Source organism: Pseudarthrobacter sp. HLT1-3 (genome assembly GCF_059383535.1).
In genome coordinates this window covers 1-57,278 of the sequence record NZ_JBWZCJ010000009.1, presented here as the reverse complement: position 1 = coordinate 57,278, position 57,278 = coordinate 1, and the positions used below count along the sequence as shown (strand labels likewise).

Annotated in this window: 53 protein-coding genes and 1 tRNA gene; 17 read left to right on the top strand and 37 right to left on the bottom strand. The window is 65.7% G+C overall.

Annotated elements, in window-relative coordinates:
* Window positions 1-336: 336 nt before the first annotated feature.
* From rpsQ to rpsJ, 11 genes are read right to left on the bottom strand one after another with little or no spacing between them, the layout of a single operon-like run.
* Window positions 337-645: a 30S ribosomal protein S17 gene (rpsQ, locus tag AC50X9_RS09790; RefSeq protein WP_494892951.1), complete on the bottom strand. Its 309-nt coding sequence runs from the start codon at window positions 643-645 to the stop codon at window positions 337-339.
* The gene (gene rpmC, locus AC50X9_RS09785; RefSeq protein WP_069949295.1) at window positions 642-971 is read right to left on the bottom strand and encodes a 50S ribosomal protein L29; all 330 of its coding nucleotides are present in this window, start codon (window positions 969-971) and stop codon (window positions 642-644) included. Before rpmC ends, rpsQ begins: the two co-directional genes overlap by 4 nt.
* A gap of 2 nt (window positions 972-973) precedes the next feature.
* Complete coding sequence (rplP, locus tag AC50X9_RS09780) at window positions 974-1,390, bottom strand: 50S ribosomal protein L16 (RefSeq protein WP_069949296.1); 417 nt, start codon at window positions 1,388-1,390, stop codon at window positions 974-976.
* Entirely contained in the window at window positions 1,391-2,236 is an 846-nt protein-coding gene (rpsC, locus tag AC50X9_RS09775; RefSeq protein ID WP_494892948.1) for a 30S ribosomal protein S3, read from the bottom strand.
* Window positions 2,237-2,602: a 50S ribosomal protein L22 gene (rplV, locus tag AC50X9_RS09770; protein WP_069949298.1), complete on the bottom strand. Its 366-nt coding sequence runs from the start codon at window positions 2,600-2,602 to the stop codon at window positions 2,237-2,239.
* Between the two features lie 38 nt (window positions 2,603-2,640).
* On the bottom strand, window positions 2,641-2,922 hold the full coding sequence (gene rpsS / locus AC50X9_RS09765) for a 30S ribosomal protein S19 (protein ID WP_018773666.1): 282 nt from the start codon (window positions 2,920-2,922) through the stop codon (window positions 2,641-2,643).
* A 12-nt stretch (window positions 2,923-2,934) separates the two neighbouring features.
* Window positions 2,935-3,774, bottom strand: coding sequence for a 50S ribosomal protein L2 (gene rplB, locus AC50X9_RS09760; protein WP_069949299.1), 840 nt, complete (start codon window positions 3,772-3,774; stop codon window positions 2,935-2,937).
* Between the two features lie 30 nt (window positions 3,775-3,804).
* Window positions 3,805-4,110 (bottom strand): 50S ribosomal protein L23, encoded by a 306-nt coding sequence (gene rplW, locus AC50X9_RS09755; RefSeq protein WP_056425233.1) that lies wholly within the window; start codon window positions 4,108-4,110, stop codon window positions 3,805-3,807.
* Window positions 4,107-4,730 (bottom strand): 50S ribosomal protein L4, encoded by a 624-nt coding sequence (gene rplD / locus AC50X9_RS09750; protein WP_494892944.1) that lies wholly within the window; start codon window positions 4,728-4,730, stop codon window positions 4,107-4,109. Before rplD ends, rplW begins: the two co-directional genes overlap by 4 nt.
* A gap of 4 nt (window positions 4,731-4,734) precedes the next feature.
* A complete protein-coding gene (gene rplC / locus AC50X9_RS09745) occupies window positions 4,735-5,385 on the bottom strand; it encodes a 50S ribosomal protein L3 (protein ID WP_024366134.1) in 651 nt (216 codons plus the stop codon).
* Between the two features lie 17 nt (window positions 5,386-5,402).
* Window positions 5,403-5,711: a 30S ribosomal protein S10 gene (gene rpsJ, locus AC50X9_RS09740; RefSeq protein ID WP_024366135.1), complete on the bottom strand. Its 309-nt coding sequence runs from the start codon at window positions 5,709-5,711 to the stop codon at window positions 5,403-5,405.
* Between the two features lie 481 nt (window positions 5,712-6,192).
* On the opposite strand from rpsJ, the gene AC50X9_RS09735 reads away from it, so the two are divergent.
* The gene (locus tag AC50X9_RS09735; protein ID WP_494892941.1) at window positions 6,193-7,635 is read left to right on the top strand and encodes a GH1 family beta-glucosidase; all 1,443 of its coding nucleotides are present in this window, start codon (window positions 6,193-6,195) and stop codon (window positions 7,633-7,635) included.
* Window positions 7,636-7,650: 15 nt separating this feature from the next.
* On the opposite strand, the gene AC50X9_RS09730 is transcribed toward AC50X9_RS09735, so the two are convergent.
* The 8 genes from AC50X9_RS09730 to rpoB form a co-directional block, all read right to left on the bottom strand.
* On the bottom strand, window positions 7,651-7,776 hold the full coding sequence (locus AC50X9_RS09730; RefSeq protein WP_494892939.1) for a hypothetical protein: 126 nt from the start codon (window positions 7,774-7,776) through the stop codon (window positions 7,651-7,653).
* A gap of 47 nt (window positions 7,777-7,823) precedes the next feature.
* Window positions 7,824-12,017, bottom strand: a complete 4,194-nt coding sequence (locus AC50X9_RS09725) for a hypothetical protein (protein WP_494892937.1) — start codon at window positions 12,015-12,017, stop codon at window positions 7,824-7,826.
* 452 nt (window positions 12,018-12,469) lie between these two features.
* On the bottom strand, window positions 12,470-13,660 hold the full coding sequence (tuf, locus tag AC50X9_RS09720) for an elongation factor Tu (RefSeq protein ID WP_069949303.1): 1,191 nt from the start codon (window positions 13,658-13,660) through the stop codon (window positions 12,470-12,472).
* Between the two features lie 241 nt (window positions 13,661-13,901).
* Window positions 13,902-16,016, bottom strand: coding sequence for an elongation factor G (gene fusA, locus AC50X9_RS09715; protein ID WP_494892934.1), 2,115 nt, complete (start codon window positions 16,014-16,016; stop codon window positions 13,902-13,904).
* 69 nt (window positions 16,017-16,085) lie between these two features.
* Window positions 16,086-16,556 (bottom strand): 30S ribosomal protein S7, encoded by a 471-nt coding sequence (rpsG, locus tag AC50X9_RS09710; RefSeq protein WP_011692813.1) that lies wholly within the window; start codon window positions 16,554-16,556, stop codon window positions 16,086-16,088.
* A 1-nt stretch (window position 16,557) separates the two neighbouring features.
* Window positions 16,558-16,932: a 30S ribosomal protein S12 gene (gene rpsL / locus AC50X9_RS09705; RefSeq protein WP_011692814.1), complete on the bottom strand. Its 375-nt coding sequence runs from the start codon at window positions 16,930-16,932 to the stop codon at window positions 16,558-16,560.
* Window positions 16,933-17,386: 454 nt separating this feature from the next.
* Window positions 17,387-21,286 carry a DNA-directed RNA polymerase subunit beta' gene (locus tag AC50X9_RS09700; RefSeq protein ID WP_494892931.1) on the bottom strand — a complete coding sequence of 1,300 codons (3,900 nt, stop codon included), beginning with the start codon at window positions 21,284-21,286 and terminating at the stop codon, window positions 17,387-17,389.
* Window positions 21,287-21,391: 105 nt separating this feature from the next.
* On the bottom strand, window positions 21,392-24,910 hold the full coding sequence (rpoB, locus tag AC50X9_RS09695) for a DNA-directed RNA polymerase subunit beta (protein ID WP_494892928.1): 3,519 nt from the start codon (window positions 24,908-24,910) through the stop codon (window positions 21,392-21,394).
* A gap of 413 nt (window positions 24,911-25,323) precedes the next feature.
* Between rpoB and AC50X9_RS09690 the strand changes: the two genes are divergently transcribed.
* On the top strand, window positions 25,324-26,523 hold the full coding sequence (locus tag AC50X9_RS09690) for an acetyl-CoA C-acetyltransferase (protein WP_494892926.1): 1,200 nt from the start codon (window positions 25,324-25,326) through the stop codon (window positions 26,521-26,523).
* Between the two features lie 3 nt (window positions 26,524-26,526).
* Entirely contained in the window at window positions 26,527-27,048 is a 522-nt protein-coding gene (locus tag AC50X9_RS09685) for an aminoacyl-tRNA deacylase (protein WP_494892920.1), read from the top strand.
* 240 nt (window positions 27,049-27,288) lie between these two features.
* On the opposite strand, the gene rplL is transcribed toward AC50X9_RS09685, so the two are convergent.
* From rplL to AC50X9_RS09640, 9 genes are all read right to left on the bottom strand, one after another.
* Entirely contained in the window at window positions 27,289-27,663 is a 375-nt protein-coding gene (gene rplL, locus AC50X9_RS09680) for a 50S ribosomal protein L7/L12 (protein ID WP_494892918.1), read from the bottom strand.
* 74 nt (window positions 27,664-27,737) lie between these two features.
* Window positions 27,738-28,346 carry a 50S ribosomal protein L10 gene (rplJ, locus tag AC50X9_RS09675; RefSeq protein WP_479810493.1) on the bottom strand — a complete coding sequence of 203 codons (609 nt, stop codon included), beginning with the start codon at window positions 28,344-28,346 and terminating at the stop codon, window positions 27,738-27,740.
* Window positions 28,347-28,680: 334 nt separating this feature from the next.
* Window positions 28,681-29,790, bottom strand: coding sequence for a GNAT family N-acetyltransferase (locus tag AC50X9_RS09670; RefSeq protein ID WP_494892915.1), 1,110 nt, complete (start codon window positions 29,788-29,790; stop codon window positions 28,681-28,683).
* Between the two features lie 92 nt (window positions 29,791-29,882).
* Window positions 29,883-30,998 carry a GNAT family N-acetyltransferase gene (locus AC50X9_RS09665; protein ID WP_494892913.1) on the bottom strand — a complete coding sequence of 372 codons (1,116 nt, stop codon included), beginning with the start codon at window positions 30,996-30,998 and terminating at the stop codon, window positions 29,883-29,885.
* Between the two features lie 86 nt (window positions 30,999-31,084).
* A complete protein-coding gene (gene rplA, locus AC50X9_RS09660; protein WP_494892911.1) occupies window positions 31,085-31,792 on the bottom strand; it encodes a 50S ribosomal protein L1 in 708 nt (235 codons plus the stop codon).
* 140 nt (window positions 31,793-31,932) lie between these two features.
* Window positions 31,933-32,364: a 50S ribosomal protein L11 gene (gene rplK / locus AC50X9_RS09655; protein WP_024365990.1), complete on the bottom strand. Its 432-nt coding sequence runs from the start codon at window positions 32,362-32,364 to the stop codon at window positions 31,933-31,935.
* A 130-nt stretch (window positions 32,365-32,494) separates the two neighbouring features.
* Entirely contained in the window at window positions 32,495-33,379 is an 885-nt protein-coding gene (gene nusG, locus AC50X9_RS09650; protein ID WP_494892909.1) for a transcription termination/antitermination protein NusG, read from the bottom strand.
* 116 nt (window positions 33,380-33,495) lie between these two features.
* Window positions 33,496-33,780 carry a preprotein translocase subunit SecE gene (gene secE, locus AC50X9_RS09645; protein ID WP_494892907.1) on the bottom strand — a complete coding sequence of 95 codons (285 nt, stop codon included), beginning with the start codon at window positions 33,778-33,780 and terminating at the stop codon, window positions 33,496-33,498.
* Between the two features lie 78 nt (window positions 33,781-33,858).
* Window positions 33,859-33,931, bottom strand: a tRNA-Trp gene (locus tag AC50X9_RS09640).
* Between the two features lie 311 nt (window positions 33,932-34,242).
* On the opposite strand from AC50X9_RS09640, the gene AC50X9_RS09635 reads away from it, so the two are divergent.
* Window positions 34,243-35,460: a pyridoxal phosphate-dependent aminotransferase gene (locus tag AC50X9_RS09635; RefSeq protein WP_494892905.1), complete on the top strand. Its 1,218-nt coding sequence runs from the start codon at window positions 34,243-34,245 to the stop codon at window positions 35,458-35,460.
* 286 nt (window positions 35,461-35,746) lie between these two features.
* Here AC50X9_RS09635 and AC50X9_RS09630 read toward each other — a convergent pair whose 3' ends face one another.
* A complete protein-coding gene (locus AC50X9_RS09630; protein ID WP_494892903.1) occupies window positions 35,747-36,412 on the bottom strand; it encodes a LuxR C-terminal-related transcriptional regulator in 666 nt (221 codons plus the stop codon).
* A complete protein-coding gene (locus AC50X9_RS09625; protein ID WP_494892901.1) occupies window positions 36,409-37,953 on the bottom strand; it encodes an ATP-binding protein in 1,545 nt (514 codons plus the stop codon). The genes AC50X9_RS09630 and AC50X9_RS09625 overlap by 4 nt, the downstream gene beginning before the upstream one ends.
* A gap of 124 nt (window positions 37,954-38,077) precedes the next feature.
* Here AC50X9_RS09625 and AC50X9_RS09620 point away from each other — a divergent pair, with 124 nt between their 5' ends.
* From AC50X9_RS09620 to AC50X9_RS09600, 5 genes are all read left to right on the top strand, one after another.
* A complete protein-coding gene (locus AC50X9_RS09620) occupies window positions 38,078-39,823 on the top strand; it encodes a PspC domain-containing protein (RefSeq protein ID WP_494892899.1) in 1,746 nt (581 codons plus the stop codon).
* A gap of 1 nt (window position 39,824) precedes the next feature.
* Window positions 39,825-40,133 (top strand): hypothetical protein, encoded by a 309-nt coding sequence (locus AC50X9_RS09615; RefSeq protein WP_494892897.1) that lies wholly within the window; start codon window positions 39,825-39,827, stop codon window positions 40,131-40,133.
* Between the two features lie 3 nt (window positions 40,134-40,136).
* The gene (locus AC50X9_RS09610; RefSeq protein WP_494892895.1) at window positions 40,137-40,391 is read left to right on the top strand and encodes a PspC domain-containing protein; all 255 of its coding nucleotides are present in this window, start codon (window positions 40,137-40,139) and stop codon (window positions 40,389-40,391) included.
* Between the two features lie 148 nt (window positions 40,392-40,539).
* On the top strand, window positions 40,540-41,565 hold the full coding sequence (locus tag AC50X9_RS09605; protein ID WP_494892893.1) for a 6-phosphofructokinase: 1,026 nt from the start codon (window positions 40,540-40,542) through the stop codon (window positions 41,563-41,565).
* A 70-nt stretch (window positions 41,566-41,635) separates the two neighbouring features.
* Window positions 41,636-42,346, top strand: coding sequence for a GNAT family N-acetyltransferase (locus AC50X9_RS09600; protein ID WP_494892891.1), 711 nt, complete (start codon window positions 41,636-41,638; stop codon window positions 42,344-42,346).
* 23 nt (window positions 42,347-42,369) lie between these two features.
* On the opposite strand, the gene AC50X9_RS09595 is transcribed toward AC50X9_RS09600, so the two are convergent.
* The 7 genes from AC50X9_RS09595 to AC50X9_RS09565 all read right to left on the bottom strand — a co-directional run bounded on the left by AC50X9_RS09595 (window position 42,370) and on the right by AC50X9_RS09565 (window position 48,521).
* Window positions 42,370-43,896, bottom strand: a complete 1,527-nt coding sequence (locus AC50X9_RS09595; protein WP_494892889.1) for a DHA2 family efflux MFS transporter permease subunit — start codon at window positions 43,894-43,896, stop codon at window positions 42,370-42,372.
* A gap of 74 nt (window positions 43,897-43,970) precedes the next feature.
* Window positions 43,971-44,534: a PadR family transcriptional regulator gene (locus tag AC50X9_RS09590; RefSeq protein WP_494892887.1), complete on the bottom strand. Its 564-nt coding sequence runs from the start codon at window positions 44,532-44,534 to the stop codon at window positions 43,971-43,973.
* A gap of 141 nt (window positions 44,535-44,675) precedes the next feature.
* Window positions 44,676-45,074, bottom strand: a complete 399-nt coding sequence (locus AC50X9_RS09585; RefSeq protein ID WP_494892885.1) for an ankyrin repeat domain-containing protein — start codon at window positions 45,072-45,074, stop codon at window positions 44,676-44,678.
* Complete coding sequence (gene ygfZ, locus AC50X9_RS09580; protein WP_494892883.1) at window positions 45,071-46,153, bottom strand: CAF17-like 4Fe-4S cluster assembly/insertion protein YgfZ; 1,083 nt, start codon at window positions 46,151-46,153, stop codon at window positions 45,071-45,073. The genes AC50X9_RS09585 and ygfZ overlap by 4 nt, the downstream gene beginning before the upstream one ends.
* A 22-nt stretch (window positions 46,154-46,175) precedes the next feature.
* Window positions 46,176-46,910 carry a flavodoxin family protein gene (locus tag AC50X9_RS09575; protein ID WP_494892881.1) on the bottom strand — a complete coding sequence of 245 codons (735 nt, stop codon included), beginning with the start codon at window positions 46,908-46,910 and terminating at the stop codon, window positions 46,176-46,178.
* 91 nt (window positions 46,911-47,001) lie between these two features.
* Window positions 47,002-47,616, bottom strand: coding sequence for a nitrobindin family protein (locus AC50X9_RS09570; RefSeq protein ID WP_494892879.1), 615 nt, complete (start codon window positions 47,614-47,616; stop codon window positions 47,002-47,004).
* Between the two features lie 170 nt (window positions 47,617-47,786).
* Window positions 47,787-48,521, bottom strand: a complete 735-nt coding sequence (locus tag AC50X9_RS09565) for a permease (RefSeq protein ID WP_494892877.1) — start codon at window positions 48,519-48,521, stop codon at window positions 47,787-47,789.
* A 256-nt stretch (window positions 48,522-48,777) separates the two neighbouring features.
* Here AC50X9_RS09565 and AC50X9_RS09560 point away from each other — a divergent pair, with 256 nt between their 5' ends.
* The 8 genes from AC50X9_RS09560 to asd all read left to right on the top strand — a co-directional run bounded on the left by AC50X9_RS09560 (window position 48,778) and on the right by asd (window position 57,180).
* Window positions 48,778-49,476 (top strand): winged helix-turn-helix transcriptional regulator, encoded by a 699-nt coding sequence (locus tag AC50X9_RS09560; protein ID WP_494892875.1) that lies wholly within the window; start codon window positions 48,778-48,780, stop codon window positions 49,474-49,476.
* Window positions 49,477-49,717: 241 nt separating this feature from the next.
* Window positions 49,718-50,737, top strand: a complete 1,020-nt coding sequence (gene mshD, locus AC50X9_RS09555; RefSeq protein WP_494892873.1) for a mycothiol synthase — start codon at window positions 49,718-49,720, stop codon at window positions 50,735-50,737.
* A 171-nt stretch (window positions 50,738-50,908) separates the two neighbouring features.
* Entirely contained in the window at window positions 50,909-53,173 is a 2,265-nt protein-coding gene (locus tag AC50X9_RS09550; protein ID WP_494892871.1) for an RNA degradosome polyphosphate kinase, read from the top strand.
* Between the two features lie 10 nt (window positions 53,174-53,183).
* Window positions 53,184-54,161, top strand: a complete 978-nt coding sequence (locus tag AC50X9_RS09545; protein ID WP_494892869.1) for an NUDIX hydrolase — start codon at window positions 53,184-53,186, stop codon at window positions 54,159-54,161.
* Between the two features lie 84 nt (window positions 54,162-54,245).
* Window positions 54,246-55,049 carry a thymidylate synthase gene (locus tag AC50X9_RS09540; RefSeq protein ID WP_494892867.1) on the top strand — a complete coding sequence of 268 codons (804 nt, stop codon included), beginning with the start codon at window positions 54,246-54,248 and terminating at the stop codon, window positions 55,047-55,049.
* Window positions 55,046-55,633, top strand: coding sequence for a dihydrofolate reductase (locus tag AC50X9_RS09535; RefSeq protein WP_494892862.1), 588 nt, complete (start codon window positions 55,046-55,048; stop codon window positions 55,631-55,633). Before AC50X9_RS09540 ends, AC50X9_RS09535 begins: the two co-directional genes overlap by 4 nt.
* Window positions 55,634-55,636: 3 nt before the next feature.
* Window positions 55,637-55,855 (top strand): NF038396 family protein, encoded by a 219-nt coding sequence (locus tag AC50X9_RS09530; RefSeq protein WP_494892858.1) that lies wholly within the window; start codon window positions 55,637-55,639, stop codon window positions 55,853-55,855.
* Window positions 55,856-56,037: 182 nt separating this feature from the next.
* Window positions 56,038-57,180, top strand: coding sequence for an aspartate-semialdehyde dehydrogenase (gene asd, locus AC50X9_RS09525; RefSeq protein WP_494892856.1), 1,143 nt, complete (start codon window positions 56,038-56,040; stop codon window positions 57,178-57,180).
* The last annotated feature ends 98 nt before the right edge of the window (window positions 57,181-57,278 follow it).

The following is a 57,278-nucleotide window of genomic DNA, read 5'->3' as shown; positions in this document are numbered from 1 at the left end:
TCGGGGTGTCTCTTGACCTGCCTGGATTTTGCCAGACCAGGCCTAAACTCCCGTGCCAAAAACATTTGCTTCCCAGGCGGATTCCGACGAGTCGGGGCGCAAGGGGGCACTATGCCGTGGCACGCTTGTTTACGAGGATGATGACAGCGCACAGATAGCGCCATACAAACTCAAAATCTTAGCACGTTTGCGCCCACACTCAGAATCAGCCCTTACCACAGACGACGGCGTTCCGCACGGCAGGCTGTAGGCCCGCCGCCGGCAGTTCACCTGGGTACGGAGAAACCCCCGCTCCCAGAAGGGAACGGGGGTTTCTCGACAGCCAGGCTGCAGGTGTTACTTGGCCTTCTCGATGATCTCCACCAGACGCCACCGCTTGGTAGCGGAAAGCGGGCGGGTCTCGGCGAGGAGAACGAGGTCGCCGATGCCGGCGCTGTTCTCTTCGTCGTGAGCCTTGATCTTCGTGTTGCGGCGAAGGACCTTGCCATAGAGGGCGTGCTTCACACGGTCCTCGACCTGGACAACGATGGTCTTTTCCATCTTGTCCGAGACCACGTAGCCGCGCTTGGTCTTACGGTCACCGCGCTCGGCAGCCGCAGCTGCGCCGGAAACAGTTTCCGTCACGTTCTCGTCCTTTTCACTCACTTGGCATCCTCCTCGGTTTCAACCGTTTCAGCCTTGTCAGCCTTCTTGGTTGCAGCCTTCTTGGACTTCTTTTCTTCCTTGGCTTCCACAACCGGTGCGGCAACCTCGGCACGAATGCCCAGCTCGCGCTCACGGAGAACGGTGTAGATGCGGGCGATGTCCTTCTTTACCGCGCGCAGACGACCGTGGTTCTCCAGCTGACCGGTGGCGGACTGGAAACGCAGGTTGAACAGCTCTTCCTTGGCCTTACGGAGTTCCTCAACGAGTCGCTCGTTGTCGAAACCGTCCAGCTGTGCGGATGCAAGTTCCTTGGATCCTACTGACATTTCTATTCACCACCTTCGCGACGCAGAATGCGTGCCTTCAACGGGAGCTTGTGGATCGCCAAGCGAAGTGCCTCGCGGGCAGTTGCTTCATCGACACCGGAGATCTCAAAGAGAACCCGGCCCGGCTTGACGTTTGAGACCCACCATTCCGGAGAACCCTTACCGGAACCCATGCGGGTTTCGGCAGGCTTCTTCGTCAGCGGACGGTCCGGGTAGATGTTGATCCAGACCTTTCCGCCACGCTTGATGTGGCGGGTCATCGCGATACGGGCAGACTCGATCTGACGGTTCGTGACGTAGGCCGGGCTCAGCGCCTGGATACCCCATTCACCGAAGGAGACCTTGGTGCCGCCCGTTGCAGCGCCGGTACGACCCGGGTGGTGCTGCTTACGGTGCTTGACTCGACGTGGGATAAGCATTTAAGCCTGTCCTCCTTCTACTGACTGTGCCGAGCCTGCGGCACTGGCTTCAACAGCCGGAGCTTCGGCAGCAGCGGGTGCAGCCTCGGCCGGGCGGTCGTTACGACGACGGCGGTCACCACGGTCAGCGCCACCCGGGCGGCCCGGGCGGTCGCTGGCACCACGGCCACGGGACGGAGCAGCAGCTGCCTGCTGAGCCAGTTCCTTGGCAGTGACGTCACCCTTGTAGATCCAGACCTTCACGCCGATGCGGCCGAAGGTGGTCTTGGCCTCGTAGAAGCCGTAGTCGATGTTCGCGCGGAGGGTGTGCAGGGGCACACGGCCTTCGCGGTAGAACTCCGAGCGGGACATTTCTGCGCCGCCCAGTCGACCCGAGCAAGCGATCCGGATGCCCTTGGCACCGGCGCGCTGCGCGGACTGCATGGCCTTCTTCATCGCACGGCGGAACGCCACGCGGGAAGTCAGCTGCTCAGCAACGCCCTGGGCAACAAGCTGTGCTTCCATCTCGGGGTTCTTGACCTCGAGGATGTTCAGCTGGACCTGCTTGCCCGTGAGCTTTTCGAGCTCGCCGCGGATGCGGTCTGCTTCTGCGCCGCGGCGGCCGATAACGATGCCCGGACGTGCAGTGTGGATATCCACACGGACACGGTCGCGGGTGCGCTCGATTTCGACCTTGGCGATACCGGCGCGCTCCATGCCCGTGGACATGAGCTGGCGGATGCGGATGTCTTCGCGGACGAAGTCCTTGTACCGCTGGCCGGGCTTGGTGCTGTCAGCAAACCAGTGCGATACGTGATCGGTGGTGATGCCGAGTCGGAACCCGTGCGGGTTAACTTTCTGTCCCACTTAGCGAGCCTCCTCTTTCTCCGGGGTAGCAACTACCACGGTGATGTGGCTCGTGCGCTTCTTGATCTGAAATGCACGACCCTGGGCTCGCGGCTGGAACCGCTTCATGGTCGGGCCTTCATCAACATACATTTCGCTGATGATGAGGTCACCTTCGTCAAACGCCACGCCGTCGCGGTCCGCGAGGACCCGGGCGTTGGAGATTGCCGACTGAACTACCTTGAATACCGGCTCTGAAGCTGCCTGCGGGGCAAACTTCAGAATTGCCAGAGCCTCATTCGCTTGCTTACCACGAACAAGGTTGACGACGCGCCGGGCCTTCATAGGCGTTACGCGGATGTGACGCGCAATTGCCTTGGCTTCCATTGCTTTCCTTCTCTCGTCTTTGACGTAAGTGCAGGCGCCTAGCGGCGCTTGCCCTTACGGTCGTCCTTGACATGGCCGCGGAATGTCCGCGTGGGAGCGAATTCGCCGAGCTTGTGCCCGACCATCGACTCAGTGACAAACACGGGGATGTGCTTGCGTCCGTCGTGTACGGCGATCGTGTGGCCGAGCATGTCGGGGACGATCATCGAGCGGCGGGACCAGGTCTTGATGACGTTCTTGGTGCCCTTTTCGTTTTCCCTGGCTACCTTTACAAAGAGGTGCTGGTCAACGAAAGGACCTTTTTTCAGGCTGCGTGGCATGTGTCCAGGCTCCTATCGCTTGTTCTTGCCAGTACGACGGCGACGAACAATAAGCTTGTCGCTCTCTTTGTTGGGACGGCGGGTGCGGCCTTCGCGCTTACCGTTCGGGTTGACGGGGTGACGTCCACCGGACGTCTTACCCTCGCCACCACCGTGGGGGTGATCGACCGGGTTCATGGCGACACCACGGACGGTCGGGCGAACGCCCTTCCACCGCATACGGCCGGCCTTGCCCCAGTTGATGTTCGACTGCTCGGCGTTGCCGACCTCGCCGACGGTTGCGCGGCAGCGCACGTCAACGTTGCGGATTTCACCGGAAGGCAGACGCAGCTGGGCGAAACGGCCTTCCTTTGCCACGAGCTGGATCGATGCGCCGGCGGAGCGGCCCATCTTGGCGCCGCCACCCGGACGCAGTTCGACTGCGTGGATTACGGTACCGACCGGGATGTTGCGCAGCGGAAGGTTGTTGCCGGGCTTGATATCAGCGTCGGCACCTGCCTCTACGGTGTCACCCTGGGACAGCTTGTTCGGGGCAATGATGTAACGCTTGGTGCCATCAATGTAGTGAAGGAGGGCGATGCGAGCCGTGCGGTTCGGATCGTACTCGATTTCGGCAACGCGGGCGTTGACGCCGTCTTTGTCGTGGCGACGGAAGTCGATCAGACGGTACTGGCGCTTGTGGCCACCACCCTTGTGACGGGTCGTGATCTTACCGGTGTTGTTACGGCCACCCTTTTTCGGGAGGGGACGTACCAACGACTTTTCCGGCGTCGACCGCGTGATTTCAGTGAAGTCCGCTACGCTCGAGCCGCGACGGCCCGGGGTAGTCGGCTTATATTTACGGATTCCCATAATTTAATTTCCTCGTTAAAGTGGTCTCCGCTACGAGAGCGGACCGCCGAAGATGTCGATCGTGCCTTCTTTGAGGCTCACAATTGCACGCTTGGTGTTCTTGCGAGTACCCCATCCGAATTTGGTCCGCTTGCGCTTACCGGCACGGTTGATGGTGTTGATCGAGTCGACCTTGACGGAGAAGATTTTCTCCACGGCCAGCTTGATCTCGGTCTTGTTCGAGCGGGGGTCCACCAGGAAGGTGTACTTGCCCTCATCGATCAGGCCGTAGCTCTTTTCCGAAACGACGGGTGCAAGCACGACGTCGCGCGGGTCCTTGAGGGTGGCTGCACTCACTTGGCATCCTCCTGGTTCTTTGCCACTGCCTTGGAAGCAACGAATGCTTCGTAGGCAGCCTTGGTGAAGACAACGTCATCGGAGACGAGAACGTCGTAGGTGTTCAGCTGGTCTGCGTACAGAACGTGAACATCAGTGAGGTTGCGCACGGAGAGTGCAGCAACATCGTTGGCGCGCTCGATGACAACGAGCAGGTTCTTGCGCTCGGAGACACCCCGCAGGGTAGCCAGTGCTGCGCTGGAGGACGGCTTGGTGCCGGGAACCAGCTCAGCAACGACGTGGATGCGGCCGTTACGGGCGCGGTCAGAGAGAGCGCCGCGCAGGGCAGCAGCAATCATCTTCTTGGGGGTGCGCTGGCTGTAGTCACGCGGCGTGGGGCCGTGGACTACGCCACCACCGGTCATGTGAGGAGCACGGATTGAACCCTGACGGGCGCGGCCGGTGCCCTTCTGCTTGAACGGCTTGCGGCCTGCACCGGAAACCTCGGCGCGGGTCTTGGTCTTGTGGGTACCCTGGCGAGCAGCAGCGAGCTGGGCGACGACGACCTGGTGCAGCAGCGGCACGTTGGTCTGTACGTCGAAGATCTCTGCAGGCAGGTCAACCTTGACAGTGCTAGTCATTGAACTAGGCTCCCTTCACGGCGGTGCGTACGAGTACGACCTGGCCGCGGGCGCCGGGGACGGCGCCCTTGATCAGGAGCAGCGACTTCTCGACGTCAACCGCGTGGACCGTGAGGTTCAGCGTGGTGTGACGAACGGCGCCCATGCGGCCGGCCATTTTCATGCCCTTGAAGACGCGGCTCGGGGTGGATGCGCCACCGATTGAACCGGGCTTACGGTGGTTCTTGTGGGCACCGTGGGAAGCTCCAACGCCGTGGAAGCCGTGACGCTTCATAACACCGGCGAAGCCCTTACCCTTGGTGGTGCCAACGACGTCGATCTTCTGGCCGGCTTCGAAGAGCTCAACGGAGAGCTCCTGGCCCAGCTCGTAAGAGTCAGCATCTGCAGTGCGCAGTTCTACGACGTGGCGGCGAGGCGTGACGCCTGCCTTTTCAAAGTGACCAGCCAGCGGCTTGGTGACCTTGCGGGGGTCGATCTGGCCGTAGCCGATCTGAACGGCGACATAGCCATCAGTGTCTGCGTTGCGCAGCTGCGTGATGACGTTTGAGTCTGCCTGGACCACAGTGACGGGGATGAGCTTGTTGTTCTCGTCCCAGACCTGGGTCATGCCGAGCTTCGTGCCCAGCAGGCCCTTTACGTTACGGGTTGCGGTCATAGTCTCTCAGCACCTCCCTACAGCTTGATTTCGATGTTCACGTCGGCCGGCAGGTCGAGACGCATAAGCGAATCAACAGCCTTCGGCGTGGGATCGATGATGTCGATAAGACGCTTGTGCGTGCGCATTTCAAAGTGCTCGCGGCTGTCTTTGTACTTGTGCGGAGAGCGGATGACGCAGTAGATGTTCTTCTCCGTCGGCAGCGGCACAGGGCCAACTACCGTGGCGCCTGCGCGCGTGACCGTCTCAACGATCTTCCGTGCTGAAGAGTCAATGACCTCGTGGTCGTATGACTTCAGCCGGATGCGGATTTTTTGTCCCGCCATGTCGCCTGACTCTCTTTCGTTAGTGCTGCTCCAGTGAGGGCTGCTCTGTTTACTTGCGTGTTGCATGTGGCTGCCGAAGCAATTGAAGTCGTAACTACCACCCGCCGCACAAGCTGAATCCGGATAAATCCGGGTTCCTCAACCTGCCGGCGTAACCGACCCCCGCGGTCGGGCGTGTCGCGTTATTCACGCGTGCAAGCCCGCAGTTCCATGGGGAGTGGGTTATGTTTGGTCTCCAACCTGGACCCTGACACCCGGCATTATCCGGATCGGGACGCGAAGGAGCGCTTGAACAACTCATCTAGTATGCCGGAATTAACGGGCAGAAGCGAATCAACGGTATAGCGGGGGTGCTCGACGGCGGCCGGTCGCCCCTTCAGCGCAGCGGGCCCGGCCGGTCCCCCGGGCAGCGGGCCGGCGGCCGGCGGGTCCCCCAGGGCCGATCATTGCCTTCGGCGGGCGGCGTGGGGATGATAGGGGCATGACTGAGCAGGATCCTGTGGCAGTTCAGGCCCTCGCCGCGCGCCTGGGCCCCGGTTTCCAGCTGGGAGTGGCCTCCGCCGCTTTCCAGATCGAGGGGTCCCTCGCGGCCGGCGGCCGTGGGCCCTCCGGCTGGGATGCCTTCGTCGAGAAACCCGGCAGCATCCTGGACGGCCACTCCCCCGCGGTCGCCTGCGACCACTACAACCGCACGCCCGAAGACATCGAACTGATGCGCACCCTCGGCATCGACTCCTACCGGTTCTCCATCTCCTGGCCGCGGGTCCAGCCCGACGGTACCGGGCCATTCAACGCCGCCGGACTCGACTTCTACGACCGGCTGATCGACCAGCTGCTCGAGGCCGGCATCTCCCCGATGGCAACCCTGTACCACTGGGATACCCCGCTACCGCTGGAACACCGCGGCGGCTGGCTGAACCGTTCAACGGCGGAACGCTTCGCCGCCTACAGCGCAGCAGCCGGTGAGCGTTTCGGCGACCGCGTGGCCCAATGGGTGACACTGAACGAACCGGTGTCAGTGACGCTGAACGGTTATGCCCTGGGCGTCCATGCCCCCGGCCACGACCTGCTCTTCAATGCGCTGCCCTCAGTGCACCACCAGCTCCTCGGGCACGGCCTCGCCGTGCAGGCCCTGCGTGCTGCCGGGGTGACCGGCGCCGTGGGCGTCACCAACCTGCATTCCCCGGTCCGGCCGGCGTCGCGCTCGGTCACTGACCGGTTCCTGGCCAACATCTTTGACCTCGTTCTGAACCGGGTCTACGCCGACCCCATCCTGCTGGGCCGCTATCCGAAGGTGCCACTGATCGCGAAGCCCTGGTTCCGTTCGATGGGGAAGATCTCCGACGCCGACCTGCGGAACATCCACCAGCCAATCGACTTCTACGGGCTGAACTACTACTACCCGGTGAAAGTCGCGACCGGAGCCGGCCCGGGCGAAAGCCCCGTCGGCACCGCAAAGGCGATGCTGAAGATGCCGTTCCATATGGCAGCGTTCCCGGAATATGCGACCACAGGTTTCGGCTGGCCCGTGGCCCCGGACCACCTGGGGCCGCTGCTCCGCGAACTGAAGGACCGGTACGCTGGAGCGCTTCCGCCGCTGTACATCACCGAAAGCGGCGCGAGCTTCCCCGAGCCCGACCATGTGTCCGGACCCATCGCGGATGCGGAACGAATCAGCTACATCGCATCCCACCTGGGTCATGCCCTGGACGCCACGGCGCCCGGCGGCATCGCCGAGGACGTTGAACTGCTGGGCTACTACGTCTGGACCCTGATGGACAACTTCGAGTGGGCGGCCGGTTACTCACAGCGCTTCGGCCTGATCCACGTGGATTTCGACACCCAGGCGCGCACGCCCAAGGATTCGTACTACTGGTATCAGGCGCTCAGCCGGGCACGCAGGCGCCTGACCACCAGCGGGTGAAGATGCAACTGCCAGCTACTCCTGCCGGTTCGCCCGGTTGATCCGCTTGGCCCGCTCAATCTCGTGGCGGAAGTGCTTCCTGGCCCAAAAAACAGCGGCGACAACGGCGACGGCCACCAATAGGAAAATCAACCAGCCCATTGTGAGCTCCCTTCGTTGGGGGCAACATTATCAGCGTCCCGCCCCGGTCAGCCACGGTCCGCCGGCTCACGCTGCGGCGCCTGCTCGGGCTGGGGCGCCTGCCCGGGAGCAGCAGGCTTGCTGCGGCTCAGCCGCCAGACGGCGATCGCAATCAGGGCCGCGGCAATGAGGGCCAGCAGCGCGAAGGTGTACTGGCGCATCGCCCACAGGATGCACAACGCCACCCCCGCCGCGCCCCACCAGACAAACAGCCGTTCGCCCATGCCCAGTCCGGCCATCAGCAGGATGGCCATCAGCGCAAGGACCCAGAGTTGCTTCCCCGGATCGCCGCCGAAAATAATCCCCAGCCCGGACAGCGTTACCAGCCCGGCGGCGCCTGACCACAGCACCCGGACCGCCGTACGGTTCCCGGACGCCAGGCGCACCGCGCCCAGCACCGCGGCGAGAACCACGTACCACTGCAGCGTCCAGAACCAATCGGGCCAGTCGGAGCCGGCGCCGGGTCCGGTGAACAGCACCGCGCGCTGCACGGCCGCCGTCGTGGCGAGCAGTCCCAGTTCCGCCGCCACCCTGCGGGCTGCCGCCGGCACCTCGACGCAGCACACTGCGGCGGTGGCGGCCACGAGCGCGGCGCCGGCCCAGGACGTCGCGTCCCAGCGCAGCCCGAAGACCGCGGCGAGGCCAAGGCCCAGTACCGCGGCAGCAGCGAGTGACCAGCGCCGGAGTGGATCGGTGCCGAGGGTGTCGCGGCGCAGCCACCGGATGGCATAGAGCGCCGCCGCGGCCGGAGCGCAGCCGGCCAGCCACGGCAGGTAGCTGCCCCACGCGCCCGGCACGGTGTCCAGCAGTTCGGCGGCTTCCAGGGTGGCCCCGGCCAGCACCGCAGCAACAGCCGGCACGTAGAGCACCGGCCAGCGTTCCAGGTGCGACGCCGCAAAAAGGACCACCGCGAGCACCAGGACCGCTGCGCCGGCCAGCCAGTCAGCCGCTGGCGGCGCCAGCAGCAGTGCGGTCCCGACAAAGGCGCCGGAGGCGGCCAGCCAGAGCCAGCGTTCGACGTCGGCCCGTGCGGTCCGCCGGAACAGCAGACCGGCGCCGGTAGCGGCCAGCGAGAGCACAAGCAGCACCACCACGACGCCGTCCCGGCTCAGCAGGGGCCGGTCAAGGAAGCCGCCGGCGGAGAAGCCGCCGTCGAACTGCGCCAGCGGCCCCAAAGCCACCGTGGCGAAGACGGCGGCATAGACCGCCAGGTAGGCCGCCCCGCGGGCCGCGAAGACCCGGCTGGCCAGCGCTGCGGAGACCAGCAGCAGCGCCACGTGCAGCACGATGACCCAGCGGCCGCCGTCGTCCGGGTCCGCCACCAGGTAGCCGACCGGAAGCACCGTCTGGGCGGCCAGCGTAATCCACACCGCTGCCTGCTGGAACGGGACCTCCACCAGGCGGTGCCGCATCAGCCAGCGGATCACGTGCTGTGCGGCAAGGACCAGCCCGAAGGTCACCGAGACCGCGGTGACGGAGACCGTTGCGTCGTAGCTGAGAACGAGCGCCAGGGCCAGGGTCAGCACCCGGGCCGCAGCGAAATAGCTGCCCTTGGCGGTGCGCGCGGTCGCGGCCACCACCATCACGGCGCTGTACGCGGCAAAGATACCCAGCACCAGCTCGACGTCGAGCGCCGAGCCCGCCCGGAACAGCAGCAGCACCGCCAGCGCGGCCGGGGCCACCGCCATCGAGGCGGGGCGGGCACGCAGCACGAACCCCGCCGCCGCCGCGCTGAGGGCGATCAGGACGACCGCCGCCGTCAGCTGCGCCGAGGGTCCTTCGTTGGGGAGGCTGGAGGTCCTGAGCAGGGACAGGGCGACGGCCTGCAGCCCGAGGACGGCGGCGGCGTCGGTGAGCACGCCGCCGGGAGCCTGTCCCCTGGCCTCCGCCAACAGCGGGAAGGCCAGCTGCAGCGCCAACACCAGCACTGCCAGTGACGACCCCGCGAGTTCCTCGCCGCCGAACAGCAGCGGGCCGGTGTCCTGCCGGAGCTGCTGGTAGCCCGTCAGGACCAGGACGGTGCAGGTCCCCCGGGCCATCCACCAGTAGCTCCACCGCTGCTGCCGTGCCGCGCGTCGCAGCGCAGTCAACATCAGATACAGCACAATCAGGGCCAGGCTGATATTGCCCGCCCGGAGCGAGACGACGGCGAACGCCATCCCTGCCAGCGCTGCCGCCATGCCCAGGGGCAACAGCTCCCGGACGCCGGGCCGCCAGGGGGAACCTTCCGCCGCCTCCCCGGACAGGGCCCAGCCGATGCCCAGGGCGACGAGGAGCTGCAGCATGATAGCGGTGCCGGTGAGCGCCCTCCCCGGGGTGTCGTCCACGAGTGCCATCCCGGCGAGGGCGGGCAGCGCCGCGAGGGTGAAGGCAGCCAGGCTGGCGTTCGGCGCCAGCGAGGGCACACCCACCCCGACGAGGAATGCCGTGGCGAGTTGCTGCGCCACGAGGGCCAGCAGGAAGGCGGAGAGCACGGCGAGTGGGTCAGGGTCACCGCCCAGTACGGCAGCGACGGCTGCGGGAACGGTCAGCGTCGCCGCGATGCGGGCGGCGAGAACGAAGTGCCGGCGCAGCGGCTCCGCCGCGGGCAGGGAGCGCACGCCCCAGAACAGCGCCGCCAGCAGGAGCAGACCTGCCGGGGTCCAGCGGCCGGCACTGTCACCCACGGCCGCGGACATTGCGAGGGCAGCCGGCGGGGCCCATTCTGCCAGCCCGCCCAGGCCCACCGCGAGGGCCATGCCGGTGAGCAGCGCCAGCAGCAGCGGCACCCAGACCGGAACGTCAACCGCCGGGTCGACGGCCGCGTCGAACAGGGTCGAAGCACTCCACAACAGCGTCAGGACCAGTTGCAGCCCGAAGGTGGCGAGGGCGTCCGCCCGCCTGCGGCCGGCCGAGCCCAACAGCGTGGCAGGAAGGACATTCAGCCCGGAGCCCACGAGCACGGCCTGGAGGGCCGCCAGCACGAGGGCGGTCAGCAGCGTCCACGGCAGGCTCTCGCTCGCGTCCCAGGCTGCGACCGTGGCCGCCACGGTGAGGCTCAACCGCGCGCCGTAGTAGTGCGCGACCCGGAATCGGCCCTGCGGAACGGCTGCCATCAGCGCGAAGTAGGCGCCGCACAGGAACATGACCAGCGCGTACTCGCCCTTGCCGAGCAGCAGCGGCACGAAGGTCACGGCCACTGCCACGGAGGGGACCACGAAGGGGTGCAGGTCCATCAGCGGCTTGAGGAACACTCCCGGCACCCAGCGCGGACGGGACAGCGCCAGCAGCGTCAACAGGATCGCGACGGCGATCAGTGCCACGAAATACCAGACCAGGGCTCCGCCGAGGACCGCAACGCCGGACCACGCCGTCGACACGAGGAACGTCAGGGACAGGTAGGCGAGGACCCTGCTTTCCATCCGTACCGCGGCGCCAACATAGGCGACGGTGCCGACGACTGAGGTGACCAGCCAGGCGGCGGGGCCGTCGTGCAGCGTGAAGTTGTACAGGGCCAGGCCGGTCACCGGGACCAGGGCCAGGCCGGTCCCGGTGAACGCGACGGCGGCGGGCCGAAGCCGCGGGGCCCTCGCATGCAGGAACAGCCCGCCGGCATAGAACAGCGCCGTGATGGCGGCGACGCCGGCGAAGCGAAGCCCCTCCGGCAGGGAGGTGCCTACGAACAGGGCGCCGGCTGCGACCAACAGGAGGCTGGCGACGTAGAGCGTGATGTTGATGTTCTGCCGGTCGCGTTTCTCCTTGCGGGCGGCACGTTCCGCTTCGGATTCCTGGTAAACGGCCGGGGGCTGCGGCGGCGCAGCCGACCACTGGGCGGGCAGGGGCAGGGGCTGCGGCGTTTGCTGGACTGGCAGGTGGGGCTGATACTGGCCGGGCCAGACCGGCGGAACTGGCGCGGGCCACGGCTGGGGCGCTGCCGGTGCAGGCGTCGGTTGGGGGGACGCCGGCGGCGCCGGTTGGGGCGCCGCCGGCGCTGCCGGTGCGGGCGCTGCCGGTGCGGGCGGGATGTTTGACCCCTGCTGCTCGCGGGCAGCCCCGCCGTCCCTCCAGCCCTGGAGGTGCCCCGCCCGGAAGCCGGCCGCGAAAGCGCCGCTGAGAGCCTCATTGGCCCGCCGGCGTTCCTGCGCCCTCCCCCGGCGCAGGCCCAGCATCAGGGCACCGGCCACCAGAAGCAGCACCAGCAGGGCTTGGACAGCACTCGGCATACAGATCCCTCATGTCTCCGGCTGCCCGAACCCGCTCAGCCCCCAGCAAATCCAATGACTAGATGAAATCTATCACCACTGGGCGGCCAGCGGATGCCCGCCCACAGGTCCCGCTCCCAGGAGGGGACCTCCCCGGCCCGTGCGGTTATGCGCAGTCATCCGACGAAGATGGCCGCTATGCGCGGCTTCATAGCGGCCATCTTCGGCGAATCGGCGAAGGCGGCATTGTGAGGGGCCCCCCATAGCGGCCATTTGTGGCGAATGGACGGACCCCGGTCGGCAGGTTCAAGCAGTCAGGGTTTTCGCCAGGGAAATGGACCTGCCCGGCCGGGCGACCAGGACCCGGCACAAAAAAGAACAGCCCCGCTGCGAGTGCAGCGGGGCCGTTCTTTGCTTCACGGGGGCCGTCAGACGGCGTACCCGATCAGAGGTCTAACTCAGATCAGCAAGTACTACTTGAGGATCTTGGTAACGCGTCCCGAACCAACGGTGCGGCCGCCTTCGCGGATAGCGAAGCCGAGGCCCTCTTCCATGGCGATGGGCTGGATGAGCGCAACGGTCATCTCAGTGTTGTCGCCGGGCATAACCATTTCCGTGCCTTCCGGCAGGGTGATAACGCCGGTTACGTCCGTGGTGCGGAAGTAGAACTGCGGGCGGTAGTTGGAGTAGAACGGGTTGTGACGCCCGCCTTCGTCCTTGGAGAGGATGTAGACGTTAGCCTCGAAGTCGGTGTGCGGGGTGATGGAACCCGGCTTCACGACAACCTGGCCACGCTCGACGTCGTCGCGCTTCAGACCGCGGAGCAGGAGGCCACAGTTCTCGCCGGCCCATGCTTCGTCGAGCTGCTTGTGGAACATCTCGATACCGGTAACCGTGGTCTTCTGGACCGGGCGGATGCCGACGATCTCGACCTCGGAGTTGATGGCGAGGGTTCCACGCTCGGCGCGGCCCGTAACAACGGTGCCACGGCCGGTGATCGTGAAGACATCTTCGATCGGCATCAGGAACGGCTTGTCACGGTCACGGACGGGGTCCGGCACCGAGTTGTCGACAGCTTCCATGAGGTCCTCGACGGACTTGACCCAAACCGGGTCGCCTTCGAGAGCCTTCAGACCGGAAACGCGCACAACCGGAGCCTCATCGCCATCGAAGCCCTGAGCCGAAAGCAGCTCGCGAACTTCCATTTCGACGAGGTCGAGGAGCTCTTCGTCATCGACCATGTCCGACTTGTTCAGTGCAACCAGCAGGTAGGGAACGCCAACCTGGCGGGCGAGCAGAACGTGCTCGCGGGTCTGAGCCATCGGGCCGTCAGTGGCGGCAACCACCAGGATTGCACCGTCCATCTGTGCAGCACCGGTGATCATGTTCTTGATGTAGTCAGCGTGACCCGGAGCGTCTACGTGTGCGTAGTGGCGCTTCTCGGTCTGGTACTCAACGTGGGAGATGTTGATGGTAATGCCGCGCTGACGCTCTTCGGGAGCAGAGTCAATAGACGCGAAGTCGCGCTGCTCGTTGAGTGTCGGGTACTTGTCGTACAGCACCTTGGAAATCGCGGCCGTCAACGTCGTCTTACCGTGGTCAACGTGACCAATGGTGCCGATGTTAACGTGCGGCTTAGTCCGCTCGAACTTTGCCTTTGCCACAGGTTCCTCCTAGAACGTTTTCAAATGACTTACCCTTCGACCGCGCTTGTCGCGACGAAACTTCAGTAAGTCTACTTGGGGGGCTTTGGATTGATGAAATTGCAGATTCAGGAACTAATACTAGTCCCACGAGTCTGTCGGTGCAGATGGCCGCCGGCCGGGCCGGAACCGGCCATCTGCACCAGGCGAATTTCCGGAACCGGAAACGCACCCGAGTTTGTTGCTGCGAGAGCCGTGGAGACTACTCGCCGCGGTTCTTCTGGATGATCTCGTCGGCATATGCCTTCGGGACCTCGGCGTAGCTGTGGAACGTCATGGAGTACACAGCGCGGCCCTGGGTCTTCGAGCGCAGGTCACCGATGTAGCCGAACATGCCGGACAGCGGGACGTGCGCGCGGATGACCTTGACGCCCTGGGCATCTTCCATGGACTGCATCTGGCCACGGCGGGAGTTGAGGTCACCGATAACTTCACCCATGTATTCCTCAGGGGTGCGGACCTCGACATCCATCAGCGGTTCGAGCAGGATGGGGTTCGCCTTGCGTGCGGCTTCCTTGAAAGCCATCCGGCCGGCGATCTTGAACGCCATTTCCGAGGAGTCAACATCGTGGTACGCGCCGTCAATCAGCGTGGCCTTGATGCCGACAACCGGGTAGCCGGCGAGGACGCCGTCGTTCAGCGCATCCTGGATACCGGCGTCAACCGAGGGGATGTATTCGCGCGGAATACGTCCACCGGTGACCTTGTTCGAGAACTCGTACATCTCGCCGTCGGACGTGTCCAGCGGCTCGATCGCGATCTGGATCTTTGCGAACTGGCCGGAACCACCGGTCTGCTTCTTGTGCGTGTAGTCGTGACGCTCTACAGCACGCTTGATGGTCTCGCGGTACGCAACCTGCGGCTTGCCGACATTTGCCTCGACCTTGAATTCGCGGCGCATGCGGTCCACCAGGATGTCCAGGTGGAGCTCGCCCATGCCGGCGATGATGGTCTGGCCGGTGTCCTCGTTGAGGGAGACCTGGAAGGTGGGGTCCTCAGCGGAGAGCTTCTGGATAGCCGTGGACAGCTTCTCCTGGTCGCCCTTGGTGTTCGGCTCGATCGCAACAGAAATCACGGGCTCCGGGAAGCTCATGGATTCGAGGACGATCTGGTTGTTGGAATCACACAGGGTGTCACCCGTGGTGGTGTCCTTCAGGCCGATTGCTGCGTAGATGTGGCCAGCGGTAGCGCCGTCAACGGGCATTTCCTTGTTGGCGTGCATCTGGAACAGCTTGCCGATGCGCTCCTTCTTGCCCTTAGTGGAGTTGACCACCTGTGAGCCTGCTTCCACGTGACCGGAGTACACGCGGATGAAGGTGAGCTGACCGAAGAACGGGTGCGTCGCAATCTTGAACGCCAGAGCCGAGAACGGCTCCTCGGAGGAAGGCTTGCGCGTCAGTTCCTTCTCTTCGTCGCGGGGATCGTGACCGATCATCGGCGGGACGTCGAGCGGGTTCGGCAGGTAATCGACAACTGCATCAAGCATCGGCTGGACGCCGCGGTTCTTGAAGGCGGAGCCACAGAACACCGGGTAGAGCTCGGAGCTGATCGTCATCTTGCGGATGCCGGCCTTGAGCTCGTCTTCGGTGATCTCTTCACCTTCGAGGTACTTCTCCATAAGCTCTTCGGAGGACTCTGCAACGGTCTCAATGAGCGTTGCGCGGTACTCTTCGGCCTTTTCCTTGAGGTCAGCCGGGATCTCCTGGATCTCGTACTTCGCACCCATGGTGACGTCACCCTTGGAGTCGCCGGGCCAGACCAGTGCGCGCATGTAGAGCAGGTCGACGACGCCGATGAAGTCGTTCTCGGCGCCGATCGGCAGCTGCATAACGAGCGGCTTGGCACCGAGGCGGCTGATGATGGTGTCGACGGTGAAGTAGAAGTCAGCGCCGAGCTTGTCCATCTTGTTGACGAAGCAGATGCGCGGGACGTTGTACTTGTCAGCCTGGCGCCAGACAGTCTCAGACTGCGGCTCCACGCCTTCCTTGCCATCGAACACGGCAACTGCACCGTCGAGGACGCGCAGGGAGCGCTCAACCTCAACCGTGAAGTCCACGTGGCCGGGGGTGTCAATGATGTTGATCTGGTTGTTTTCCCAGAAGCAGGTCACGGCGGCAGACGTGATGGTGATGCCGCGTTCCTTTTCCTGTTCCATCCAGTCAGTCGTCGAAGCGCCGTCGTGCGTTTCGCCGATCTTGTGGTTCACACCTGTGTAGAACAGAATGCGCTCGGTAGTAGTGGTCTTGCCGGCATCAATGTGGGCCATAATGCCGATATTGCGGACCTTGCTAAGGTCGGTAAGCACGTCCTGTGCCACGGTGTCTCCCTTTCGGATGGACTGCACGTTCGCCGCCGGCTCTGTTGAGCCAGCGGCGTCCGGGAAGTATTACCAGCGGTAGTGTGCGAAGGCCTTGTTGGACTCGGCCATCTTGTGGGTGTCTTCGCGACGCTTCACAGCGGCACCGAGACCGTTGGAGGCATCCAGAATTTCGTTCTGGAGGCGCTCGGTCATGGTCTTCTCGCGGCGGGCCTTGGAGTAGCCAACCAGCCAGCGCAGGGCGAGGGCAGTCGAGCGACCCGGCTTGACCTCAACCGGAACCTGGTAGGTGGCGCCACCGACGCGGCGGGAGCGGACCTCGAGGGAAGGCTTGACGTTCTCCATGGCCTTCTTGAGGGCTGCGACCGGGTCGCCGCCGGACTTGGCGCGAGCACCTTCGAGTGCACCGTAAACGATGCGCTCTGCGGTGGACTTCTTGCCGTCAACGAGCACCTTGTTGATGAGCTGGGTGACCAGCGGGGAGCCGTAAACGGGATCTAGAACTAGCGGCCGCTTGGGGGCCGGACCCTTGCGAGGCATATTACTTCTTCTCCATCTTTGCGCCGTAGCGGCTACGAGCCTGCTTACGGTTCTTGACACCCTGGGTATCGAGGGCGCCACGGACGATCTTGTAACGTACACCCGGAAGGTCCTTCACGCGGCCGCCACGAACGAGCACAATGGAGTGCTCCTGCAGGTTGTGGCCTACACCGGGGATGTACGCGGTGACTTCAACGCCACCATTGAGGCGCACACGGGCAACCTTACGGAGAGCCGAGTTCGGCTTCTTCGGGGTCGTCGTGTACACGCGGGTGCAGACACCGCGGCGCATGGGGCTGCCGTTAAGCGCGGGAGCCTTGGTCTTCTTGACCTTCGGCGTGCGGCCCTTACGGACCAGCTGGTTAATCGTAGGCACTCTCGTGTTCTCCGTTTTATCCGGAGCGGCCGTTGGCGGCCGCTCTCTTGTCGCTGCGCCCCGCCGCTCGAGCCTTGAAGTTCTCTCCAGAGCAGCTGAAACGAAGCCTTAATAGTCGGGCCGCATGCCGGGTCCCACGGACTTTCGTCCCGGACTTCCCCTAGGCATGCGAAAATGTGGCATACGTTGCACAAGAACCCTGCAAACCGGAAACGTCGACCTGATTCAGCCTTTCAGCTGCAATCGGCGCACTCATCCACTGCCACAATAACAATTAGTCTCAAGTCTAACACGGTCAGGTCCCAGCCCTTAATCGGGACCCCGCTCCCCCATCGGTTGCTCCGATAACGCCGTTCTGGGGACCCTAAAGGGCGTTATCGGAGCAACCGACGGGTTAAAGCGGGATGGTCCCCCACCTTGCGGTGCGGGACCATCCTGGTGCCTGTCGGCCGGGTTAGCGGAAGTCGCTGCCCAGGTCGTAGTCATCCAGCGGGATGGCGTGGAACTCGGGAGCTCCGTCGCCGCCCAGCGAATCGTAGGAGAAGTCACTGAATGCGCTGGGGCCGGTGAACAGGTTGGCCTTTGCTTCTTCAGTGGGCTCCACGGTGACCTCGGTGTAGCGCGGGAGACCCGTGCCGGCCGGGATCAGCTTACCGATGATGACGTTTTCCTTGAGGCCGAGCAGCGGATCGCTCTTGCCTTCCATGGCCGCCTGCGTCAGGACGCGGGTGGTTTCCTGGAAGGAAGCTGCGGACAGCCAGGACTCGGTGGCCAGGGACGCCTTCGTGATGCCCATGAGCTCGGGACGGCCGGAAGCCGGCGTCTTGCCCTCGGACACAACGCGGCGGTTGGCCTCCTCGAAGCGGCTGCGCTCGGCGAGCTCGCCGGGCAGCAGGTCCGATTCGCCGGACTCGATGACCGTAACGCGGCGCAGCATCTGGCGGACGATAACCTCGACGTGCTTGTCGTGGATACCAATGCCCTGGCTGCGGTACACGCCCTGGACTTCGTCCACCAGGAACTTCTGCGCGGCACGGGGGCCCATGATGCGCAGAACCTGCTTGGGGTCGACCGGACCGTTGATGAGCTTCTGGCCGACGCTGACGTGCTCGCCGTCTTCGATGAGAAGACGTGAACGGCGCAGCACCGGGTAGGCGATCTCTTCGGATCCGTCATCCGGGGTGATGACCAGGCGCATCTGGCGCTCGGACTCTTCGATGGCGATGCGGCCGGCTGCTTCAGCAATCGGTGCGACACCCTTCGGAGTACGGGCTTCGAAGAGCTCCTGGATACGGGGCAGACCCTGGGTGATGTCGTCGCCACCGCTGGAGGAGACAGCACCACCGGTGTGGAACGTACGCATGGTCAACTGGGTGCCCGGCTCGCCGATGGACTGTGCGGCGATGATGCCGACTGCCTCACCGATGTCGACGGTCTTGCCCGTGGCCAGCGAACGGCCATAGCACAGGGCGCAGGTGCCGACGCTGGACTCACAGGTGAGTACGGAGCGGACCTTGACCTCGGTGATGCCGGCTGCGAACAGTTCGGCAATGACCACGTCGCCGCAGTCGGTGCCACCTGCTGCCAGGACCTTGCCCTTGGAGTCAACGACATCCACGGCCAGGGTGCGGGCATACGCGCTGTTCTCGACGTTCTCGTCCAGGACCAGCTCGCCATTGGAGTCAGCGACGGCGATCGCGGTCATAAGACCGCGCTCCGTGCCGCAGTCCTCTTCGCGGACGATAACATCCTGCGAGACGTCCACCAGGCGACGGGTCAGGTAACCCGAGTTGGCGGTACGCAGCGCGGTGTCAGCCAGACCCTTACGGGCACCGTGCGTGGCGATGAAGTATTCCAGCACCGACAGGCCCTCACGGTACGAGGACTTGATCGGACGCGGGATGATCTCACCCTTAGGGTTGGCCACCAGGCCACGGATACCCGCGATCTGGCGGACCTGCATCCAGTTACCACGGGCGCCGGAGGACACCATGCGGTTGATCGTGTTCATCGGGGACAGGTTGTCACGCATCGCCTGGGCGATCTCGTTGGTTGCCTTGTTCCAGATCTCGATCAGTTCCTGGCGACGCTCGTCGTCGTCGATCAGGCCCTTGTCGTACTGGCCCTGGATCTTGGCGGCCATGGTCTCGTAACCGGCGAGGATCCGCGGCTTGTCCTTGGGCACCTCGATGTCGGAGATGGCGACGGTGACGCCGGACCGGGTGGCCCAGTAGAAACCGGCATCCTTCAGGTTGTCCAGCGTTGCCGCCGTGACCACCTTCGGGTAGCGCTCGGCGAGGTCGTTGACGATGGTGGACAGTTCGCCCTTGTCGGCAACGTTCTCAACCCACGGGTAGTCCGCGGGCAGGGTCTCGTTGAAGAGGACCTGGCCCAGGGAGGTCTGGACGAGTACGGTCTGACCCGGCTCGTAGCCTTCCGGAGCTTCCCAGCCGGCGTAAGGGACAAAGCCCTCCAGCCGGATCTTGACCTGGGAGTTCAGGTGCAGCTCGTGCAGGTCGAACGCCATGATGGCTTCCGCGACGGAGGAGAAGATCCGGCCCTCGCCAGCTGAACCGACACGCTTGGTGGTCAGGTGGTAGAGGCCGATGATCATATCCTGCGAAGGCAACGTCACCGGGCGGCCGTCAGACGGCTTCAGGATGTTGTTCGAGGACAGCATCAGGATGCGGGCTTCAGCCTGGGCTTCGGGGCTCAGCGGCAGGTGCACTGCCATCTGGTCGCCGTCGAAGTCAGCGTTGAAGGCGCCACAAACCAGCGGGTGAAGCTGGATGGCCTTGCCTTCGACCAGCTGCGGTTCGAACGCCTGAATGCCGAGACGGTGCAGGGTGGGTGCACGGTTCAGCAGCACGGGGTGTTCGGTGATGATCTCTTCGAGAACATCCCAGACCTGCGGGCGGTAACGCTCGACCATCCGCTTGGCCGACTTGATGTTCTGCGCGTGGTTGAGGTCAACCAGGCGCTTCATCACGAACGGCTTGAAGAGCTCCAGCGCCATCTGCTTCGGCAGGCCACACTGGTGCAGCTTCAGCTGCGGGCCGACGACGATCACGGAACGGCCGGAGTAGTCAACGCGCTTACCCAGGAGGTTCTGGCGGAAACGACCCTGCTTGCCCTTGAGCATGTCGCTCAGGGACTTCAGCGGACGGTTGCCCGGTCCGGTGACCGGACGGCCGCGGCGGCCGTTATCGAAGAGGCTGTCAACAGCTTCCTGAAGCATGCGCTTCTCGTTGTTGACGATGATCTCCGGGGCACCGAGATCAAGCAGGCGCTTGAGGCGGTTGTTCCGGTTGATCACACGACGGTAGAGGTCGTTGAGGTCGGAGGTCGCGAAGCGGCCACCGTCCAGCTGGACCATCGGGCGCAGTTCCGGCGGAATCACCGGGACGGCGTCCAGCACCATGCCGAGCGGGCTGTTGCTGGTCGTCAGGAACGCGTTGACCACCTTGAGCCGCTTCAGGGCGCGGGTCTTGCGCTGGCCCTTGCCGTTGGCGATGATGTCGCGGAGCATGTCCGACTCGGCCTGCATGTCGAAGTTCTCAAGACGCTTCTTGATGGCTTCGGCACCCATGGAACCTTCGAAGTACATGCCGTAACGGTCGCGCAGTTCGCGGTACAGGCCTTCGTCGCCTTCAAGGTCGGCGACCTTGAGGTTCTTGAAGCGGTCCCAGACCTGCTCGAGGCGCTCGATTTCAGCATCCGCGCGCTTGCGGACGTTTGCCATCTGGCGGTCAGCGGAGTCGCGGGCCTTCTTCTTGTCGGCAGCCTTGGCCCCTTCGCCCTCGAGACGGGCAATCTCGTTCTCGAGGTCGCGGGCGATCGTGGCGATGTCCGAGTCGCGGTTGTCGATCAGCTGCTTCTTCTCGATGTCGTGCTCAACCTGGAGGTTGGGCAGTTCCTCGTGGCGGCTGTCGGCGTCGACGCTCGTGATCATGTAGGCGGCGAAGTAGATGACCTTTTCGAGGTCCTTCGGTGCCAGGTCAAGGAGGTAGCCCAGACGGGACGGCACACCCTTGAAGTACCAGATGTGCGTGACCGGGGCGGCCAGCTCGATGTGGCCCATGCGCTCACGGCGAACCTTGGCGCGGGTGACTTCAACGCCACACCGCTCGCAGATGATGCCCTTGAAGCGCACGCGCTTGTACTTACCGCAGTAGCACTCCCAGTCGCGGGACGGGCCGAAGATCTTCTCGCAGAAGAGGCCGTCCTTCTCAGGCTTGAGCGTGCGGTAGTTGATGGTTTCCGGCTTCTTAACCTCGCCGTAAGACCAGCCACGGATGTCATCCGCGGTGGCGAGGCCGATCTGCATGAGGCCGAAGGAGGATTCGCTGGACATATGGTCCCTGTTCTCTCTTGTTCTCTAAATTCTGAAGTCTTGGGTTACGGGAAGAGGGAGGTCATGTACGACGGCGGGTGGTCACCCGCCGTCGTACATCACCTGCTAAACCTCTTCTACGGAACTGGGCTCTGCACGAGACAGATCGATGCCCAGTTCTTCCGCAGCCGTGAAGACTGCGTCATCAGAGTCACGCATTTCAATTGTGGTTCCGTCCGTGGAAAGAACTTCCACGTTCAGGCACAGCGATTGCATTTCCTTGATCAAGACCTTGAAGGACTCAGGAACGCCCGGCTCCGGGATGTTCTCGCCCTTGACGATGGCTTCGTAGACCTTCACACGACCGTGAATGTCATCGGACTTGATCGTGAGGAGCTCCTGGAGCGTGTACGCGGCGCCGTAAGCCTCGAGCGCCCACACTTCCATCTCACCGAAGCGCTGGCCACCGAACTGAGCCTTACCACCCAGCGGCTGCTGCGTGATCATGGAGTACGGGCCGGTGGAGCGCGCGTGGATCTTGTCGTCCACCAGGTGGTGGAGCTTCAGGATGTACATGTAGCCGACCGAAATCGGATCCGGGAACGGCTCGCCGGAGCGGCCGTCGAACAAACGGGTCTTGCCTGAGGAGTTGATCAGGCGGACGCCGTCGCGGGTGACGTTGGTGGAGTCGAGCAGGCCCGTGATTTCCTCTTCACGCGCGCCGTCGAAGACCGGCGTTGCAACAGTGGTCGAGCCACTCTCGCGCGGCAGGTTCGGCAGCTGCTTGGCCCACTCGGGCTCGCCTTCGATCTTCCAGCCGGTCTTGGCAACCCAGCCGAGGTGTGTTTCCAGCACCTGGCCGACGTTCATACGGCCCGGAACACCCAGCGGGTTCAGGACGATATCAACGGGGGTACCGTCGGCAAGGAAGGGCATGTCCTCGATCGGGAGGATCTTGGAGATAACACCCTTGTTGCCGTGACGGCCGGCGAGCTTGTCACCGTCGGTGATCTTGCGCTTGGCAGCCACGTAGACGCGGACCAGCTGGTTGACGCCCGGGGGCAGCTCGTCGTCGTTGTCGCGGTCGAAGACGCGGACACCGATCACGGTGCCGGACTCGCCGTGCGGAACCTTCAGGGAGGTGTCGCGCACTTCGCGGGACTTCTCACCGAAGATGGCGCGCAGCAGGCGCTCTTCCGGGGTCAGCTCGGTCTCGCCCTTGGGCGTGACCTTTCCGACCAGGATGTCGCCGGCTTCGACCTCGGCGCCGATGTGGATGATGCCACGCTCGTCAAGGCCGGCCAGGACTTCCTCGGACACGTTCGGGATGTCACGGGTGATTTCCTCGGCACCAAGCTTGGTGTCGCGGGCATCGATCTCGTGCTCCTCGATGTGGATGGAGGACAGCACGTCCTCCGCCACGATCCGCTGGGACAGGATGATGGCATCCTCGAAGTTGTGGCCTTCCCATGACATGAATGCCACGAGCAGGTTCTTTCCGAGGGCCAGTTCGCCCTGGTCCGTTGCCGGGCCGTCAGCGATGATGCCGCCGACTTCCAGGCGCTGGCCTTCGCTCACCAGAACGCGGTTGTTGTAGCAGTTGCCCTGGTTGGAGCGGGCGAACTTGTTGATCCGGTAGTTGGTTTCCGTACCGTCGTCATTGAGCATGATGACCAGCTCAGCGGAGACCTCGGTAACCACACCTGCCTTCTTCGCGATGGTGACGTCACCGGCGTCGACTGCAGCGGCGCGCTCCATGCCGGTACCGACGAACGGCGCCTCGGAACGGACCAGCGGCACGGCCTGGCGCTGCATGTTGGCACCCATGAGTGCGCGGTTTGCATCGTCATGCTCGAGGAACGGGATCAGGGCGGTAGCCACCGACACCATCTGTCGCGGGGAAACGTCCATGAACTCGACCTCGGCTGCGGGGACCAGCACGGGCTCGCCTCCACCACCACGGGCACGGACGAGGACGGTCTCTTCGGCGAACTTCTTGTTCTCGTCGAGCGGGGCGTTGGCCTGTGCAATCAGGACCTCTGCCTCGTCGTCGGCGGTGAGGTACTCGACCTCGTCGGAGACGACACCCTCGGACACGAGCCGGTACGGGGTCTCGATGAAGCCGAACGGGTTGATCCGTCCGTAGGAAGCCAGCGAACCGATCAGGCCGATGTTCGGGCCTTCAGGAGTTTCGATCGGGCACATACGTCCGTAGTGCGACGGGTGAACGTCTCGGACTTCCATGCCTGCACGGTCACGGGACAGACCACCCGGGCCAAGGGCCGACAGGCGGCGCTTGTGGGTCAGACCCGACAGCGGGTTGTTCTGGTCCATGAACTGGGACAGCTGGGAAGTTCCGAAGAACTCCTTGATGGCTGCCACAACGGGGCGGATGTTGATCAGCGTCTGCGGCGTGATGGCCTCGACGTCCTGGGTCGTCATCCGCTCGCGGACGACACGCTCCATCCGGGACAGGCCGGTGCGGACCTGGTTCTCGATGAGCTCGCCGACGGCGCGGATGCGGCGGTTGCCGAAGTGGTCGATGTCATCGATCTCAACGCGCAGCTCGTGGTCCTGGCCGTCGCGCTTGCCCGTGAGGGTCTTCTCACCGGCGTGCAGGGCAACCAGGAACTTGATCATGGCGACGATGTCTTCAACGTGCAGGACAGACGCTTCCTTGTCACCAAGGGAGCGGTCGATGCCGAGCTTGCGGTTGATCTTGTAGCGGCCGACCTTGGCCAGATCGTAGCGCTTGGAGTTGAAGTACAGGTTGTCCAGCAGGGACTGGGCAGCCTCGACCGTGGGCGGCTCGCCCGGTCGCAGCTTCCGGTAGATGTCCAGCAAGGCGTCCTCGCGGGTTTCGGTGGCGTCCTTCTCCAGCGTTGCGCGCATGGAGTCGTACTGGCCGAACTCTTCGAGGATCTGGCCTTCGGTCCAGCCGAGGGCCTTCAGCAGTACCGTGACGGACTGCTTGCGCTTGCGGTCGAGGCGAACGCCGACCTGGTCGCGCTTGTCGATTTCGAGTTCGAACCAGGCGCCGCGGGACGGGATGATCTTCGCGGTGAAGATGTCCTTGTCGCTGGTCTTGTCGGCGGTGCGCTCAAAGTAGGCGCCCGGGGAGCGGACCAGCTGGGAGACGACGACACGCTCGGTGCCGTTGACGACGAAGGTGCCCTTCTCGGTCATCAGCGGGAAGTCACCCATGAACACGGTCTGCTGCTTGATTTCGCCCGTGTTGTTGTTCATGAATTCGGCCTTGACGTACAGCGGAGCCGAGTATGTTGCGTCCCGGTCCTTGCACTCGGCCATGGTGTATTTGGGATCAGCGAACTCCGGCTCGGAGAAGCTCAGGGACATGGTGCCCTGGAAATCCTCGATGGGGGAGATCTCTTCGAAGATGTCGGACAGACCCGAGGAGGTGGCGACGCTGAGGTCGCCTTCTTCGACGGCCTTGGCTACGCGTGCCTGCCAGCGTTCGTTGCCGACCAGCCAGTCAAAGCTGTCGGTTTGCAGGGCAAGCAGATTCGGAACGTCAAGCGGTTCGTGAATCTTTGCGAATGAGAGCCGGCGGGTTGCACCGTCGGTACTGTCGGCATTGATAGCGGTTGCAGCGTTGTTTACATTAGAGGTGCTCGAGGCGACCAAGAGGGATCCTTCCACAGACCTTCAGGCGTTTTCAGATCTCCCCCGCTATGTACCCTGCAGAGTGACTCCGCAGTGCTACCAGTCCGGTTCCGCTATATGACCCGGGACCCGCGCTGCCCATGCTGGTGCCGTGGTTGACGGCACATTGATGGCGCAGCTGCCAGGCTAAGCCCACCGCTATATGAAGGCTGAAGGTAAACAGGGAAGACGCAAATATCTACGATACGGCAAAGCAACCTACTTGTCTACCCCACTTCGCCCGGGATTGCAAGCACCGGCCCCGGCGTCCCCCGCACGCCCCGACTGGACGGGCGGGGCCGTCCAGCAGGATGGCCGCCGTCGGCCGTCAAATGGCCCCGTGACGGGGGTCACGATAACCTTGCTGTATATCGAACAGATCGGAAGAGATAACCATGAGCAACTCCGCAGACGACAATGACGTTGTCATCCTCGCCGCCGCCCGCACGCCCCAGGGGCGCCTCAACGGGCAGCTCGCCGGCTTCACCGCCGTCGAACTCGGCGCCCACGCCATCCGGGCGGCACTGGCCGCCAGCGGGGTAAAGGCCGAGCAGGTGGACTCGGTGATCATGGGCCAGGTGCTGCAGGCCGGGGCCGGCCAGAACCCGGCCCGCCAGAGCGCCATCGGCGCCGGCATCGGCTGGAACGTGCCCACGGTGACCATCAACAAGGTCTGCCTTTCAGGCCTGACAGCGGTGATTGACGCGGCCCGGATGATCCGGGCCGGTGACGCGACCGTCGTCGTCGCCGGCGGCCAGGAGTCCATGTCCCGCGCGCCGCATATCCTCCCCGGCTCCCGGCAGGGCTGGACCTACGGCACGGTCCAGGCGCTCGACGTCGCAGCCCACGACGGGCTGACGGACGCCTTCGACGGGCAGTCGATGGGGCTCTCGACCGAGACCAGGAACCTCACCCTGGGGATAGACCGCAGCTCCCAGGACGAGGTGGCGGCAGCATCCCATCAGCGCGCAGCCCGTGCCGCCAAGGACGGGGTGTTCGACGGCGAAATCGCCCCGATCAGCGTCAAGCAGCGCAAGGGCGACCCGATCATCCTGGCCGCGGATGAAGGCATCCGGCCCGACACCACGGCCGGCTCGCTGGCCGGGCTGCGGGCGGCGTTTGTCACCGACGGCACCATCACCGCCGGCAACTCCTCCCCGCTGTCCGACGGCGCCGCCGCCCTCGTCCTGACCTCGCGGAAATTCGCCCGGGACAACGGCCTCGACTATCTCGCCGTCGTCGGCAAGCCCGGGCAGGTGGCCGGTCCGGACAACTCGCTGCACTCCCAGCCCTCCAACGCAATCAAGAGCGCCCTGCACAAGGCCGGCTGGTCCGCTGCCGACCTGGACTTCATTGAGATCAACGAGGCCTTCGGCTCCGTGGCCGTGCAGTCGCTCAAGGACCTCGACTACCCGCTGGAAAAGTGCAATATCCACGGCGGTGCGATCGCCATCGGCCACCCGATCGGTGCGTCCGGCGCCCGGCTTGCCCTGCATGCGGCGCATGAGCTGAAGCGGCGCGGGTCCGGCAAGGCGGCCGTGTCCCTCTGCGGCGGCGGCGGCCAGGGCGAAGCGCTCCTGCTGTACCGCGACTGAGCCATGACGGGTCCCGCAGCACCGGACCCCGGCGCTGAATCCGCAGCGGCTGGTAACGGCGCCGGCCGGGAGCGGTTCCTGGCCGACGCCGCCGCCCGCGGACTCAGTGTCCAGCTCGTCGAGCGCCGGGCCGCCGGCAGCCTGGCGGAAGCGGCACAGATCCTCGGCATCCAGCCCGGGGACATCGTGAAGTCGCTGGTGGTCAAACACAAGGACGGCAGCTTCCTGTTCGCGCTGATCCCCGGCGACCGGCAGATTTCCTGGCCTAAGCTCCGCGCCCTGCTCGGGGTCAACAAGCTCTCGCTCCCGACGGCGGACGCCGCCCTGGACGCCACCGGCTACGAGCGCGGCACCATCACCCCGCTCGGCAGCGCGGTGGCCTGGCCGGTGTATGCGGACCGGAGCATCACCGGCCGCAGGGTTTCGCTCGGCGCCGGGGAACACGGCTACAGTGCCTTCGTCGACGCCGACGCCCTGACCGCCGCCCTCGGCGCCGTCGTCGCGGACATCTCCGAACCCAACTGACCCCACCGGGCTGACCCACCCCGGACCTGACGTAACTAGAGCAGCCGGGTTAACTCCCCCGGGTTAACAAGAACCAACGCGGGGTCACCTGTGGCCCATCCGGAGGCTTCGGATGGGCCGTAAGTGACCCCGCGTTGCTGTTTCTGCCCGGGACGCAGGAAACCCCGCCCACCGGAGTGGACGGGGTTTCCCGGAGCGGATCGGGAACGCGAGGTTCCCGGCCAGTTCTGAAGCGGCGAGTTACTTGAGGGTAACGCGTGCGCCGGCTTCTTCGAGCTGTGCAACAGCCTTCTCGGCAGCTTCCTTGGTGACGCCTTCGAGGATGGCCTTCGGAGCGCTGTCAACAACGTCCTTGGCTTCCTTGAGGCCCAGGGAAGTGATGGCGCGAACTTCCTTGATGACTGCAATCTTCTTGTCGCCCGGGTGCTCCAGGATGACGTCGAATGCGGTCTGCTCTTCTTCTTCAGCGGCGCCGCCGGCAGCGGGGCCAGCAACTGCAACAGCAGCGGCCGTTACTTCGAAGGTCTCTTCGAAGAGCTTGACGAACTCAGAGAGCTCGATGATGGTCAGTTCCTTGAAAGCTGCAATGAGCTCTTCGTTGGTGAGCTTCGCCATGGTGTGGCGTCCTTCCTATTGTGGTGCTCGGGCGGCCGGAGCCGTGCCTTCGCACCGGAGTCTGGTTTAGAGAGTTAGTTCTCTTCGGGGGCTGCGGCGTCGGCGGGAGCCTCAGCTGCGGCGTCAGCCGGAGCTTCAGCTGCTGCATCGGCCGGGGCTTCTTCAGCGGCGGGCGCTTCGGCTTCAGCCGGTGCGCCGTTCTCTTCTTCAAGCTTGAGGCGCAGTGCGTCGATGATGCGTACAGCGGCGGCAGCAGGAGCCTTGAGGATGCCTGCAACCTTGGCGAGCTGCAGCTCGCGGGACTCGAGTGCTGCCAGGGCAGCAACTTCGCTGGCGTTCAGTGCCTTGCCCTCGAAGTAACCGGTCTTGATAACCAGCTGCTTGTTGGTCTTGGCAAAATCCGTCAGGCTCTTGGCAGCGGCAACTGCGTCACCCTTGATGAACGCGATTGCAGTGGGGCCGGCGAGCTGACCGTCGAATGCTTCGACACCAGCTTCCTTGGCTGCAATGGCGGTCAGGGTGTTCTTGACGACCGAGAACTTGGTGTCCTGGCCGAGAGAGACACGCAGCTGCTTGAGCTGTGCAACGGTGAGCCCGCGGTATTCGGTCAGGACAGCGGCGTTCGATTCCTTGAAATCGTTAGTGATCTCAGCTACTGCTGAAACCTTGCTAGGCGTTGCCATAACCCTCCTTCCGGGGATAGTGCCGGTGTTTCCCGGTCCCCGCTCAAAAGAGCTAAAAACTAAAAACGCCCCGCGCAGATGCACGGGGCTTGTCTCGACGCAGTCCATGACTGCGGAGCTTTGCTTCGTTCACCTGCGCCGGCCGCCCTATGTTCAGGGTCCTTCGTCTGGAGATCCACTGGCTCTCCCGGCGCGACTGCAGAAGTGAGTCTTGCTTGGGAGAGTGGATTTCCAACAACCGACGGTCTTTGGTCCCCCCAGCTTACGCGAGAGGAGGCGTGGCCTCCAAATCGGGCCCGGCGTGCCAGTGCGGTGTGCCGCTGCGGTGTGCTGTTCAGCTGGTGCTGGGGCCGAAGTCCGGGAGCTGCTTTTGCCAAATTCCGGTCACGCCGGCGGTGGCGAAGCCCAGTTGCCGGTTGACGGTGAGCAGGTACCGGTTTTCCGGGGCATTCCAGGTGTAGAGGACCCGGGCATCCGGGAACTGCTCCGAGAGCCGCTCCATATTCGAGACCTTGATCAGCAGGCCCAGCTTGTTGCCGCGGTGCTCCCGCAGGACCACGGTATCGTCCTGGAACACGACGTCGGGGCGCAGCGCGAGGACGCTGATGGTGGTCAGCCCCACGAGCTCGCCGCTGGCGAGGTGCTCGACGGCGGTGACCACCGTCCGGCGTCCCTGCGCGATGGCGACTTCCTCGGCCTCGCGGAGGATGCCGCCGTCGAACACCATGCCGCCGTCATCCACGCCGGGCACGCCATCCTCGCCGGCGCTGTTTTCCAGCGCGGCGACGGCTTCGAGCCACTGTTCCGGGCACCGGTCCGTCCAGTGGTGCAGCCGGTACCGGCCGGCGTTGGCCTCCTCGGCCTCGGTTTCCAGCTCCTCGACGAGCACACTGTCGAGCGGCAGCCGGCAGGCGCTGAACTGTTCGATGTGTTGCAGGGTGTAGCCGCTGTGCCGGGCGAACTCCACTTCACGGCTGTTCATCGGGACGAACCCGAGGCCCGTACCGGGAATCAGCTGGCCGGCTTCGCTGTCGCCCAGCGAGGCACTCGGGTGATTCGTGTCGATCAGGATCGTGTGGCGGCCCTCGTCGCGGGCGAAATGCTCCGCGGCTTCCAGGAGTTGCCGGCCCACGCCCCTGCCCTGGAACTCCGGCAGGACATCGAGGTCAAACTCGGCCAAATCGAGGTTCTCCGAGAGCGGCAGGGCAATGTCGACGGTCCCGACGATCTGGCCGCCGATCTTGGCCACGAGGATGACCTGGCGCTCGTAAGGGTCGGACATTTCCAGCAGTTTTTCCCGGGGCGCGTAAGCAAGATCATCGCTGCCCCAGGTCTGCATCCGCACCTTGCGGCCCACCTCGACCGCGGCGATGAAGTCGGCCGCGTCCTTCCCGTCCAAGGAATCGGGAATCCACAGCTGTTCAATCCGTACGTCGTTTGCCATCCCGGGCATCTTCCCCAGCCGTTCTGCCATCCACGGGTACCGGAAACCCGGCAGCAGCCGGACTTTCCATCGCCAGCATATGCCGGTTTAGGTCACCGTTCCATCGGCGGCCCGGTAACAACCCGCTGCCATTCACCGTCATAGCCGGCGGGGCGGAAACCAAGAGCGACGTTGATGGCGAGCATGTGCTCGTTTTCCGCCGCGTTGAAGGTGATGACGCGTTCCACCGCCGGGTACTCGGCCAGTATTCGGCGTAGGTTGGCGATCTTGACCAGCATGCCCAGGCGGTGCCCCCGGTGGCCGGCGGCGACGAGGGTGTCGTCCTGGTCGGCCAGCCACGGTTTCGCCTCCGTGAGCTGCAGCACGGAATAGGCGGCCAGTTCCCCGCTGTGCCGGTGCCTCGCTGCCGCCACCAGCGGCACCAGGCCGGCCCGCCGCCACGTATCCTCCACGTGCCGGACCCGTGCCACATCCCACCGCTCGGCGTCGACGCTCAACTCTCCGGTTGGCGCATCCGTGCTCATCCGGGACATCAGGACCGCGAACTGCTCCGCATGCTCATCTGGGCAGTGGCCGGTCCAGGACAGCAGCTCATAGGCCTCCCCCGCCGTCGACCGGGCATCCCGTTCCAGGGCATCCCACGATGCGGCATGAGCGGGAACATCCAGGGCGCTGAAGCGCGAGACCTGCTCCAATCGGTACCCGGCCTTCAGAGCAAAGCGGACACCCCGCGCGTCAGCGGGAACAGCTCCCGTTCCGGTGGCCGGCCCCACAGTAGTGTCCCGGTCATCCGGGTCGAAGTCGGCGGGATGCTCCGTATAGCTCTGCAGGATGGTGCGGCCCGCCGCGGCCGCCAGCTCTTCCGCATGGCGCAGCAGGGCCTGTCCGATCCCCCGGCCGCTGAACTCCTCAAGCACATCGACGTGGACCATAGCGCTGCGGAGGTTCTCCCGGACCTCGCAGCGCACCCACGACCGCGCAGCCATCCGCCCGTCCTGGCGGACGAAGAAGAGTTGGACCTGACGGTAGTCGTTGTCCCGCCAGAACTGCAGCCGGGCCGCGGGCGGCGTCGCCCGGTCCAGGTTGCCCCAGGTCTCGAGCGTCAGGGCGTCACACAATTCCCCGACGCCCAGGAATTCGGCGGCGTTCGGGGAGTCGAGGGCGTCGGGGACCATGAGGCGTTCAATGCGGTACGGCGCGGCAGTCACCGGGACAGCCTAACCGGACCCGGGAATGCGGAAAAGACCGCCCGCGGAAGCGGGACGGTCTTTCCTTGCTGTCTGACTGCTGAGGATTAGACCTCCGTCAGGACCTTGGTGACGTTCGGGTCAACCGGGACGCCCGGGCCAAAGGTGGTGGCGACGGTGGCCTTCTGGATGTAGCGTCCCTTGGAAGCGGACGGCTTGAGGCGCAGGACCTCTTCCAGTGCGGCGGCGTAGTTCTCGGCCAGCTTCAGGGCGTCGAAGGACACCTTGCCGATGATGAAGTGCAGGTTCGAGTGCTTGTCGACGCGGAAGTCGATCTTGCCGCCCTTGATGTCGTTGACGGCCTTGGCGACGTCAGCAGTCACGGTGCCGGTCTTCGGGTTCGGCATCAGGTTACGCGGACCCAGAACCTTGCCGAGACGGCCAACCTTGCCCATGAGGTCAGGGGTGGCGACGGCGGCGTCGAAGTCGGTCCAGCCGGCTGCGATCTTTTCGATCAGGTCATCGGAACCAACGAAGTCGGCGCCGGCAGCGATTGCCGCCTCAGCCTTGTCGCCCGTTGCGAAAACGAGGACGCGGGAGACCTTACCGGTGCCGTGCGGCAGGATAACGGTGCCGCGGACCATCTGGTCAGCCTTACGCGGGTCTACACCCAGGCGGAAAGCGACCTCAACGGTGGCGTCGAACTTGGACGGGTTGGTGTCCTTGGCCAGCGTCACTGCCTCGAACGGCGCGTAGAACTTCTCCGCGTCGATCTTGGCTGCGGCTGCCTCATATGCTTTGCTGCGCTTTGCCATGCTGCTTATTCTCCTTGTGCAGTTGTGGTCTGCGGACCGCGCTGGGCCCTGCCACAGTCGGGATTCCGAACGGTTGGTCCGTACCGGATTTCCGACATTTCAATGTTTAGGTGGTGCCGGTTGCCCGGCGGTGAAGGCTATTAGCCTTCGACGGTGATACCCATGGAACGGGCGGTGCCGGCGATGATCTTCGCGGCGCCTTCCAGGCTGGTGGCGTTGAGGTCTTCCATCTTGGTGGTGGCGATCTCGTTGACCTGGGCCTGGGTCAGCTTTGCAACCTTGACGGTGTGCGGGGTCGGGGAACCCTTGGCAACGCCTGCAGCCTTTTTGATGAGCTCTGCAGCCGGCGGGGTCTTGGTGATGAACGTGAATGACCGGTCCTCGTAGACCGTGATTTCAACAGGAATAACGTTGCCGCGCTGGGCTTCCGTCGCAGCGTTGTACGCCTTGCAGAATTCCATGATGTTGACACCGTGCTGGCCAAGCGCAGGACCGATCGGCGGGGCCGGGTTAGCGGCACCTGCCTGGATCTGCAGCTTGATGAGGCCGGTGACCTTCTTCTTGGGAGCCAATGTAGGGTCCTTCTCTCAATTACGTCCTGGGACACAGGAGCGTGCCTCAGGTTGGTGGCCGCCATGGCGAGGCGGCCGGCCGCCCCTGACTGCTAAAGCGGGCAGTCCGGGGCGAATTCTGTGGGGAAAACTAGATTTTGCTGACCTGGTTGAATGACAGCGTGACCGGGGTTTCGCGCTCGAAGATGGAGACCAGCACCACGAGGGTCTGGGAATCCACCTTGATTTCGGAAATCGTGGCCGGAAGCGTCTCGAAGGGACCTTCCTTGACGATGACCGACTCGCCGACCTCGAAGTCGACGTCGATCTGCGCGGCAGCGTGCTTGATCGGCTTGCCCTTCTCGGCCTGCTCTTCTTCGAAGACCGGGGCGAGCATGGAGAAGACCTCATCGAGGCGCAGCGGGACCGGGTTGTGGGCGTTGCCCACGAAGCCGGTGACGCCGGGGGTGTGGCGGACCGCGCCCCAGGAGGCATCCGTCAGGTCCATGCGGACCAGGACGTAACCGGGGATGCGGACGCGGTTGATGACCTTGCGCTGAGCGTTCTTGATCTCAACGACTTCCTCCATCGGGACCTGGATTTCGAAGATGTAATCTTCCATGTCCAGGGTCTGGATGCGGGTTTCGAGGTTGGCCTTGACGCGGTTTTCGTAGCCGGCGTAGGAGTGGATGACGTACCAGTCACCCTCCTGGCGGCGCAGCTTGGCTTTGAACTCATCGGCCGGATCAACCTCGGCGGCGGCAGCGGCAGCTGCCAGCGCGTCGCCGGACTCGCCGTCGGCTGCTTCTTCGTCGCCGGCCTCGGCCTCTTCGCCAGCCTCTGCGGTTTCGTCGGTGTCCGCCTCGGCGGAATCGTCAGCGGTGGCCTCCCCGGCTTCCGCCGTGTCAGCGGCTTCGTCGGCGACGTCGGATTCGGGCGCAGCAGACACAGCCTCGGACTCTTCCCCGGCTTCCACCGCGGCGTCCTGGCTCTTATCCAGCTCAGTCTCAGTTACCTCGAGCTCCTGCTCAGACACTTGGTCTCCTGCTTCCTCATTGCCTAACATGCCTATTTAAATGACTCAGTTCCGCACACCCCGCAGAACCTCCGGTGTCCCGGTGGTAATCCACGCAGTCTGCGGACCGGTCGGATCTAGCTGTCCGCGGAGCCCGCGCCGCCAAATACCCAGCCCACTCCGGTCCCGAAGGCCAGATCCAGCAGGGTGACGAGGAGCATCATGATGACCACGAACACCAGCACCACGAGCGTGTAGTTGATCAGTTCCTTGCGGGTCGGTGCAACGACTTTCTTCAGTTCGCCGATGACCTGGCGGACGAAGAGTGCAAGTCGAGCGAAGAGGCCTGCCTTGGGGGCGTTCTTGGCGGGGCGGCCACTGGAGCTGCTTGCAGCTGTTTCGGTCACCTGGTCCTCACTCATCCTCGCAAAGTCGGATACCCGGCTCTGAACTGAACCATGGTTGCTGCGCTTGTTCCGGGGAAACCGGAACAGCTTGCGCAGGGCAGACAGGACTCGAACCTGCAACCTGCGGTTTTGGAGACCGCTGCGCTACCAATTGCGCCACTACCCTATGGATCGAAAACCTACTCGGGCCCGGTTCCCCAGATTTCCCTGAGGCGCAGACCATCATCGTGTTTTCAACACCGGAGAACCAGTCTACGCAACAACTGCGCCTACGTCGAACCGGCCCGGCCGGACCGCCGTCGTGTCGCGAAAACCAGCCGCGAGAGCCAGCGGCCAAAACCCGGCCGCGAAACCTTCTGACGCCGCAACAGTCACATTCCGCGGCGGCACCCCGGTCGATCCGGTGAACAGCATAGAGTAGTTTCCGTCGAAGCCCACAAGCAGCCGCCGAAGCTGCAAGCGAAGAATGGACCCGCGATGCCCGCCGCCCGCATTTCACAGCGAATTTCCGCCATAGCCGAATCCGCCACGTTGGCTGTTGATGCCAAGGCGAAGGCGTTGAAGGCGGCCGGCCGCCCGGTCATCGGCTTCGGCGCCGGCGAGCCGGACTTCCCGACCCCCGATTACATCGTTCAGGCAGCCATCGAAGCCGCCGTCCAGCCCAAGTTCCACCGCTACTCCCCTGCCGGCGGACTGCCGGAGCTGAAGCAGGCCATCGCGGCCAAGACGCTCCGCGATTCCGGCTACAAGGCCGAGGCATCCCAGGTTCTTGTCACCAACGGCGGCAAGCAGGCCGTGTACAACACCTTCGCCACGCTGCTCGATCCCGGCGACGAGGTCATCGTCCCCACGCCGTACTGGACCACCTACCCGGAGGCCATCCGGCTCGCAGGGGGCGTGCCGGTCGAGGTCTTCGCCGGCCCCGAGCAGGAATACCTGGTCACGGTGGACCAGCTCGAGGGCGCCCTGACGGACCGCAGCAAGGTCCTGCTCTTCGTCTCCCCCTCCAACCCCACCGGCGCGGTGTACGCCCCGGAACAGGTCAGGGAGATCGGCCAGTGGGCCGCCTCGAAGGGCCTGTGGGTTGTCACCGACGAGATTTACGAGCATCTGACGTACGACGGCGTGCCCTTCACCTCGATCGCGACCGCCGTCCCGGAACTGGGCGACAAGGTTGTCATCCTCAACGGTGTTGCGAAAACCTACGCCATGACCGGCTGGCGGGTCGGCTGGATGATCGGCCCGGCCGACGTGATCAAGGCCGCCACCAACCTGCAGTCGCACGCCACGTCGAACGTCTCCAACATCCCGCAGATGGCTGCCCTCGCCGCGGTGTCCGGTCCGCTGACCGCCGTCGACGAGATGAAGCTGGCCTTCGACCGCCGCCGCAAAGCCATCGTGGCCGGGCTGAACGCCATCGAAGGGGTTGAATGCCCGACGCCGAAGGGCGCCTTCTACGTCTACGCGGACGTCCGCGCCCTGCTCGGCAAGGAGTTCCCGTCCGCGAACGGGCCCGTCCGGCCGGCGACCTCGGCTGAGCTGGCCGCCCTGATCCTGGACGAGGTCGAAGTGGCGGTGGTTCCGGGCGAGGCGTTCGGCCCCTCCGGCTACCTGCGCCTCTCCTACGCCCTCGGCGACGAGGACCTGGCCACCGGCGTCGCCCGGCTGCAGGACTTCCTCGGCAAGGCCAAATAGGACCCTCCCTCAGATCCTGCAGCAATAAACCCGACGCTCCCGCACCGCGCACCCCGGGACATGTCCCGCCGCAATCAGGACCAGTGGGCAGAATGCCATTCTGCCCACTGTCGGTGTTCAAGAATGAGCATGTCCCGTGGGTTCATGGTGCGGGGGCCTCTGGGTCGGGCCCCCGCAACGTGCGGGAGCGTCTGGTTTTAGACCGCCACACGTGCGGGAGCGTCTGGTTTTAGACCGCCACACGTGCGGGAGCGTCTGGTTTTATGCCGCCACATGTGCGGGAGCGTCAGAGGAGGCGGCGTTCGGCGGCCCAGCGGGTGAGTTCGTGCCTGCTGGAGAGCTGGAGTTTGCGTAGCACGGCCGAGACATGGGTCTCCACCGTCTTGATCGAGATGAACAATTCCTTCGCGACTTCCTTGTAGCTGTAGCCGCGGGCGATCAGCCGCATCACCTCGAGCTCGCGCGCGGACAGCCGGTCCAGTTCGTCGTCGGCGATGTCGGCCGGAGCGGTCCCGAAGGCATCCAGCACGAACCCGGCCAGCCGTGGCGAGAAGACCGCGTCGCCGCCCGCGACCCGCCGGACGGCGTCGGAAATCTCCGCCCCCGAAATCGTCTTGGTCACGTAACCGCGCGCTCCAGCCCGGATCACCGAGACGACATCCTCGGCCGCGTCTGAGACGCTCAGGGCCAGGAACCGGGTGCTGCCCAGCAGCGGCGCCGAACCGGCCAGCACCTCGCGGCCGCCGCCGCCGAGCCCGCCGGGCAGATGGACGTCCAGGAGCACGACGTCGGGACGCACGGCCGCGATCACCGCCACCGCCTCTTCCACCGTCCCGGCCTCCCCGGCGACCACGATGTTCGGGTCCAGGTCGGCCTTCAGGCCGGACCGGAAGATGGCGTGGTCATCCACGATGACGACGCGGATGGGGCTCCCCGCTTCGGCGTTGCTCACAGTCGTACCTCTCCGTTGTTAGCGCTGTTGCTGGTGGCGCCGCTGCCATTGGCGCCGTTGTTGTTACCGCCGTTGTAGGTGGCGCCGTTGTAGTTGGCGCCGTTGGCTGCGGCCGCCGACTGGGGAAGCCTGAGCCGCACCTCGGTGCCGTCTGGGCTGCTGGTGATGGTGGCGGTGCCGCCGTGGCGGTTCATCCGGCCGATGATCGATTCGCGGACTCCGAGCCGGTCCGCGGGCACGGCATCGGGGTCGAAGCCGGGTCCGCGGTCCTTGATGAACACCTCCGCGGATCCGTCGGCGACTTCCAGGTACACCGAAACGGGGCCGCCGCCGTGCCGGGCCGCGTTCAGCATCGCCTCGCGCGCCGCCTGGACGAGGGCCTCGTGGCGTTCAGACATGGCGCAGTCGCCCACGCTGACCACCTCGACGGCGTGGCCCAGGGAGTCTTCGACTTCAGCCGCCGCGGCCTGGATGCCCTCGGACAGTTGCCCGGCTTCCTTGCCCGGGTCCCGGTACAGCCAGCCCCTCAGCTCTCGCTCCTGGGCTCGGGCGAGGCGAACGACGTCGGTCTCGTTGCCGGCGCGCCGCTGGATCAGTGCCAGGGTCTGCAGCACGGAGTCGTGCAGGTGCGCCGCGATCTCGGCCCGTTCGGTGGCGCGGACCCGGCCGGCCCGCTCCGTCTCCAGGTCCCGAATGAATTTCAGTCCCCAGGGCAGCAGGACCAGGGCCACACCGCCCAGCACCGCCACCGAGGACAGCAGGGCCAGCCAGGTCTGTTCCCAGGACCCGGAGCCGGAGACCATAACCAAGACCCCGGCCACGACGAGCGCCAGCCCGGCCGCCAGCCGGGCCCAGCCGCCTGCCTGGTCCGCTTTGGTCCGGTCCACGATCCCGGCCCGGCGGGTCTCGTCCAGTTGCATCCAGGCAATGGCCGCGCCGCCGAGGATGGCCGCGACCGGGATGAGTGTTCCGAGCGGAACATCCACGCCAAGCAGGCGCGCTATCAGGATTCCGGCGGCCAACAGGAGTCCCGCGCCGAGCAGAATCTCCTTGCCGTAGCGGATGCCGGGCACCCTGCCCCGCCAGTCCTCCGGAACCGTGCCGGGAGAAGCGGGGGTCGGCCCAGGTATAGCCGTTTCCGTGCCCGTGGCCGCGGCCGTGGCCGTGGCAGAGGCAACAGCCGGGCCCGGGGGCGGGGCCGGGGACCCGGCGTAAGGTCCGGCGTAAGGGTCCGCAAAGAATGCCGCATCAGGGTCATAGGACGGGGTCAGGGAGCCCACAAAGGGTGCGCTGACCGCCGGAGCAATGGGCGACGCCGGCTGGCGGGCATTGCGCTTGGCGCTTTCGTCGGCAGTTGGCACCATGATCCAGAGCCAGGCATAGAACGCGACGCCGGCACCGCCGGCGAGCGCGGCTACCACCATGCCGATCCGGACCAGCCGCACCGGCCAGCCCAGATGCCGGGCGAGGCCGGCGCAGACGCCGGCGATCACCCGGTCGCTGCCGCGGACCAGCGGCGGACGGGACACAGCGGTTGTCATGAGTCAATCCAAACACGGATCAGGGTTCCCCGGACCTGTTTCCAACCCTAACCGGGGGCGACTCAGGGACAGTTCAGGGTGTTCCCCAGTAGAGCGGAACCGCGGCGGACGGGAGGATCGAAGTATGAATCCGCACACTCCTGACCCCGATGAAGGACACGACCCCGCGGGCCGCACTCCCGGGCAGTCCGCAGCCCAGCCGGCTGACCAGTCCGCCGAACCGTCCGCAGCCCAGCCGGCTGACCGGCCGGCTGACCGGCCGGCTGACCAGTCCGCCGAGCCGTCCGCGGCAGATCACCCGGCCGCGACCCCGCCAGTGGATGCTTCCGCCACGCTCCCACTCAATTTTCCGGATACCTCCGCCACTCGCCCACTGGACTTTCCGGCCGGCACCACCGACTCCGCCACCAACACCGGCCCCGGAATGCTTCCGCCCCCGCCGCCCTACTCCGGCGCGCCGCACACCGGCCCAACTCCGCCGCCTTACTACGGCCACACGCCCCCGCCGGCAGCCGGCCAGCCGCAGAATTTCTTCGACTGGATCCGCAGCCAGGGCATCCAGCGTGGCCGTGAGCGCTGGGTCGGCGGCGTCGCCAGCGGCATCGCCCAGCGCTTCGGCGTCGACCCGCTGATTGTCCGCGGCATCCTGGTCGTCCTGACCATCTTCGCCGGCATCGGGGTCCTTCTCTATGGCATCGCCTGGGCCCTCCTGCCCGAGCCCGACGGCCGCATTCACGTCCAGGAAGCCGCCGCCGGCCGCTGGTCGTCCGGGATGACCGGGGCCCTGATCACCACGATCATCGGCTTCCCCAGCCTGGGCACCGGTGTCTGGGGTTGGGACCGATACGGCGTCGGCCCCTTCATCTGGACGGTCCTCTGGGTAGGGGGCGTGATCTACCTGATCTACTACCTGACACAGCGCAACAAGTCCCGGATCGGAGCCACTCCCATGTCCTCGAGCTCCCAGCCCGCCGGCCCGGCAGGGTCCGGCTACCCGCCGGCCCAGCCAGCGGCGTCCACCCCGTCAAACCCGAGCTCCACGGCTTCCCCGGCGACGCCGGCAACATCGACGGCGGGCTTCGCGAGCACCGGCTACGGCACGTCCGACACGGTCCCCCGCTACGGCGAGTCACCTGTGCCCGGCCCGGCCTGGGGCACACCTCCGCCCGCAGGTCCCATCCCTCCTGCCGGCGGCGGCTACCACCCAGTCCCTGGCGGCGGATCGGTTCCGCCGGCCAAGCCCAGGAACTTCGGCCCCGGCGCCCCCGCGGTCGCGGTCACGGCCGGCCTCGCCCTGCTGGTCGGCGGCGGCCTCAAGGCCCTCGACGTCGCCAACGTGATAGACCTCGGCACCGCCAGTAACGCCGTCGTCTGGGCCAGCGCCGCGGCGGTCGTGGGTCTCGGCATCCTGTTCGCAGGCCTCAGGGGCCGCACCTCCGGCATCCTCGGGTTCTTCGCCGTTGCCGCCCTGATCACCGGCGGCATCTACGGCGCGCTGCCCAACAGCAACTTCCGCCCGCAGAACGCCGACTGGTCCCCGGTGAGCATCGAGCAGGCCCGTGACGGGTTCGATATCACGGCCGGCTCCGGGATCGTGGACCTGACCAGGTTCCCGCTCAACCCGCCGCTGCCCACCGCGCTCGTGGTCCCCATCGACGCCACGGCAAGCAACCTCACGGTGGTTATCCCGGATACCGTTCCCGTGGAGGTCCGCGCCAACATGACCATGGGAAACATCAATGAGGGCAGCCGGAACCGCGGTGGCATGACCAACCAGCAAAGCAACTACAACACCGACAAACCGGGGGAAACGCTGATCGTGGAAATCAACGGCACCTTCAGCAACGTCACTATCAAGGAAGGGAACTGACATGAGCAGCTATGACGCACCGACCGGCCGCACAGAACGAAACGCGGAAGGCAGCAGCCCGGCTACTCCCCCGCAGTCCGCCATCCCCGAGCCGCAGGACGACTCCCCGGCACGTGTGGGCACGATCGTCTGGGGGCTGATCGTGGTGGCCCTCGCCGCGCTCCTCATCGTCTCCCAGCTCGGGATTGTGGTCCTCAACGGCACCTATGTGCTGATCGGCCTGATGATTGGCGCCGGCGCAGCACTGGTGATCGGCGGGCTGCTCTCGGCCCGGGGACGTGACAAAGAACCCTCAACACGGAAGTCTTGAACCATGGATAAGTTCTTCAGCACCGTCAGGGGCCTTGGCCTGAAACGTGGACCGCAGCGCTGGTTGGGCGGTGTCTGCGGCGGGATTGCCGCCAAGCTGAACGTGGACGTGGCGTTCGTGAGGATCGCTTTCCTGCTCTTCGCGCTGCTTCCCGGGCCCGCCTTCGTGTTCTATCTCGCGGCCTGGCTGCTGCTCCCGGACCAGCGGAATGCCATCGTCCTCGAGACCGTCCTGGCTAACCGCTCGATCAAGCCCTAATTGCCAGAACCGGAAGTGCCCCTGCCTGTGGCAGGGGCACTTCCGGCTGTAACCGTTTGTGTCCTCCCGCACAGGCGCCACTAGACTCTAGATGAGCTCAGCGTGGCGCTCTGCCTGTAACCCTTCAAGCCAGGATTTGAGCCAAGACATGAAAATTGGAATCCTCACCAGCGGCGGGGACTGCCCCGGGCTGAACGCCGTCATCCGCGGCATCGTCCTGAAGGGCATCGCCGTCCATGGCCACGAATTCGCGGGATTCCGGGACGGCTGGCGCGGCGTCGTCGAGGGCGACACCATCGATCTCCCCCGCACCATGGTCCGCGGCATCGCCAAGCAGGGCGGAACCATCCTGGGCACCTCCCGCACCAACCCGTTCGAAAACAATGGTGGGCCCGAGGTCATCAAGGCCAACATGGACCGGCTGGGCATCGACGCCCTGATCGCCATCGGCGGCGAAGGAACCCTGGCGGCGGCCAAACGGCTCACCGACGCCGGACTGAAAATCGTCGGGGTCCCGAAGACCGTCGACAACGACCTCGACGCAACCGACTACACCTTCGGCTTCGACACCGCCGTCGAGATCGCCACCGAAGCAATCGATCGCCTGCGCACCACCGGAGAATCCCACCACCGCTGCATGATCGCCGAGGTGATGGGCCGCCACGTCGGCTGGATCGCCCTGCACGCGGGGATGGCCTCCGGCGCCCACGCCATCCTGATCCCGGAGCAGAAGGCCTCGATGGAGCAGATCACCGAGTGGGTTATCTCGGCCCGCGACCGCGGCCGTGCACCCCTCGTTGTGGTCGCTGAGGGGTTCGTGCCGGAGGGCCAGGAAACGCCGCACTCCGAACGCGGACTGGACACCTTCGGCCGCCCACGGCTGGGCGGGATCTCCGAAATGCTGGCCCCGGAACTGGAGGCCAGGACCGGCATCGAAACCCGGGCGACAGTGCTGGGACACATCCAGCGCGGCGGCGTGCCCACCGCGTTCGACCGAGTATTGGCGACCCGTCTGGGCATGGCCGCCGTTGACTCCGTCATCGAGGGACGCTGGGGCACCATGGTCTCGCTCAATGGCACAGACATCGTCCACGTCGGCTTCGACGCCGCGCTCGGGAACCTCAAGACTGTCCCGCAGCACCGCTACGACGAGGCCGCGGTCCTCTTCGGCTGATCCGGCTGGTCCTCCGGGTCCTCCGGGTCCTCCGCACTGAGGGTCCCACGCCGGTGGGTAGGGTGGAGTTATGACACTTGAGCCCGGTTCGGTCGACATCATCCTGCTCGCGTGGGCCCGTCGCCTGGGGCTCGACGACGGCGCCTTCGCGGCCGCCGCCGGCGAACGCATCCTGCGTGCCGATGAGTCGGCCCGGGCCGTGCAGTTCGTCCGGCTGTTCGGCAATTCCGCCCTGGTGGGCCCGCAATGGGCGCTGGACGCCGCCGTCGGGCTGTCCGACGGCGAACTCGCCCAGCACGTCACCCTGTTGACCATCACCCGTGACCATGGAGGCCACGGCCTCGGCGCCGCCGCGCTGTTCTTCGCCGACGAACTGCCGCTGCGGCAGCCCGCGGAGGAGCTCACCGTGTCGCACGGCAATCCGGAAGCAATCGAGCTGGAAGCCGCCTGCCCGCCGGATGACGTGAATGAAGTGGGTCTCTCGGACCTCGAGCACCGCTTCACCATCATGCACGTGGAGGACGGCCGGCGGACCCCCGTAGCCTGCGGCGCCTACTCCGAATGGGAAGGCATCATCGCGCACATGGGCGTGCTGGTTGCTCCGGAGTGGCGCCGCCGCGGACTGGGCTCGCTGGCGGCCTCGATTGCGGCGCACGAGGCACTCGCGTCCGGGCTGACGCTGCAGTGGCGCTCCGACGTCAGCAACCAGGGCTCGCTGGCCATCGCCCGGAGCCTGGGCTTCACCGCCGGCGGCATCCAGACCAGTGTGCTGCTGGGCTGACCCGGCAGCACACCGGCCACACGTCAGCGGGCCTGCGCCCCGGCGCCCTTGGTACCGGCTGACGCCGCCGGCACGGTCCCGGGAGTCCCCCAGCCCTGCATCGGCTGGGGCTTGGCAAAAAACAGCGCCACCGCCGCGCCGATCAGGATGACGGCAGCGGGCAGCAGCATGGACTGGCCCATCGCCGTCGAGAATCCCTCCTTCAGGGCGTCGGGAAGCGCGCCGCCGAACGACATCGGACTCGCCTCACGGGTCCCTCCCGGGACGGCCGGGAGTTCCGCCGCGAGCCGGGCCTGGATCAGCACCGCAATGGCGGCGCTGCCCAGCACGGCCCCGATCTGGCGCGTGGTGTTGTACACGCCCGAGCCCGCACCGGCCTGCCGTGGGGGCAGGTTGCGGGTGGCGGTGGTGCTCAGCGGCGCCCAGATGCCGGCGTTCGCGAAACCGAGCACGGCGCTCGGCAGCAGGAACATCAGGATCGGAGTGTCCGGGTGCATCAGCCATCCATTCCAGAACAGCGCGACGGACAGCAGCAACAGGCCGGCGGCGGCGATGAATTTCGGATTGACCCGGTCGATGATCTTGCCCACCACGGGCGCGAGCCCGCCGGAAATGAGCGCCATCGGCACCATCATCAGCGCGGACTGGGTCGGGGTCAGTCCGCGGACAATCTGGAAGTAGAAGATCAGCGGCAGCGTGAAAGACGTGACAGCGAAGCCGACAGTGGTGATGCCGATGTTCGCCAGGGAAAAATTGCGGTCCGTGAACAGGGACAGCGGCAGCAGCGGTTCACCCTTGTTCACCTTTTGCCACAGCACAAAAACCACCAGCACGGCGATCCCGGCGATGATGAGGCCCCACACCGAAATCGGTCCGGCGATGGTGCCCCAGTTGTAGGTTTCGCCTTCCTGGATGCCGAACACCAGCAGGAACAGCCCGACGGCGCTGAGCAACACGCCGGGGATATCGAACTTGTGCGGGTGGGTGGTCAGGGACGGCACGTAGCGCAGCGCCAGGAAGAACCCGACGAGGCCGACCGGGAGGTTGATAAAGAAGATCCACTCCCAGCCGAGGCCGTCGACCAGGACGCCGCCGAGGATCGGGCCGACCAGGGTGGCGACGCCGGCGGTGGCGCCCCAGATTCCCATCGCGGCTCCGCGCCGGTCCGGCGGGAAGATCCGGGTGATGACGGCCATGGTCTGGGGTGTCATCAGTGCGGCGCCGAAGCCCTGGAACACGCGGGCCACGATCAGCATCTGGACGTCGCCGGAGAGCCCGCACCAGAGCGAGGCCAGGGTGAAGACGACCAGCCCGGTCAGGTAGAGCCGCTTCGGGCCGAAGCGGTCACCGAGCCGGCCGGTGATCAGCAGCGGCACGGCGTAGGCGAGCAGATAGGCGCTGGTCACCCAGATCACCGAGTTGATGTCGGCGTCGAGGCCTTCCATGATGCGGGGGTTGGCCACCGACACAATGGTCGTGTCGACCAGGATCATAAAGAACCCGATCACGAGGGACCAGAGTGCCGGCCACGGCCTGGTGACGTTTTCCATAAGATTCCTTGCGGGTTGGGAGGATGGCTGGCGTATTCCTAAGAGTGTTCGTCGGGGCGCAAGCCCCGGATGGGCTACCAGGCAAGCTGGCCGCTGCCGAGCTGGTCCTGAAAGTTCCGGATCCAGCTGATCTCGGCGTGCAGCATCGCCTGCTGGTACTCCATATCGATCCAGTACTTGCGCTCGATGTCCTTCGTCCGGGCCTGCTCCTGTGCCGAGACCAGGGCACCCACCTGCTGCTCCAGGCCGACGAGGCGGCGGGCCAGCAGTTCAATCACGACGCCGGCCGGCAGGTTGTACGCCTCCGAGACGGCCAGCGGGAACCACGGATACTCGTTGACGGGGCTGGCCAGCATGTCCTGGAGCCTTTGGGTGAGGGCTTCCCGCCCGGCCCCGGTGATCTCATAGGTGGTGCGTTCGGGACGGTTGCCCTCCCGGTCGGTGCCGGTGGCGGCGACAAGTCCCTGCTCGGCCAGCCGACCGACCGCGTGGTAAAGCGTTCCCGGCCGGACTTTCACGAGCCGGTCCTCATGCCGGGCGATCAGGAGCTGGTGCATCTCGTAGGGGTGCATGGGCGCCTCGACCAGCAGGGACAGCGCGGCGACACCCAGCGGCGTCAGGGGTGCGTTCCGGGCCATGGTGCGTTGTCTTCCCATGGTTTTTGGCAGCGCGGGCCAAGCCCCGCGGCGGTTATTCCACTGGAACTATTCCACATGGAGTATTAGCGCGCAAGACCGGTGCCGGGCTGCCGGCCCGCACCCTTCGCTGCCGGGCCGGGCTCAGCCCAGCAGGGCGAGAATGTCTTTCCGTTCGAACATCTCCGCGGCGGCCCGGGCTGAAGGGGTGCCGGCGTCGGGATCCGCGCCCGCGTCAACCAGCACCTGCACGACCTCCGTGTAGCCCTTGAAGACGGCTCCGGCGAGCGGCGTCTGCCCGCGGTCGTTGGCGGTGTTGGCCTCTCCGCCGTGGGCCAGGATCAGCCGGACCGTGTCGGGGTGGCCGTGGTATGCGGCCAGCATCAGCAGGGAATCTCCGGCCGCGGTCGTCATGGTTGCCGGGGCACCGGCGGACAGATAGCGGCCGAGCAGAGCGTCGTTGCCTTCGCGGGCCGCATCGAACAGGGCGTGGGCCAGCGCCAGGGTCTCCTCGTCCGGCACCTCCGGCGTCTCGCCGCTCATCGCGTGCCCCGCAGGAAGCCGGTCTGGCGTCCCACGACCTGGCCGGCGTCGGGGGCGACGATAACTTCCTGCGCGGCGGTGTAGGGCTCGTCGCCGTCGAGGACGGTCAGGGTTTCCCCGGCCGGGACCGAGCGCTTGACCACGGCCAGCGCCACCGGCCCCATTTCGTAGTGCTGCGCCACGGAGGTCACGGTCCCGACTTTGCGGTCTCCGGACCGGACTTCGCTGCCGACGGCAGGCATCGTGTGCTGCGAGCCGTCGAGCTGCAGGAACACCAGCCGGCGCGGCGGGTGGCCCAGGTTGTGGACGCGCGCCACGGTTTCCTGGCCCTTGTAGCAGCCCTTGTTCAGGTGCACGGCGGTGCGGAGCAGGTCCAGTTCGTGCGGGATGGTCTTGTCGTCGGTTTCGGCGCCCCAGCGGGGCCGCCAGGCCGCGATGCGCAGCGCTTCGGCGGCCCAGATCCCGGCGAGCGGCCGGTCACCCACCGTGGCTTCCAGCTCAGCGGCGGGGACGAGGTACTCAAACCAGGGCCGCTCCAGGCCGGGGTGGGCGTCCTCGCCCACCACCGCATAGGAGTAGCCGCCGGCGCCGACGTGTGGCCAGGGGTCTTCCCAGACCAGACGGCCGGACCATTCCGGGACCCGGCGCGTGGTTCCCAGCACGGACCAGTCCGCCGACACATCGGCGATTTCGACCCGCAGCATGAACTTCATCTTGTTGAGCCAGTCGGCCAGCGGCCCGGCCTCAGCGGCTTCCACGATCAGCCAGGTCGTCCCGCCGTCGTCGACCACCCGCGCGTCGAATTCGATCCGGCCCTGCACACTCAGCAGCAGCAGTTCGCTGGACTGTCCCGGCGCCAGGTTCGTCAGCTGCTGCGAGGACAGGGTGTTGAGCCAGCTCAGCCGGTCCGGGCCGGCGACGGTCACGACGCCGCGGTGGGACAGGTCCACGACGGCGGTGCCGGCGGCCAGCGCACGCTGTTCGCGCAGCGGTTCGCCGTAGTGGGAGGCGACGCCGGCGTCAGCGCCGCCGGCGTCGACGGCGCCCGGGCGCGCCAGCAGGGGGCTCTTAGTAGTCATATGTAGTAGAAGTCCTTCGGGGTTAGCGGTATTCCGGATTTTCGAAGTCAAACCGGGTGCCGGCTTTCCAGGCGTCGGGCAGGTTTCCGTAGGCGGGAATGCCGCCGGCGTCCTTCAGCGTCCGGGCCAGGTGCAGCAGGTTCCAGGTCATAAAGGTGGTGTTGCGGTTCGTGAAGTCGCTTTCCGGACCGCCGGAGCCTTCATCGAGGTAGCTCGGGCCCGGCCCGACGGCGCCGATCCAGCCGGCGTCGGCCTGCGGCGGGACCGTGAAGCCGATGTGCTGGAGGCTGTAGAGGACGTTCATGGCGCAATGCTTGATCCCGTCCTCATTGCCGGTGATCAGGCAGCCGCCCACCTTGGGGTAGAACGCCCACTGACCCTTGTCGTTGAGTTCGCCGGAGTGCGCATAGAGGCGTTCGATCAGCTTCTTGGTCTGTGAGGAGTTGTCGCCCAGCCAGATCGGCCCGGCCACGACGACGATGTCGGCCTCCCGCACGGCCGGATAGAGCTCCGGCCAGTCGTCGGTCTTCCAGCCGTGCTCGCGCATGTCCGGGTAGACGCCCGGGGCGATGTCGTGGTCCACCGTCCGGATGACGCGCGTGCTGACACCGTGTTTCTCCATGATCCGGCGGCTGACCTCAATCAGGCCCTGCGTGTTGGACACCTCCGGGGACTTCTTGAGCGTGCCGTTGAAGTACACGGCCTTGAGGTCGCTGAAGTCGGCTGGAACGGTGGGTATGGCGGCTGTGGCATTCACTGTAGTGCTCCCTGCGGTCGCTGCGGACAACGGAAATTCAGTGAGACCCCAAGACCAGGCTGCGGTTCGACGGCGCGGGGGCGCCGCTGCTTCAGCTGACCTTGGAAAGGATGGCCGACGCGTGGGCCTCCAGGCCGCTGCCCCCCTCGGGACCTTTGCCGGTGGCAACGTCCCAGCGCCAGAGCAGGTTGCCGTCCACGAGTCCAAAAATCCGGGTGGCTGCGGTGTACTCCTTGGAGTGGCTGCCACGCATCACCATGTCGGTGCTGAGCTGGATCTGCGGGCCTTTGATCTGGCCGTAGTACAGCTCGGAAATCCCGCCGGGGTGAGCGATCGAAACAGAGATGTCGAAGCCGCCGTCTTTGTTACGCAGCGCCTCGACCTCGTCGGCGCTCTTGAGCACGGGAACGATGTCGGCCGGGATCAGTCCCGGGCCGCCATCCTCTTCACGCTGTTTGCGCTCCAGGGCCCAGAACCCGGTTTCGACGGTCAACGGACGCAACTTCGTGCCCTCGTCGTCGGTCAGCCAGCTCTCGGCGCGGTACTGCAGGTAGGGCAGGCCGTTGTGCGTGAACGACACGCGCTGCAGGAAGTGCTCCGAATCCTCTTCCCCGGCCCCGAGCCGGCCCCGGCCCTCCCACTCACCAATGAGCCAGGACAGCGGAACAATTTCGGGGGTCAGGTCTGTCGGTATTTCAATCGGCACGGCAGCTACCTTTGGAAACGAAGACGGCTAGTGGGGCTGTTACTTCTGGCCCTTGTAAAGGCGGTAGACCACAAAGCCGGCGAACCACGCCATGGCCAGGCTGGCAACGCCGAGCAGGACAAGGAAGAAGATTTCAAATGCAAGTACGGACATGATGCCATCCTAGCGGGTTAGTAGATGAGTAGTTTGTCTATGAAGTAGGCCAGCGAACCGACCGCGGCGACCGGGCCCAGCCCTATTCCGAGGGCTGCCGCCAAGCTTAGCGATTCACCCCGGAGGATCACCAACCGGCGGAAACTTACCAGGACGGCACCCACGACCACCCCGACAATCGCGGCGGGGAGTACGGCAATGTCGGAAAACACGAGGCCGGCGAGGGGTCCAGCCAGCCCGGCCCCGAGGACGCCCAGCGGAGCCACCACGCGGTCCGGCCAGCGGATCAGGCCGGCGAGCAGGGCGATCGCAGCGCTGATCGCCGCGACCAGGAGCATCTCCCGCACCCCGTTGAAGCGGGCGCAGGCGATCCACCCGGCGCCCAGGCAGGACAACAAGACGCCGGCGCTGGACCCGAGCGTGGACTCCAGGCGCTGCGCCTGTCCCGTTCCGCGGATCAGCTGCATCACGAAGATCGCCATCAGGCCCGCGGCCATAAACGACGGCGTCCAGTCCAGGAACCCCGGGGCCGGCAGGTAGGTGGCGGCAATGGCGGCGCCAACGCCGGGCAGGCCGATCAGGACGCCGAGGGTTTTCCGGGCCGGGATGCCCAGGAAATGCGGCCAGCCGATCCCGATGCCGGCGGCGGTCAGCACGCCAACAGCCAGGAGTGCCTCCGGCGAGGCGTAGGACGCGCCGACAATAGCGGCGAGGCCGGCCAGTCCGATGATGCCGATGGCCCAGGACTTCACTGTTCACCCGACATCTGTGGTTTCGTCATCCGTCTTCCGGTCATCGTCGTACCTTCGCTCACTGCGGACCCCAATTCGACCTGATCTACGTCAGGGGGCTGCGGGCCCCGACGGATCAATCCTGCCCTATGTGACCGTTTTGTGTCGCACAGGAAACGGCCGAAGGTGGCCGCATCATGTCCGGGAAGGGACCGTTGGGTATACTCAGACTCAGCTACAGACGCCCAACGATGCGCGGACACCCCTTGGAGGAAACATGTCGCACATCCTGTTACTGACGAACAGCGCCGGCTCATCGGTGGACGTCCTGCCTGCGCTGGAACTGCTGAACCACCGGGTGCATATTCTCCCGGCCGAGCCGACAGCGCTGCTGGAGACCGACCCCTGCGACATCGTCCTGCTGGACGCCCGCAAGGACCTCGTGGGCGCGCGTTCCCTGACCCAACTGCTCAAGGCCACCGGCCTGAGCGCCCCCCTGATGCTCATCCTGACCGAGGGTGGCATGGCCGCCGTCTCCTCGGCGTGGGCCGTCGATGACATTCTGCTGGACTCCGCCGGGCCCGCCGAGGTCGAGGCCCGCATCCGGTTGGGCGTCGCCCGATCGGTAACCGAACAGGACGATGCCCCGACCGAGATCCGGGCCGCCGGCGTCGTCATCGACGAGGCCAGTTACACCGCCCGGGTCAACGGCGCACCGCTGAACCTGACTTTCAAGGAATTTGAACTGCTCAAGTACCTGGCGCAGCACCCCGGCCGGGTCTTTACCCGCCAGCAGCTGCTGACCGAGGTCTGGGGCTACGACTATTACGGCGGCACCCGCACGGTGGACGTCCACGTCCGGCGGCTGCGTGCCAAGCTTGGCGCCGATCACGAGAACCTGATCAGCACCGTCCGCAACGTGGGCTACCGCCTGACACTGGTCCGGCATCCCGAGGAAGAACTCACCGAAGCATAAGCAAAAAAGCCCCGGACGTCGGTCCGGGGCTTTTTGCTGCTTCAATGCGAGCTGCTTCAGTGGAGGACATACGGGTCGAACGTATCGAGGCCACCCCAGTGGTGGATCCCCCTCGCGTCCGGCCTACCGGATCCAGGAACAAGCTCTGGACCGAACAGCCGGACGAGTTATCGACTATACGTAACACTTCCGGAAACCACAAAATCGGCCCGGCCGTGCCGGCACCGTATAGCCTTGCACCATGAGTTCCGCGCACCCCGAAAACTGGCCCGTCCTCGCCGCCCACGGAGCTGCGGATGCGCAGCTCCTCAAGGACATCCGGGCCCTCGCGGCCGCCGCCGAGGAATCCGATGGCAATCCGCCGCTGTCCGAGCAGACGCTCGTGACGCTGCGTGCCGCTGGCACCGGCGGGGCAGCCGGTTCGGCAGAGGCTGCGGGCTCCGGAGAGCCGGCAGACACCAAGTCAGTGCTGACACTCGCCCTGTACAGCCCCGATGAGAAATCCGACCCGGCAACGGCGCAGGACCTGGCCGGGGTCGCCGTCGTCATCGGGGAACCGGACGGGACGGGAGTGCTGGAAATCGCGGTCCACCCCAGCTACCGCAACCAGGGCGTGGCGGGCCGGCTGGTCGGTGAGCTCCGGGCCACGCGCGGCTTCGCCGGCCTCAAGGCCTGGTCGCACGGCAACCACGAGGCCGCGGCGGACCTCGCCGCGCGCTACGGCTACGGACCCGTCCGCGAGTTGTGGAAGATGCGGCTCACCAGCGCGGCGGCGGAGCTGCCCGACGTCCCCGTGCCCGCCGGAGTGACCCTGCGCGCCTTCGTCCCGGGCCGGGACGAGGACCCCTGGCTCGCAGCGAACCGGGCCGCCTTCGCCGACCACGCCGAGCAGGGCCACATGACGCGCGCCGACCTGGACGCCAGGATGGCCGAGCCGTGGTTCGATCCGGCCGGTTTCCTGCTGGCCGTCGATGCCTCGGACCGGATCCTCGGCTTCCACTGGACCAAGGTGCACCCCCGGCACGGAGACCACCCCGCGATCGGCGAGGTGTACGTCGTGGGCGTGACACCCGACGCGCAGGGCACCGGGCTGGGCAAGGCGCTGACGGTCGCCGGCATCCGGCACCTGCAGCACCAGGGCCTGCACGCCGTCATGCTCTACGTCGATGCGGACAACATTCCGGCCGTGGCGCTGTACCGGCGGCTGGGCTTCACCCGCTGGGATGTCGACGTCATGTACGCCCCGCTGGACGGCCGCTGAGCCACCGATCGGACATCCGGGCACGCAGCCTGCGTCCTCCCGGCGGACGCCCTGCGCCCAGCCTGCGTCTGCCCGGCGTCTGCCCGGGGGAAATCCGGACTCCCCGAAAGCTGACCGCCGGGTAATTGCTTGTAAGGTTGAAGCAAAATCGCGCCAGTATTAGGAGAGACCATGCAACGGGATTCTGCCCGGACCGCCACGTCCGGGGCCGCAACACCGGACGCCAAACCTCCCATTGCGCGTGCCCAGTTCGGCTCCTCGGAAGTGCCCGCCTCACGGGCCACCCAGGACCGGATCGACATTCCTGAATTCGCTCCCAGCGTCGAACCGGCGGGCGATTTCAGCCCGGACCGCTTCCTGGACCGCGAACTGAGCTGGCTCTCGTTCAACGCCCGCGTGCTGGAGCTCGCCGAGGACCCGGACCTCCACCTGCTGGAACGCGTCAGCTTCCTCTCCATCTTCGCGTCCAACCTGGACGAGTTCTTTATGGTCCGGGTCGCCGGGCTCAAGCGCCGGATCGCCACAGGCCTGGCCGTCCCCTCCCCCGCCGGACTCAGCCCGGTGCAGGTCCTGGAGCAGATCGGCGATGAGGCCCACCGGCTGCAGCAGCGCCACGCCCGCGTCTACGCCGAGCAGATCCGTCCGGCGCTGGCCTACGAGCACATCCACCTCATGCACTGGGATGACCTGGATTCCCAGGCCCAGGACCAGCTCAGCGCCATGTTCGCGGAGAAGGTCTTCCCGATCCTGACCCCGCTCGCCGTGGATCCGGCCCACCCCTTCCCGTACATCTCGGGGCTCTCGCTGAACCTCGCCGTCGTCGTCCGCAACCCGGTCAGCGACAAGGAACTCTTCGCCCGGCTCAAGGTCCCGGACCAGCTCCCCCGGCTGATCTCGGTCGACGGCCCCCGCGCCGGTTCCGTGCCGGGCCGGGTTGCCCGCTTCATCGCCCTCGAGGAAGTCATCGCGGTCCACCTGGACCAGCTCTTTGCCGGAATGGAGGTGCTGGAACACCACACCTTCCGGGTCACCCGCAACGAGGACCTGGAGGTCGAGGAGGACGACGCCGAGAACCTGCTGCAGGCGCTCGAAAAGGAACTCCTGCGCCGCCGCTTCGGCCCGCCGGTCCGGCTTGAAGTCACCAACGACATCAACCCGAACATCCGGGCGCTGCTGATCCGCGAGCTCGGGGTGGAGGAATCCGAGGTCTACTCGGTCCCCGCACCGCTGGACCTCCGGGGCCTCTCTGTCATTGCCGGCATCGACCGGGCGGACCTGCACTACCCCAAGCATGTCCCGCACACCTCCCGGCACCTCAACGAATCCGAAACCTCCAAGGCGGCGAACGTCTTCGCGGCCATGCGGCGGCGCGACATCCTGCTGCACCACCCCTACGACTCCTTCTCCACCTCGGTGCAGGCGTTCCTGGAGCAGGCGGCCTCGGACCCGAAGGTCCAGGCCATCAAGCAGACCCTGTACCGCACCTCGGGCGACTCCCCGATCGTCGACGCCCTGATCGACGCCGCCGAAGCCGGCAAGCAGGTCCTGGCCCTGGTGGAGATCAAGGCCCGGTTCGATGAGCAGGCCAACATCTCCTGGGCCCGGAAGCTGGAACAGGCCGGCGTCCACGTGGTCTACGGCATCGTGGGCCTCAAGACGCACTGCAAACTCTCCCTGGTGGTGCGCCAGGAAGTGGACGGACTCCGCCGCTACTGCCACATCGGCACCGGCAACTACCACCCCCGCACGGCCCGGTACTACGAGGACCTGGGCCTGCTCACGGCCAATGAGCAGGTGGGCGAGGACCTCTCCAAGCTGTTCAACCAGCTCTCCGGCTACGCCCCGAAGTCGACCTTCAAACGGCTCCTGGTCGCCCCGCGGTCGGTGCGTTCAGGCCTGATCGACCGGATCGAAACCGAGATCCGGAACGCCCGGGCTGGCCTCACCGCCCGGGTCCAGATCAAGGTCAACTCGATGGTGGACGAAGCCATCATCGACTCCCTGTACCGGGCGTCGCAGGCCGGCGTTCCCGTCGACATCATCGTCCGCGGCATCTGCTCGCTGCGGCCGGGCGTGCCGGGCCTCAGCGAGAACATCACGGTCCGCTCCGTGCTGGGCCGGTTCCTGGAACACTCCCGCGTCTTCGCCTTCGCCAATGCCGGGGACCCGGTGGTCTACATCGGTTCGGCGGACATGATGCACCGCAACCTGGACCGCCGCGTGGAAGCGCTTGTCCAGCTCACCAGCGGGGACGACACCACCTACGTCATGGATCTGCTGCGCCGGTACATGGATCCGGGCACCGCGAGCTGGCATCTGGACAACCAGGCGGAGTGGACCCGCCACCACCTCGCCGAAGACGGGCGCGAACTCGAGGACATCCAGTCCTGGCTGCTGAATTCCCGCTCCCGGCAGCGCTCGTCCGGGCTGCGCTAGGGCTCTGGCATTGAATAGCGATTCACCGGTTGCCGACCAGACGGACCATCCCGGCGACGCGATCGCGGTGGTGGCTGCGGGCGCCGTCCCCTGGCGCATCGCCCCGGGCGAGAAGGACAAGCTCGAGGTCCTGCTGATCCACCGGCCGCGTTATGACGACTGGTCCTGGCCCAAGGGCAAGATCGATCCCGGCGAGACGGTGCCCGAGTGCGCAGCCCGCGAAGTTGAAGAGGAAATCGGGCTGAAGGCGCCGCTGGGCATCCCGCTGCCCGCCATCCACTACCATGTCCCCGCCGGGCTGAAGGTGGTCCACTACTGGGCCGTGGACGTCAACGGGGCCGCGCTCCTGCCGGACGGCAAGGAAGTGGACAGCGTGATGTGGTGCCCGCCGGAAAAGGCGGCCCGGCTGCTGAGCAACCCGAGCGACGTGGCCCCGCTGGAGCATCTGGCGGCGGCACATGCCCGCGGCGAACTGAAGACATGGCCGCTCGTGATCGTGCGCCACGCCAAGGCCAAGCCGCGCTCCTCCTGGTCCAAAGCCGAAGGGGACCGGCCGCTGGCTATTACCGGGATGCGGCAGGCGCAGGCAGTGGGACGGCTGCTGCAGGCCTGGAAACCAATGCGCATCCTCTCGAGTCCGTGGCTCAGGTGTGTCTCCACCATCGCCCCCTACGCCAAAGCGTCCGATGCGAAGGTGAAGCTGACTGAAGCCCTCACCGAGCACCGGCACGGCCGCCATCCGCACAAGACGGCAGCCGCCGTCGAGGGCCTGTTCGACAAGCAGCGGGCCGTGGTGCTGTGCACGCACCGCCCTGCCCTGCCCACGGTGTTCGCCCAGCTCGGAAAACACATGGGTGCCCGGCTGCGCGCCCAGCTGCCGGTTTCCGACCCGTTCCTGGCCCCCGGTGAGATCGTGGTGTGCCATGTGGCGCACCACAGCAAGGACAAAGTGGTCGCGGTGGAGCGCTTCAGGCCGTTCGACGACTGAGCCGCCGAGGGCAGTCACCTCCGGCCGGCGCTCAGCCGGGGCCCCCGTTAATCAGTGAGGGCCCCCGTTAAGTAGACTGGGACGGTGAGCATTCCAACGCCCTATGAAGACCTGCTGCGCGATGTCCTGGCGCACGGCACGCACAAATCGGACCGGACCGGGACCGGGACCCTCAGTGTGTTCGGCCGCCAGCTGCGTTTCGACCTGAGCAAAAGCTTCCCGCTGATCACCACGAAACGCGTGCACTTCAAGTCCGTCGCCGTGGAGCTGCTCTGGTTCCTCCGCGGCGACTCGAACGTGAAGTGGATGCAGGACCAGGGTGTCACCATCTGGAACGAATGGGCCGACGCCGACGGCGAACTCGGCCCGGTCTACGGCGTCCAGTGGCGTTCCTGGCCGACCCCCGACGGCGGCCACATCGACCAGATCGCCGAACTCATCGAGAACCTCAAGACCAACCCCGATTCCCGCCGGCACATCATCTCGGCCTGGAACGTCGCCGAACTCAAGGACATGGCCCTCCCGCCGTGCCACGCGTTCTTCCAGTTCTACGTGGCCGACGGCAAGCTCTCCTGCCAGCTGTACCAGCGCTCCGCGGACACCTTCCTGGGCGTGCCGTTCAACATCGCCTCCTACGCCCTGCTGACCTGCATGATCGCCCAGCAGATCGGCCTGGAACCCGGCGAATTCGTCTGGACCGGCGGTGACGTCCACATCTACGACAACCACATGGACCAGGTCCTCAAGCAGCTCGCCCGGGACCCCTACGACTACCCGCAGCTCAAGATCACCAGCAAGCCGGACTCCATCTTCGACTACACCCTCGATGACTTCGAAGTGGTCGGATACAAGCACCACCCGACAATTAAGGCCCCGATAGCCGTATGAGCAACGACACCACCCCGGGCGCACGCCCCGCCGACTTCACCGGCACCCTGGACGCCCTTACCGGGCTCGGCGTCGTCTGGGCCCAAACCAGCACCGGCGTCATCGGCAAGGACGGCGGCATGCCGTGGCGCCTTCCCGAGGACATGTCGCACTTCAGCCGGCTCACGACCGGCCACCCCGTGATCATGGGCCGCAAGACCTGGGATTCCTTTCCGGACAAGTACCGCCCCCTGCCCGGCAGGACGAACATCGTCATCACCCGCCAGGAAGAGTGGGGCTGCACGCCGGCGGCCGAGGGCGCCCTCCCGGTCCAGTCCCTGGACGACGCGCTCCTGGAGTCCCAGTTCGCCCCTGGCAACGACATGGTCTGGATCATCGGCGGCGGCGACATCTTTGCCCAGTCCATGGACCTTGCCAACGTCGCCGTGATCACCACGATCGACACCACCACTGAGGGCGACACGTTCGCCCCGGACCTGGGCTACGACTGGACCATGGGCGCGAGCCTGCCGGCCGACGGCTGGGAGACCGCCGACAACGGCACCCGCTACCGCATCACCGTGTGGCGCCGGACGGAGCACTAAGGAATGCTGAAGAAACCCGAAACCCTCTTTGTCCTTGGCTACATGCTGCTGCCGCTGCTGGCGCTGCTCTCTGCGATCGTGGGGCTGACCATGATCCTGGGCGGCAACAAGATCGTCGGCGCCATCGTGCTCGTGGTCATCACCCAGGCCTTCGCTTTCGGGGCGTTCTTTGCCCTGCGGAGGCGGAAGCACGCGCTGCTCACAGAACCCCGCGGCGAATAACGTCCCTGCCGGGCCTTCGGCTGAAGCCCGGATGGGGACATCACCCGTCGCCGGTTGCCGCGGTTCCTCCGCCGGGAGCGGGGCATCCCGGATCCCACTCCGCGGCAGGTGAATTGAGCAGTTGAGGTGAGCCGTGACGTAACCGGCTGCGCCCCTCAGCCAACAAAGTCTAAACTGGGCCCATGACTACAGCAGCTACTCCGTCCGTTGGACTGGTCGGTTGGCGTGGCATGGTCGGCTCCGTCCTGATGCAGCGCATGCAGGATGAGGGCGACTTCGCCAACATCAACCCGGTATTTTTCTCCACCTCGAACGCGGGGGGTGCGGCGCCCGCGTTCGCTGGTCCTGCCGGCGGCGATGCGGGCAAGCTCGAGGACGCGTTCGACGTCGACGCCCTGGCGAAGCTGCCCATTATCGTCACCGCCCAGGGCGGCGACTACACCAAACAGGTCCATGGCGAGCTGCGCAGCCGCGGCTGGGACGGTCTCTGGATCGATGCCGCGTCCACCCTGCGGATGAACGACGACTCGATCATCGTGCTGGACCCGATCAACCGCGATGTCATCGATGCCGGGCTCTCCGGCGGCGTGAAGGACTTCATTGGCGGCAACTGCACCGTCTCGTGCATGCTCATGGGCCTGGGCGGACTCTTTAAGAACGGCCTCGTCGAATGGGGCACCTCGATGACCTACCAGGCGGCCTCCGGCGGCGGCGCCCGGCACATGCGCGAACTGCTGAGCCAGTTCGGCACGCTCAACTCCCAGGTCAGCACGGAACTGGACGACCCGGCGTCGGCCATCCTGGAGATCGACCGCAAGGTCCTGGCCCACCAGCGCAACGGCATCGACGCCACCCAGTTCGGCGTCCCGCTGGCCGGATCGCTGATCCCGTGGATCGACGCGGACCTCGGCAACGGCCAGTCCAAGGAGGAGTGGAAGGCCGGGGTGGAGACCAACAAGATCCTCGGCACCTCCGGCGCTGAGCACATCATCATGGACGGGCTCTGCGTCCGGATCGGCGCCATGCGTTCGCACTCCCAGGCGCTCACGCTCAAGCTCCGCGAGGACCTGTCCGTCGCCGAGATCGAGAAGCTCCTGGCCTCGGACAACGAGTGGGCCAAGGTGGTGCCCAACACCAGGGACGCGTCGATGGCCGAGCTCACCCCCGTGGCGGCGTCCGGCACCCTGGACATCCCGGTGGGCCGGATCCGCAAGCTGGAGATGGGCCCGGAGTACATCAGCGCGTTCACCGTCGGCGACCAGCTGCTGTGGGGTGCGGCCGAACCGCTGCGCCGCATGCTCAAAATCGCCACCGGCAACCTCTAGGAGCGTGGGTCAGTAGTCGTTAAAACGCCGGGTGATATTCCGGGTCCTTGGCGTGGGGGCTGGAAGAATCGGTGGATGACTTCCGATTTCCAGGATGG

Excerpts from the sequence above, each read along its gene's own strand:
- rpmC (WP_069949295.1), bottom strand. The coding sequence starts at position 971 with ATGTCAGTAGGATCCAAGGAACTTGCATCCGCACAGCTGGACGGTTTC.
- AC50X9_RS09615 (WP_494892897.1), top strand. The coding sequence starts at position 39,825 with ATGAGCAGCTATGACGCACCGACCGGCCGCACAGAACGAAACGCGGAA.
- AC50X9_RS09635 (WP_494892905.1), top strand. The coding sequence starts at position 34,243 with ATGCCCGCCGCCCGCATTTCACAGCGAATTTCCGCCATAGCCGAATCC.
- rplC (WP_024366134.1), bottom strand. The coding sequence starts at position 5,385 with ATGACCGCAACCCGTAACGTAAAGGGCCTGCTGGGCACGAAGCTCGGC.
- mshD (WP_494892873.1), top strand. The coding sequence starts at position 49,718 with ATGAGTTCCGCGCACCCCGAAAACTGGCCCGTCCTCGCCGCCCACGGA.
- AC50X9_RS09535 (WP_494892862.1), top strand. The coding sequence starts at position 55,046 with ATGAGCAACGACACCACCCCGGGCGCACGCCCCGCCGACTTCACCGGC.
- AC50X9_RS09600 (WP_494892891.1), top strand. The coding sequence starts at position 41,636 with ATGACACTTGAGCCCGGTTCGGTCGACATCATCCTGCTCGCGTGGGCC.
- rpsS (WP_018773666.1), bottom strand. The coding sequence starts at position 2,922 with ATGCCACGCAGCCTGAAAAAAGGTCCTTTCGTTGACCAGCACCTCTTT.
- AC50X9_RS09730 (WP_494892939.1), bottom strand. The coding sequence starts at position 7,776 with ATGGGCTGGTTGATTTTCCTATTGGTGGCCGTCGCCGTTGTCGCCGCT.
- AC50X9_RS09735 (WP_494892941.1), top strand. The coding sequence starts at position 6,193 with ATGACTGAGCAGGATCCTGTGGCAGTTCAGGCCCTCGCCGCGCGCCTG.
- asd (WP_494892856.1), top strand. The coding sequence starts at position 56,038 with ATGACTACAGCAGCTACTCCGTCCGTTGGACTGGTCGGTTGGCGTGGC.
- AC50X9_RS09560 (WP_494892875.1), top strand. The coding sequence starts at position 48,778 with ATGTCGCACATCCTGTTACTGACGAACAGCGCCGGCTCATCGGTGGAC.
- secE (WP_494892907.1), bottom strand. The coding sequence starts at position 33,780 with ATGAGTGAGGACCAGGTGACCGAAACAGCTGCAAGCAGCTCCAGTGGC.
- AC50X9_RS09550 (WP_494892871.1), top strand. The coding sequence starts at position 50,909 with ATGCAACGGGATTCTGCCCGGACCGCCACGTCCGGGGCCGCAACACCG.
- AC50X9_RS09685 (WP_494892920.1), top strand. The coding sequence starts at position 26,527 with ATGACGGGTCCCGCAGCACCGGACCCCGGCGCTGAATCCGCAGCGGCT.
- AC50X9_RS09605 (WP_494892893.1), top strand. The coding sequence starts at position 40,540 with ATGAAAATTGGAATCCTCACCAGCGGCGGGGACTGCCCCGGGCTGAAC.
- AC50X9_RS09625 (WP_494892901.1), bottom strand. The coding sequence starts at position 37,953 with ATGACAACCGCTGTGTCCCGTCCGCCGCTGGTCCGCGGCAGCGACCGG.
- rplB (WP_069949299.1), bottom strand. The coding sequence starts at position 3,774 with ATGGGAATCCGTAAATATAAGCCGACTACCCCGGGCCGTCGCGGCTCG.
- rpsJ (WP_024366135.1), bottom strand. The coding sequence starts at position 5,711 with ATGGCGGGACAAAAAATCCGCATCCGGCTGAAGTCATACGACCACGAG.
- rplD (WP_494892944.1), bottom strand. The coding sequence starts at position 4,730 with ATGACTAGCACTGTCAAGGTTGACCTGCCTGCAGAGATCTTCGACGTA.
- rplV (WP_069949298.1), bottom strand. The coding sequence starts at position 2,602 with ATGGAAGCCAAGGCAATTGCGCGTCACATCCGCGTAACGCCTATGAAG.
- rplA (WP_494892911.1), bottom strand. The coding sequence starts at position 31,792 with ATGGCAAAGCGCAGCAAAGCATATGAGGCAGCCGCAGCCAAGATCGAC.
- AC50X9_RS09530 (WP_494892858.1), top strand. The coding sequence starts at position 55,637 with ATGCTGAAGAAACCCGAAACCCTCTTTGTCCTTGGCTACATGCTGCTG.
- AC50X9_RS09585 (WP_494892885.1), bottom strand. The coding sequence starts at position 45,074 with ATGAGCGGCGAGACGCCGGAGGTGCCGGACGAGGAGACCCTGGCGCTG.
- AC50X9_RS09620 (WP_494892899.1), top strand. The coding sequence starts at position 38,078 with ATGAATCCGCACACTCCTGACCCCGATGAAGGACACGACCCCGCGGGC.
- AC50X9_RS09690 (WP_494892926.1), top strand. The coding sequence starts at position 25,324 with ATGAGCAACTCCGCAGACGACAATGACGTTGTCATCCTCGCCGCCGCC.
- rpsG (WP_011692813.1), bottom strand. The coding sequence starts at position 16,556 with ATGCCTCGCAAGGGTCCGGCCCCCAAGCGGCCGCTAGTTCTAGATCCC.
- AC50X9_RS09590 (WP_494892887.1), bottom strand. The coding sequence starts at position 44,534 with ATGGCCCGGAACGCACCCCTGACGCCGCTGGGTGTCGCCGCGCTGTCC.
- ygfZ (WP_494892883.1), bottom strand. The coding sequence starts at position 46,153 with ATGACTACTAAGAGCCCCCTGCTGGCGCGCCCGGGCGCCGTCGACGCC.
- AC50X9_RS09725 (WP_494892937.1), bottom strand. The coding sequence starts at position 12,017 with ATGCCGAGTGCTGTCCAAGCCCTGCTGGTGCTGCTTCTGGTGGCCGGT.
- AC50X9_RS09670 (WP_494892915.1), bottom strand. The coding sequence starts at position 29,790 with ATGGCAAACGACGTACGGATTGAACAGCTGTGGATTCCCGATTCCTTG.
- rplP (WP_069949296.1), bottom strand. The coding sequence starts at position 1,390 with ATGCTTATCCCACGTCGAGTCAAGCACCGTAAGCAGCACCACCCGGGT.
- rplL (WP_494892918.1), bottom strand. The coding sequence starts at position 27,663 with ATGGCGAAGCTCACCAACGAAGAGCTCATTGCAGCTTTCAAGGAACTG.
- AC50X9_RS09700 (WP_494892931.1), bottom strand. The coding sequence starts at position 21,286 with ATGTCCAGCGAATCCTCCTTCGGCCTCATGCAGATCGGCCTCGCCACC.
- AC50X9_RS09595 (WP_494892889.1), bottom strand. The coding sequence starts at position 43,896 with ATGGAAAACGTCACCAGGCCGTGGCCGGCACTCTGGTCCCTCGTGATC.
- AC50X9_RS09610 (WP_494892895.1), top strand. The coding sequence starts at position 40,137 with ATGGATAAGTTCTTCAGCACCGTCAGGGGCCTTGGCCTGAAACGTGGA.
- rplJ (WP_479810493.1), bottom strand. The coding sequence starts at position 28,346 with ATGGCAACGCCTAGCAAGGTTTCAGCAGTAGCTGAGATCACTAACGAT.